This window comes from Novosphingobium sp., assembly GCF_027531025.1.
Taxonomy (GTDB): domain Bacteria; phylum Pseudomonadota; class Alphaproteobacteria; order Sphingomonadales; family Sphingomonadaceae; genus Novosphingobium.
Genome location: NZ_JAPZQX010000007.1, coordinates 1 through 57,671, shown reverse-complemented (window position 1 = coordinate 57,671; position 57,671 = coordinate 1). Strand labels below are relative to the sequence as shown.

Sequence of the window (57,671 nt, the reverse complement as noted above, 5' to 3'; positions counted from 1 at the left end):
TCAGGGCGTGGCCTGCGTGGGCCTTGAATACTTCTGCTTCGAGGGTGACGGCCTGTGGTCGATGGCCGATGCCGAACTGGTCGAACTCGCCACCCGCGAAATGGCCCAGCTGGGCCTGGTCTCGGCCAAGCAGGTGATTGGCGGCGTCGTGGTCCGCCAGGAAAAGGCCTATCCGGTCTATGACGAGGACTATGCCGCCCATGTCGAGGCCATGCGCCGAGAGCTGGAGGCCGCCTGGCCCACGCTGCACCTCGTCGGCCGCAACGGCATGCACCGCTACAACAACCAGGACCACGCGATGATGACCGCCATGCTGACGGTGGAGAACATCGTCGCCGGGCAGCGCCTTTACGACACCTGGTGTGTCAACGAGGACGCCGAATATCACGAAGCCGGTGATGAAGGTGCCGAAAAGGTGCTGGCCCCGGCTCGCGCGGAACTGACCGAAGACCAGGCTGCCGCGCTGGGTTCGGTTCGCGAAGTGCCGCAGCGCGTTGCGCCCAAGCGCCGCGCGGCGTGATCGGGAACCCCGCCATGCTCCAGCCTCGCGTCCTGGCTGCGCGCTTGCTGAACCGGCACCGGCAATTCCTGGGCTATTTCGTGGCCAGCGTCGGTGCGCTGGCGGTCGACATGGGCAGCTTCCTGCTGCTGCTGGAAACGGCCCTGCCCGCCGGCCTTTGCGCGGCGATCGCCTATACCCTGGGGATCGTGGCGCACTGGATCCTCCTGAGTCGCTCGGTCTTCGAAGCCGGGACCCATGCGCCCGGCAAGGCGCGCACCGTGCAGAAGGCGGTCTTCCTGTTCACGACCTGGGGCGGCCTGGCGCTGACCACCGCAATTGTCAGCGCCGCCGATGCGCTGGGCGCGGACGTGCGCCTGTCAAAGGGCGTGGCGGTGGTGTTCAGCTTCGTTCTCAACTACTTCATTCGCAAGCACTACGTCTTCACCGCTGCCCGGCAGGCAGCGTGAACCGACGGGCAGGGACAGGATCATGGCCGAATACCTTGTAACCGGCGGCTCGGGCTTCTTGGGCACGCTGCTGGTCACGAAGCTGCTCGATGACGGGCACCGGGTCACTTCGATCGACCTCCTCGAAACGACCCTCAGCCATCCGCGGCTCGATGCCGTGGTGGGCGATATCCGCGACCGGGCGACGCTGGACGCGATCTATGCCCGGGTGCGGCCCGATGCGGTGTTCCACTGCGCTGCGCTGCTTGCCCACGGTTCGATCACCGAGGCCGAGCTGATGAGCCACAATGCCCATGGCACCCGCGTGCTAGCCGAGGCTACCGCCGATGCCGGGGTGCGCAAGCTGGTCTACCTGTCGAGCAATTGCCTGTGGGGCCATGGTTTCGACCGGCCCGTGACCGAAGCCGAAGAACCCGCCCCCTGCGAGCCCTATGGGGTCAGCAAACTGGAGGGCGAGCGGATCCTCGCCGGGTTCGGCAACCGGTTCGAGACAGTCACGATCCGCTGCCCGACGATCATCGACGAGGGACGGCTGGGGCTGCTGGCGATCCTGTTCGAATTCATCGCCGACGGGAACCGGGTGGTCACGGTCGGCAAGGGCGATAACCGGTACCAGTTCATCTATGCTGCCGACCTGATCGACGCGATGCTGCGCGCCGCGCACTGCGAGGGCAGCCACACCTTCGGGATCGGTTCGGACAATGTGCCGACCATGGCCGGGTGCTTCCAGCAGGTGATCGACGGGGCGAACAGCCGCTCGCGCTTGCTGGCCCTGCCCAAGGCGCCGATGATCCTGGCGATGCAGATCGCTCACCATTTGCGGATTTCGCCGCTTGGCCCCTATCACTACCGGATGATCGCCAGTTCGTTCGTGTTCGATACCACCGCGATCAAGCGGGTGCTCGGCTGGCAGCCGACGCTGACCAACGGCGAGATGATGCTGAAGGCCTATCGCTATTACCACGCCAACCGGCTGGAGATCGCGGCGCGCAAGGATGTTTCGGCGCACCGCCAGGCCACCCGGATGGGCGTGATCCGCGTCCTCAAATGGCTGACCTGATCGCTTCGACCAACCCGGCCGGAAGCCGCGACTTTCCGCTGCTGCGCCATTTCGGCCTGTGGCGCGTCTGGCTGATCGCCTGCGCGGTGCTGCTGCTGGCCAACGCGCCCCAGATCCTCGCGTTCCAGGCTCGGGATCCGGACGACTATACCCGGCTGCTGCAAGTGCGCGACTGGCTGGCCGGACAGGACTGGTTCGATACGCGGCAATATCGCTGGAACCCGCCGTTCGGGGGGGACATCCATTGGGTGCGGCTGGGCGACCTGCCGCTCGCCGCCGTGCTTTACCCGTTGCAGCAGATCGTCGAGCGGACCACCGCCGAGATCGCCGCGATGACCATCGTCCCGCTGCTGCAGCTGCTGGTGGCCATGGCCGTGATGAACCGGCTGACCGCTGCGCTGGATCTGCCCCGTTCCACGCGCACCATTGCCCTGATCATGCTGCCGACCTTTCCGGTGCTGCTGGGCACCTTCGCGCCACTGCGGGTCGATTATCACGGCTGGCTCGCGGTCTGCGCGCTGGCGATCACCTGGCTGACGGTCGCGGGCGGCTGGACGAGGTTGCTGGCTGCGGGGATCGTGGCGAGTATCGCGCTGGTGCTCTCGCTGGAAACCATGCCCTTCGTGATCGGTACCGGAGGCTGGCTGGCAGCGCGTTACTGGTGGCAGGGCCGCCGCGAGCATGAGCCCTATTTCCTGGGCCTGGCGCTCGGTTCGGCTGCCTTGGTCCCGGTCTTCCGGCCGCCAACGGACCTCCTCACTCCCTATTGTGACGTACTCTCGGCGCCGCACCTGATGGCCTTCGCGGCCACTGCCGCGCTGATCCTCGCCACGCGCCGGGTGCCGACCAGTGCCAGCCGGGCCGTGCGGTTGCTGGTCCTGCTGCCGGTGCCGGTCCTGGCCGCCGCACTGATCGTGCTGCCGCTGGGCATCTGCGCGGTCAGCCCGCTGGCCAATGTCGATGCCCTGGCCCGGTCGCTGTTTTTCGACCGCTTCATCGAAGCTCTGCCGATCACCGCGCAACAGTTCTCGGCGCAGGTCATGTTGCTGTCGACCGCGCTCCTCGCCGGCCTGGGCGGCTGGTCGATCGTGCGAGGCACCGCCGACCCGCACCGCCGCGACCGCTGGCTGACCGCCTGGGTCCTGGCCATGCTGGCCGCCGCGGTTTCGCTGGTGCTGCTGCGCGCTTCCGTCGCCGCGCAGCTGCTGGCCGTGCCGATCTGTGCGGTACTGGTCGCCACCTGGCTGCCGCGGGCCCAGGCCGTGCCGCAGCTGACCCGCCGCCTCGCGGCCACGCTGGCCTGCCTGGGGCTGTTGACCCCGGTGCTGCCGACCGCGCTTGCCACCCACTTCGACCAGCCGCTGCCCTTCGACCGCGCAGCCCAGCCTTATGTCGGCAGCATCTATCGCTGCGACTATCGCCAGCTTGGCCAGCTGCCGCCCAGCCGCCTGTTCACCCCGATCGCGAAATCATCCGAACTGATGGCCAAGAGCGCGCACAGCACCATTGCTGGCACCTATCACCGCTCCGACCGCGAGATCCACGCTGTGATCCAGGCCTTTGCCGGGCCGCTTGACGGGGCCGAAGCCATCGTCCGGTCATACCGGTCCGATTACCTGGTCTATTGCGCCAGCGATATCGAACCGGCCTTCCTTGCCGCGCAGCGCGCCGACAGTCTGGCCCGGATGCTGACGAGCGGCCAGCTGCCGGATTGGCTGATGCCCGTACCCGCCTTCGCCACGGGGCCGCTCAAAGTCTATCGGGTGCGTCAGGCCGGGCGGAACAGCAGCGCGTCACCGTTTATGCAGTAACGCTTGCCCGTCGGGCGCGGGCCATCGTCGAACACGTGGCCCAGATGCCCGCCGCAGCGCGCGCAATGCACCTCGGTGCGCGGATAGCCGACGTCATAGTCGATCGAGAACCCGGTTGCCCCGCGCCGCACCTCCCAGAAGCTGGGCCAGCCGGTCCGGCTGTCATACTTGGTGGCCGAATCGAACAGCGGATTGCCATCTGCGGCGCAGACGAACACGCCCTTGCGCTTTTCATGGAGCAAGGGCGACGTGCCCGGCACCTCGGTGCCCTTCTGGCGCAGGATGTAGTACTGCTCGCGCGTCAGCCGCTTTTTCCACTCGGCATCACTGTAGCGGACCGGCCAGGTCCGCGCCTCGGCCTGGCCGCAGGCGGCCAGCGCGCCGGAGGCCGCCCCGGCACCCAGCCAGCCCAGCAACTGCCGACGGTGCAGCATCAGAACTTGGCCATCAGAACTTGGACAGCGTCACGCCCAGTTCGCGGAAGCCGTGGACGAAGTTGGCGCGGACCCGGCGGACATTGCCGGTGACATTCACCCGCATCCGCCGCGCGTGCATTTCTTCCATCAGGATCTTCAGCTGCAGCTCGGCCAGGCGCGCACCCACGCAGCGGTGGATGCCATAGCCGAACGACAGATGGCGCCGGGCATTCTCACGCGTGACGATCAGCTTGTCCGGGTTATCGAACACGGCCTCGTCGCGGTTGGCCGAGATGTACCACAGGATCAGCTTGTCGCCCTTCTTGATCTGCTGGCCGAACAGGTCAGCATCCTCGGTCGCGGTGCGGCGCATGTGGGCCAGCGGGGTGACATAGCGGATGCATTCCTGCACCGCGTTGGGGATCACCGAGGGATCGGCTTCAAAGATCGCGCGCTGGTCAGGGAACTGGTCAAGCGCCTGGACGATGCCCGACATGGTGTTGCGGGTGGTATCGTTGCCCCCCACGATCAGCAGCACCAGATTACCCATGAACTCCTGCGGGCTCATGTGGTTCATGGCGTCCGAATTGATCATCATCGAGATCAGGTCGCGGCTGGGCGGCGCGCCGGTGCGCTCCATCCACAGGCGGCCGAAGTACTGGGCCATTTCCTGCAGGATCTCGAAGCGGGTGTCGTTGAGCTCGCGCGCCAGACCCAGTTCGACATCGCCCGCCCAGTCCGACCAGAAGGTGAGCAGGCGGCGGTCTTCCCACGGGAAGCCGAACAGGATCGCCAGCATGCCAGTGGTCAGTTCGATCGAGACCTTGTCGACCCAGTCGAACTCCTCGCCCCAGGGCAGGCTGTCGAGCACGGCGGCGGTGCGCATCCGCACCTCGGCCGCCATCTTGTCGATCTCGCCGGGGGTGAAGGCCGGGGCCACGGTACGGCGCTGGCCGGTATGCTCGGGCCGGTCCATCGCGATGAACATCGGCAGGCGGCGTTCCTCGAGATGTTCGGGGGTCACATCCTCCGGCGGATCGCCGATCGTGATGCCGCCATACTGCCACGAGGAGGAATAGAGTTCGGGCAGCGATTCGACGTGCTGGATCGTCTTTACGGTCGTGACGTTCCAGTAATTGCCATAAGGCGTCCCCTCGACCCAGTTAACCGGAGCCTTGGCCCGCATCTCGGCAAAGATCGGCTGCCAGCGGTCCTCGACAAAGATGTCGGACCGGGAAACGTCCCACGGATGGGTATGCTTGGGCAGTTCCTGCCCGTGTTCCTTCAGCCAGGCTTCGAAAGCCTCGATCGCCGTGGGCGAGGTGCGGTACTTGAACGGGGCATCGGCAATCTGCGTGGCCATGACATATCCTCTTCCGCTTGCGGCTGTGCGCAATCAGTTTCCCATCGAGACTTATCTGGACTAACTTACCAGAGAGTCAATAGGCCCTAGGGCGGACAACCTAATCAGCGCACGGCTGGGCGCGAACGCAGCCGCGCCAGCAGTCCCTTGCGCTCGCTACCGCCCCGCGCCGGGCCGCTTTTCATCACCCAGCGGCGGAACACGTTGGCCCCGACCCGGACGAAGATCGCCACGCAGACCACCTGCCAAGCCAGCGCCAAGGCATGGGGCAGCAGGGCATCGTCCTGCGCCGCGCGGGCCAGCATGGTGAAGGGGCTGCTGAACGGCACGGCTATCGCCGCCAGTTCGGCCAGGCTGCCAGGGCGCGCCATCGCCCACGAGGCGAAGAAGAAGTTCAGCAGCTGCAGCATCGTGACCGGCATCGACAGGGTCTGCACCTCGCGCACGGTTGCCGCCATCGAACCGATCGCCAGAAACAGCGAACCCAGCAGCAGATAGCCCATCGCGAAATAGGCCGTGCCCAGCACGAAGAACAGCGGCCAGCCGACGGCCGGGGCCGGGAACTGGCCCAGGCTGTTGCCGGCGGCAAACCAGATCGCCCCGCCCGCCCCGGCCCAGACCGTGATCCCGACCAGCGACACCGCCAGCATGGCAAACAGTTTACCCAGGAACACGGCATCCATCGGGATCGCGGCGGCCAGCACCTCGATGATCTTGTTGCCCTTTTCCTCGACCAGGTTGGACAGGACCATGCCCGCCAGCAGCATGGTCAGCAGGAACAGCACGGTCTGGCCCAGCTGCGCGGTCAGCATCCGGCTGCGCGCCTCGTCGGCGGTGGTGGCCAGGGCCAGGGGCTTCAGGCCGACTTCGGGATAGCTGGTGGCCGCGCCGCGCTGCGCCTCGGCGGCGAGCAGGGCCACGGGGCCGCGCCATTGCTCGATCCGTTCGGCCGGACCGGTCAGCACCGGCTGGCCGGGCGTTCCGGTCAGCACGGCGGCCAGGTTCAGCCGCTTGTCCTGCACGGCGGCGGCGGGATCGAACTGCTGGCCGGGCTGCAGGTCACCCACAGTAACCAGCACCGGCAACGCCCGGCCCAGTTCCGGCTGCAACTGGCGATAGGCCGCGAGCATGGCCCTGGTATCGGCCGGCGCCATGGCCACGCCCAGTTCAGGCCGAGCGGCGCTGCTCTGCACATCCTTGCCGATCCCCCCGGCCAGCCCGCCAACGAGGATCGGGAACAGCGGGCCCAGCAGGAAGAAAAAGAATGAGCGCGAGAACAGGATCGCGGTGAAATCGCGCCGGGCGATCACCATCGCCGCAGCCAGGGTCGAAAGGCGTCCGCTCATCGTGATTCGTCCTTGTCCTCGGCCAGCGCCCGCGCGGCCGCCTCACCAGCGATGGCCACAAAGGCATCGTGCAGCCCGGCCCGCTCGATCGACAGCGAAAGAATCCCCGCCTCGCCCTCGATCAGGGCGCGCAGCAGCGGCTCGATCCCGCTTTCGGGGAGCGAGAAGTACCAGTAATGGCCTTCATGCCGGGCATCGGCGGGCAGGGCCTGGCGCCAGGGGCCATCCCCGGCGCGGGTTTCCAGCCGCACCTGGGCCGGGATCCGGTCCCGCGCGACATCGACCGGACCGGCGAAGGGCACCTTGCCCCCGGCAATGATCGCCACCTCGTCGCACAGCCGTTCGGCATGGGCGATCACGTGGGTGGAAAAGATCACGGTCGTGCCCTTCTCGGCCAGGCCGCGCATCATCCGTTCCAGCTTGCCCTGGTTCAGCGCGTCGAGGCCGGAGAACGGCTCGTCAAACACCACCAGCTTGGGTTCGTGGACCAGCGTGCCCAGCAATTGCACCTGCTGGGCCATGCCCTTGGACAGCTGGCGGATCTGCCGGTCGATCGCATAGCCCAGGCCATGCTCCTCCAGCAGGATCTTGCCGCGCCGCCGCCCTTCCTCCAGCGGCAGGCCGCGCAGGGCGCCCAGGAAGCCGATCGCCTCGTAAGCCTTCATCGCGGGGTAGAGCCCGCGTTCCTCGGGCAGGTAGCCGATCAGGTGGCTGATCTCGTGCGGGCGTTCGTGGCCGAGCACGCGGCGCACGCCCTCGTCCGGATCGATGATTCCCAGCAGCATCCGCAGCGTGGTGGTCTTGCCCGCGCCGTTTGGACCCAGAATGCCATAGATCGCGCCTTGTGGGACGGTGATGTCGACGCCATCGACGGCGGTGAAGCCATCGAACCGCTTGACCAGCCCGCGGGCCTCGATTGCCAACGGTCGCGCCGTTTCCCCGTCCGCGCCGTTGCCCGCCATCTGCCATTCCCCTAGCTTCATGATTTGACGCCACTATGGAGGGGTCATGAACAGGAGCAACAGGAAGTTTGGTTAACGCCGCCGATACCACGGCGCTTAAGGCCGATCTGATCGCCGAGGCGCGGCGGCTGGGCTTTGCCGCCTGCGGGATTGCCCCGGCGGCGGAAGACCCCCTGCGCGCTGCGCGGCTGGAACAATGGCTGGGCGAAGGGCTGCACGGCGCGATGGAATGGATGGAAAGCCGCGCCCACCATCGCCGCAGCCCGCAAGGGCTTTGGCCCGAGGCGCGGCGCGTGATTGCGCTGGGCATGAGCTACGCTCCGGCCAGCCCGGCCCAGGTGATGCACGGCGATCCATCGCGCGGGCAGATCTCGGTCTATGCCCAAGGGGCGGACTATCACGATACGGTCAAGAAGGCGCTCAAGCACCTCGCCCGCTGGCTGGTGGCCGAAGCGTCGCGGCGCGGGCTGGGCGAGGCTGGCGTAAAGGTTTTCGTCGATACTGCCCCGGTGATGGAAAAGCCGCTGGGCGAGGCGGCGGGGCTGGGCTGGCAGGGCAAGCATACCAACCTGGTCAGCCGCGAACATGGCTCATGGCTGTTCCTGGGGGCGATCTATACCACGCTGGACCTGCCGCTGGACCAATCCGGCACGGACCGCTGCGGATCGTGCAATGCCTGCCAGGTCGCCTGCCCGACCGCGGCCTTCCCCGCGCCCTACCGGCTCGATGCGCGGCGCTGCATTTCCTACCTGACGATCGAGCACAAGGGGCCGGTGGCCGAGGAATTCCGCCGGGCGCTGGGCAACCGGATCTATGGCTGCGATGATTGCCTGGCAGCCTGCCCGTGGAACAAGTTTGCCGACGCCGCCCACGCCACGCGCGCCTTCCTGCCCCGCGCCGAGCTGGCCGCGCCGCGTCTGGCCGAACTGCTGGCGCTCGACGATGCGGGCTTTCGCAAGCTGTTCAGCGGCTCACCGATCAAGCGGATCGGGCGGGACCGGTTCGTGCGCAACTGCCTCTATGCCGCGGGCAACAGCGGCGATGCCGCGCTGCTGCCGCAGGTGCGCGCGCTGACAGCCGATCCCGATCCGGCTGTGGCCGATGCCGCCCGATGGGCGCTGGCGGAATTGCCTGTTGAACCGGGGGCCGCCTAGCGCCCCAGCAGGTTCCGCGCCTGGTTGCCCAGCTGCGCCAGCATCGTGGGGGACAGCACCGGCGACCCCTGCGCGCGGGTAACGACGGCGCGGAACTGGCCGATCGCCGCTGCCTGCCCGGCCAGCCAGTGCTGCACCACCGCCAGCGGATCACCCTGGTCGGTTGCATGGCGGCGCAGGAAATCGAGCCGCATGTGCTGCATGTCGCGCGCCAGGCTGTTGACCAGCAGGCGCTCCCACGGATCGCTCGGCGCCAGCCGCTCGGCCGCCTGCTGCGCCCAATCCAGCCCCAGATCCTGGCCCAGCGCGATGAAGGCGCGGGTCAGCACTTCGGGCTTGGTCCCGGTCTGCCGGGCCAGCATGGCAAGGCCGACCGAGCCATCAAGTTCGAACAGGTGAGCCACTTCGGCGGCCAGGTCAGCCGGTGCCCCGGCCTCGGCAAAGCGGGCCTGCAGCGTGGCCGACTGGGCCTTGCTTTCGGACGACAACAGGTGGCCGGTCGCCTCGGACAACAGCTTCACCCCGCCAGTCAGCCGCTCGACCAGTTCCCCGGCGGACAGCGTCCCGCCCGATATCCGCAGCAGGTCGGCCATGTGGTTGACCATGGCGGCGGCAGCACGGTCGAACAGCATGATCCGCGCGGTCTCGGGCATCGGGCGGGTCTCGATCCCCTGCCAGATCGCGGCCATGCCCAGCAGGCACTCGGCAGCGACGAAGGCGGTGGTGACCTGGGCCAGCGTCGCGCCTTCTTCCTCGACCAGTTCGAAGGGATGGATCAGCCCCAGCCGGTTGACCATGCGGTTGGCGAGCTTGGTGGCAATGATCTCGCGCCGCAGGCGGTGGCCCAGGATATCCTCGCGGAAGGCCTCGCGCATCGGCACCGGGAAAGCGGCGAGGAGTTCATCCTCCAGCAGCGGATCGTCGGGCAGGGTCGAGGCTTCAAGCGCGTCCTGCAGCACCAGTTTGGTGCTGGACAGCACCACCGCCAGTTCCGGCCGGGTCAGCCCCTGGCCTTCGCTGGCGCGGCGGGCCAGGACGTCGCTTTCGGCCAGCCCCTCGGTCTTGCGGTCGAGCTGCCCAGCGGCTTCCAGCGTCTCGATCAGCCGCAGGTGCGAAGCGGTGGTCGCCGCCCCGCCCGCACTGGCGATCGACAGGGCGAGCGCCTGGAGCCGATTGTCCTCCAGCACGATTGCCGCAACCTCATCCGTCATCCCGGCCAGCAGCTTGACGCGGGCATCCTCGTCCAGCCGCCCGGCGCGCTTGGCCCCGGCCAGCGCGATCTTGATGTTCACCTCGTTGTCCGAGCAATCGACCCCGGCCGAATTGTCGATGAAGTCGGTGTTGATCGAGCCGCCCTTCAGCGCGAACTCGATCCGGCCCGCCTGGGTGCAACCCATGTTGGCGCCCTCGCCGATCACCTTCGCCCGCAGCTCCGCGCCGTTGACGCGCAGCGCATCATTGGCCGGATCGCCCACCTGGACGTTGTTTTCGGTGCTGGCCTTCACATAGGTGCCGATCCCGCCGAACCACAACAGGTCGACCGCGGCCTTGAGGATCGCGGTGATCAGCCCGTCGGGATCGACGCTCGGCTGGTCGAGCCCCAGCATGGCCTGGACTTCAGGCGAGAGCGGCACTTCCTTGAGGCTGCGGGCAAAGACCCCGCCGCCCTTCGAGATCAGCGCCTTGTCGTAATCGTCCCAGCTCGAGCGCGGCAGGGCGAACATCCGCGCGCGCTCGGCCCAGCTCTTCGCCGGATCGGGATCGGGATCGAGGAAGATGTGGCGGTGATCGAAGGCGGCGACCACCTTCAGCGCCTTCGACAGCAGCATGCCGTTGCCGAACACGTCGCCCGACATGTCGCCGCAGCCCGCGACGCGGACCGGTTGGGTCTGCACGTCGACGCCCTGTTCGAAGAAATGGCGCTGGACCGAGAGCCAGGCGCCCTTCGCCGTTATGCCCATCGCCTTGTGGTCATAGCCCTTGGAGCCGCCGCTGGCGAAGGCATCGTCGAGCCAGAAATCGTGCTCTTCGGCAATGGCATTGGCCGTGTCGGAATAGGTCGCTGTGCCTTTGTCGGCCGCGACCACGAAATAGGGATCCTCGCCGTCGCGGATCACGACGTGCCGGGGATGGACCACCTTGGCACCAACGATGTTGTCGGTGATCGACAGCAGGGTGCGGATGAACACCTGGTAGCTGGCCTTGCCCTCGGCCAGCCAGCCATCGCGGTCCCGCGCCGGATCGGGCAATTGCTTGGGATAGAACCCGCCCTTGGCCCCGGCCGGCACGATCACCGCGTTCTTGACCCGCTGGGCCTTCATCAGCCCCAGCACTTCGGTGCGGAAGTCATCGCGCCGGTCGGACCAGCGCAGGCCGCCGCGCGCGACCGGGCCCGAGCGCAGGTGGATGCCCTCCACCCGACGCGAATAGACGAAGATCTCGCGCCAGGGCAGCGGTTTGGGCAGGCCGGGGACGAGCGCGGAATCGAGCTTGAAGGCCAGCGCCTGCTGACCCGCCGGGGCAAAGGCATTGGTCCGCAGCATGGCTTCCACCACGGCGCGGTACTGGCGCAGCAGGCGATCGTCGTTGATCGCCGAAACCTGGGCCAGGCCATCGCGGATCGCCGCCTGGGCCGCCGCCTCGGCCTCGGCTCGGTCACCCTTGAAGGCCGGATCGTGGCGGGCGACGAACAGCGCGACCAACCCGCGCGTTACCGCCGGGGCATTGTTCAGCGCATCGACCGCGGTCGGCACGCCATAGTTGAGGCCGGCCTGCCGCAGATAGCGATACCACGCGCGCAGCCAGTTGGTTTCGGCCGCCGACAGCCCGACCGTGGTGATCAGCCGGTTGAACGGATCGTCTTCCGCCGCGCCGTTCAGCACGTCGGCAAAGGCGGCCTCGATCATCGCGGCGCGGGCCATCACCGCAGCCGGGTCCAGCCCGCCGGGCAGGGCCAGCTGGAAATCGTGAATCGTCCCCATCCGCCCCTGGTCAAGGTCGGTCGGCACATCCTCGACCACGCGGAAGCCGAAGTTCTCCAGCGCCGGGACCGCATCGGACAGCGCGATCGATCCGGCCCGCTGGTAAAGCTTCAGCCGCAGGGTACCGGGTTCGTCCCCGGCCATGGTGTGGAGGCGGGCATCGCGGCGCGGGCCGGCCTCTCCTTCTCCGGCCAGCTTGCGCAGCCGGGCAATGTCCTGCGCGGCTTCGGCGGGGCCATAGGCGCCGCGATAGGCCAGCGGGAAAGCCTCGGCGTAGCGCGCGGCAATGGCGGCGGCGCGCGAGGGGTCCTCGCTGGCGGCAATCTCACCCTCGACCGCCTCGTTCCAGCCGCGCAGCATCCCTTGCAGGCGGGCATCGAGCGCGGCCTCGTCCGGCAGGCTCGCCACTTCGGGCAGGTCGAGCACATAGCGCAGCATGGCGAGGCTGCCCTCGACCTCAAGGCTCCAGTCGAGCACCGGTGCCCCGGCGGCTTCGACCAGCATGGCTTCCACCTGCAGGCGGGTGCCGGTCGACATGATGTCGCGCGGCAGCCAGACGAAGGCGAAGAGGTGGCGCATCAGCGCGGCCGGAACCAGCGCAAGCTTGGGACGCGGCCGGTCAACCAGGCTCATCATCGTGGTGGCGACGCGCTGCAGGTCATCCTCGGCAAAGCCGATCAGCAGGTCGTGCGGCAGTGCATGCAGTGCATGGACCAGCGCCTTGCCGGCATGGCCCTGGGGCGCGAAGCCGAAGCGGGCCATCAGGTCCGACAGCTGCGCGCGCATCCGCGGCACCTGGGTCGGCGCGGCGGCCAGCCCCGCGCTGGTCCAGATCCCGGCATGGACCGACAGGCGATCGAGCTTGCCCTGTTCGAACACCGGAACGATGAACAGGTCGAGCGGAGTGCGGCGGTGGACATTGCTGACCGTGTTGGACTTGACCACCAGCAGCGCCCGATTGCCCGCGCCCTTCCCTTCGAACCAGGCGAAAGCGCGGTCATAGGAAATCGGCCCGAGCAGTGCCTTGGCCCCACGCTTGCAGATGCCCAGCGCGCCCGTCTGGGTGCCATCGCGGTGGCGCACGACATGGCCCAGCTGGGTCAGCATCCCGTCCTTGAACCAGCGCAGCAGCGCCGCGCCCTCGCCATCGGCCAGGCCATCGGCATCGGCAGCCATGGCTTCCTGCAAACGCGGCCAATCGGCCACGGCGGCGCGGACATCACCCAGCGTGGCGCGCAGCGCCGATTCCAGCTCGCGGCGGGCGCGGGCATCGGCGCGGCGGGTTTCGAGGTAGACCATCGATTCGCGCTTTTCGCCCGCGGCATCGCCAGTCACGATTTCGGTCAGCGCACCTTCCGCATCGCGGCGCACCGGCAGCACCGGGTGGACCAGCCGGTCAATCGCTAAGCCTTGCGCCGCCACGGTGGTGGCAATCGAATCGACCAGGAACGGCATGTCATCGTTGATCACGCCGATCCGCATGAAGCGTTCGGCCGCGCTGCCCGAAACGGTCTCGATCGTGATCGCCACTTCGCCGGCCTCGCGCCGGGCCGCCGCGCCGCACATGAAGGCTGCCGCCGCCGCCAGTCCTTCGGCCGAAAAGGCCGCATCGCCGGGCAACAGCGCGGCGCTGAGCCGCTGGGCCAGGGCCTGTTCAAGAGCTGCGGAATCGCTCTGCGCGGACTTGGCACTTATCGGGGCACTCATCGGGTCAGCACTCCTCCGGGCCGACCGACAGGTCGTTACCCCTGCAAACAAGATTATTGCCGTCTAGCGCAGCATTCGTATTCATCTTAGGCCCAACTGGTCTCCACTGCAACCAGTTTGCCGCTAGGGAAACCTGCCTAACCGCCCGATGCAAAACGGGCTTATCCGGCGAGCGCTTCCATCGTCAGCGCCAGCGAGTGTTCGCGCGCGGCGGGATCGAAGGTGGCACCCGCCACGATGATTTCATCGGCCTGGGTCCGCTCGACAAAGCGGCCGATGGCGGCGCGCACGGTCGCCGGGCTGCCTACGGCGCGGGCCTGGCCGAGATGATCGAGCATGGCCTGGGTGCTGGGCGGCAGGCTGTCGCGATAGCCCGGCACCGGCGGCTTGAGCCGCCCGGGCGTACCGCTGCGCAGGGCGACAAAGCTCTGTTCGAGCGAGGAGGCGAGCAGCCGCCCTTCCGCGTCGGATTCGGAGCAGAGCACGGTCATCGCCGCCATGGCATGGGGTCGGTCAAGCGCGGCCGAGGGCGTGAAGCGTTCGCGATAGAGCCTGAGCGCGGCATCGAGGTGATCGGGCGCGAAGTGCGAGGCGAAGGCATAGGGCATGCCCAGCGCGGCGGCGAGCTGCGCGCCGAACAGGCTGGAGCCGAGGATCCAGAATTCCAGCGCCGCGCCGAACCCCGGCGTGGCCCGCAGGCCCAGTTCCGGCTCGCCCGTCACCAGCGCGCGCAGTTCGACCACGTCCTGCGGAAAGTATTCGGCCGCGCGCATCAGGTCCTTGCGCAGCGCCTGGCCGATCCGGCTGTCCGCCCCCGGCGCGCGGCCGAGCCCCAGGTCGATCCGGCCCGGAAACAGCGCATCGAGCGTGCCGAACTGTTCGGCGATCACGAAGGGGTTGTGGTTGGGCAGCATGATCCCGCCCGCACCGATCCGGATCGTGCTGGTGGCATGGCCGATATGGGCGAGCGCCACCGCCGTGGCCCCACCCGCAATCCCGTCCATCGCGTGATGTTCCGCCACCCAGAACCGCTTGTAACCCGCGCCTTCCGCCGCGCGGGCCAGGTTGGCGGCATCGGTCAGGGCTGCGGAAACGGTGCCGCCTTCGCGGACAGGAATCAGGTCAAGAACGGATAGCGGGATCACCGGCCCGATGGTGCCGGGTCAGGCCCCAGCCGGTCAAGCCACGATTGCGCGGTCCTGGCCGCTTCGCTGCCCGGCGCGGTCTGCAGCACCGACTGCCAGGATCGCCGCGCCGCAGCATCGCGGCCTTGCAGCGCGGCAATCAACCCCGCTTCCAGCCCCACCTCGGCATCGCGCGGGGCGAGCCGGGCGGCGGTTTCGATCTGGGCCTGGGCCTCGCCCAGCCGCTCAAGCCGGCGCGACAGGCGGGCCGAGATCAGCCAGGCCAGCGCATCTTCCGGCAGGGCGGCGCGGGCTTCGGCCAGGGTCGACACTGCCTCGTCCATCCGGCCCAGCTGGACCAGTGCATTGGCCCGGTCGCGGGTAATCCGGGCGGCCAGCCCAGTTGCCCCGGCATCGCGGGCGTCATTCAGCGCCACGGCAAAATGCTCGAGCGCGCGGGCATATTCGCCCTGGCTTTCCGCCGCCAGCGCCGCGCCGGCCGCCAGCTCGCTGCGGTTCGCCAAGGCTGAGGGGGCGGCCAGCGCCCGGGCCGACAGGAAGGTGGCCTCGGCCTCGCTCCAGCGCTCCAGCCCGGCCAAGGCCAGTGCCTTGCACCCGGCCGCCTCGCCCATCGCGCTGCCCCGCGCCTCGCCCAGCCAGCCTTCGGCCTCGACCAGGGCGGCGGCAGGAGCATTGCGGGCCAGGTCCAGGCACTGGCTGCGGCGCAGCGGGGTTGTGCTTGGCTTGGTGGGACTGCCACGCGGGATGACGATCGGCGCCTGCGGCAGGGCCCCGCCCGCGCCCGGCGCGACCGAGGGGCCGACCTGGGCCAGGAGCGGCAGGAACAGCGAAAGGATCATGGCAACTCCGCAATAGTCCGCAGCAGCAGCGCGATATCGGCATCGCGGCTGAGGCGGTGGTCGCCGTCCTTGATCAGGGTCACCTGAACATCGTCCGAATGGAGCTGTTCGGCCAATTGCAGCGCCAGTTCCCACGGCACGTCGGGATCGCGTTGGCCATGCAGCAGGCGGACCGGACAGGTCAGCGGGATCGGCGCCTCCAATAGTCGCTGGGCCTGGCCATCGGCCCAGAAGGCGGCATGGGTCGGCGTCGGTTCGGGGCCATAGGGGTTGTCCTCCAGCACCGTCTCGCCCGCTGCCAGCCGCGCTTGCTGGTTCGCGTCATAACCCCAGTCGGTAAAGTCCGGCGCAGCGGCGATCCCGACCATGGCATGGACCCGCTCCGGGATGGCCAGCGCCACCAGCAGCATAAGCCAGCCGCCCATCGATGAGCCCACCAGCACCACCGGGCCTTCGCATTGCGCCGCGATCAGCCCCAGCACCTCGTCCCGCCAGCGGCGGAGCGTGCCATCGGCGAACCGCCCCTCGCTCTCCCCGCAGCCCGAGTAATCGAGCAGCAGGCAGGCCCGGCCATTGGCCTGGGCCCAGTCGAAAACCGCGGTCGCCTTGCCGCCCGCCATGTCGGACATGTAGCCCGGCAGGAAGACGATGGTCGGTGTGGCGCCCTTGGTATGCTTGAAGGCGATCTTGGTGCCATCGGTGTGCGTGTGGTGGTACAGCTGTGTCATCCCTTGGTCATGCCTGTGTGCCAGCTGCTTGTCAGCCCACCACGCCGCGTTACTGTGGCGAAAAACGAGGGAGAGAACCATGCTGCCAGCCCCGCCCGATGCCCCGCTGCTCGCCGCCAACCGGCGCCAGGCGCTGCGGCTTGGCCTGCTGGGACTGGCGGGAATCGGCGCTCCGGCACTGGCTGCAGGCGGCAAGGGCTTCACCCATTGCGTCGCCAGCGGCGAACCGGGGCCAACGCAAGTCCTGCTCTGGACCCGCTATGCCAGCGACAATGAGGTCAAACTGGCCTGGGAACTGGCCGAAAGCGCCGATTTCAGCCAGATTGTCGCGCAAGGCGAAACCACCGCCTCCCCCGCCAACGACTGCTGCGCCAGGGCCTGGGCCAAGGGGCTGCAACCGGGCCGCTGGTACTTCTACCGCTTCATCGCCCCCGATGGGGAGAAGTCCCCGGTGGGGCGCACGAAGACGCTCCCGGTCGGCAAGGTCGACAGGTTCCGGATCGCGGTATTCTCTTGCTCGAACTACGGTTTCGGCTGGTTCAACGCCTATGGCCACGCCGCCGAAGCGGGCGATTTCGACCTGGTGCTGCACCTGGGCGACTATTTCTACGAATACGAGCGCGGCAACTACCCTTCGGCCAGGGAGGGCCTGCCCGAACGCCTGCTGCCCGATCATGAAACCGTGACCATGGCGCAGTATCGCGAACGCTTTTCGACCTACCGCAACGACCCCGATCTCCAGCGGCTGCACCAGCTCTATCCGGTGATCGCGATGTGGGACGATCACGAAGTGGCCAATGACACCTGGAAGGACGGAGCCGAAAACCACCAGCCGGACAAGGAAGGCCCCTATGCCGTGCGCGAGGCGGTGGCGGAGAAGGTCTATCGCGAATGGCTGCCGGTATCGGACGCCTATTGGGCGCAGTACGAGATCGGCAAGCTGGCCACGCTGTTCCGGCTGGAAACCCGCCATATCGCGCGCGACAAGCCATTTGACCTGGGCGACCTGATGAAGGGCAAGCGCGGGCCGGAGCTGGAAGCCGCGCTCACCGCCTTCCGCGATGATGCGTGGCAGGCGCCCGAACGGACCCTGCTGGGGGCCGAACAGGAAGCCTGGTTGGCCAGCGGCCTCAAGGCTTCGACCCGGTCTGGCAAGCCCTGGCAGGTGCTGGCCCAGCAGATCATCATGGGCCAGTTCGGCTTTGCCCGAACCGTGGTGGAAGGCATGACCCAGGATGTCGACAAGGGCATGCGGGCGCGAATTCTCGCCGCCGACCGGGTCCAGCAGAGCGGCATTCCCTATGCGATGGACATGTGGTCGGGCTATCCGGCGGCCCGCCAGCGGCTCTATCGCGCCGCGCTGGAGGCCAATGCCAACCTGCTGGTGCTGGCGGGCGACAGCCACAATGCCTGGGCCTTTGATCACAGCCATGCCGGGCAGCGGGTGGGCGTGGAAATGGCTGGGCAAAGCGTGACCTCGCCAGGCTTCGAACATTACCTGCGCTGGGTAAAGCCCGCGGACCTGGCTGCCGGCGTCATGGCCGCCAGCCCCGCGCTCAAATGGTGCGACACCAGCCAGCGCGGCTATCTGGCGGTTGAACTGACACCCAAGGCGGCCACCGGCGAATGGCGCTTCCTGCAAACCGTCCGGCAAAAGGGTACCGCCTTGGCGGGCACCAGGCGGATGACCGTGCTGGCGGGGCAGAAGCGCTTTTCGGCTTAGTTGCCCGTTAAGTCCGGCGCTGCTAAGGCGCGAGCCATGACGTCGCTGCGCGCCCTGTCGACTACTACCACCACCCCGGGCTTCCCGGGGCGGGCTGCCTTCGCCTGAAGCGAAGCGCAGGGCCGCCGTCCGGGTTCGGGCGGCTGGCGTTTCCTCCCGAACCTGCCGAAACCAGACGCCGCCCCTTCCGGTGCGCACCGGCTTGTGCCAAAGCGCGCCCAAACCGGTGAGAGTTACGCAAATGTCCGAGTTGTTGAAGATCAGCCTGCCCGACGGTTCCGTGCGCGAGATGCCACTGGGATCGACTCCGGCCGATGTCGCCGCGGCGATCGGTCCGGGCCTCGCCAAGGCGGCGCTGGCCGCTAAGATCGATGGCGAGCTGGTTGACCTGACCCGGCCGTTCACCAGCGATGCCAGCCTGGCGCTGGTTACTTCGCGTGATGAAGCAGAGGCGCTGGACCTGGCTCGGCATGACTATGCCCACGTCCTCGCCGAAGCGGTGCAGGCACTGTTTCCGGGTACGCAGATCACCTTTGGCCCGAGCACCGACGACGGCTTCTATTACGACTTCGCGCCTGCGACACGGCCCTTTACCGACGAGGACCTGCCCGCGATCGAGGCCGAGATGCGCAAGATCATCCAGGCCGACAAGCCGCTGCGCCGCGAGGTTTGGAGCCGCGAGCAGCTGATCAGCCGCTGGAAGCAGCAGGGCGAGAGCTTCAAGGCCGAATGGGCCGCCGAACTGCCGGAGCACGAGGAGCTGACGGTCTACTGGTCGGGCGACGACTGGCTCGACATGTGCCGCGGCCCGCACCTGCCCAGCACGGGCAAGCTCGATCCCCAGGCCTTCAAGCTGACCCGTGTTTCGGGTGCCTATTGGCGCGGCGACCAGAAGAACGCGATGCTGAGCCGCATATACGGCACCGGCTGGCTCAACAAGAAGCAGCTCGACGCCCACCTGACCCGGCTCGAAGAAGCCGCCAAGCGCGACCACCGCAAGCTGGGGCAGGAAATGGACCTGTTCCACCTGCAGCAGGAAGCCCATGGCTCGGTCTTCTGGCATCCCAAGGGCTACCTGATCTGGCGTGAGCTGGAGGCCTATATGCGCCGCGCGATTGACGGGGCGGGTTACCGCGAGGTCAAGACCCCGCAGGTGATGGACGCGCGCCAGTGGGAGCAGTCCGGCCACTGGGGCAAGTACCGCGAGAACATGTTCGTAATCCCTGACGAAGTGCCAAACGTCGACGACGAGGGCCCGGTGATCAGCGGCGAGGCCGACTGGATGGCCCTGAAGCCGATGAACTGCCCGGCTCACGTCCTGATCTTCCGCCAGGGGATCAAGTCGTATCGTGACCTGCCCTTGCGCATCTACGAGAACGGCTGCTGCCACCGCAACGAACCGCACGGCGCGCTGCACGGGCTGATGCGGGTGCGCCAGTTTACCCAGGACGATGCCCACATCTTCTGCCGCGAGGACCAGATCGTGGCCGAGGTGAAGGCCTTCTGCGAACTGGCCGACCGGGTCTACAAGGACTTCGGCTTCACCTATTCGATCAAGCTGGCGCTGCGCCCCGAGCAGCGCTTCGGCAGCGATGCCGATTGGGACAAGGCCGAGGACGAGCTGCGCAATGCGGTGATCGAGGCCGGCCTCGCCACCGAGGAATACGGCTGGGAGGAACTGCCGGGCGAAGGCGCGTTCTATGCGCCCAAGCTCGAATGGCACCTGACTGATGCGATCGGGCGGACCTGGCAGGTCGGCACGATCCAGTCGGACCGCGTCCTGCCCGAGCGGCTCGACGCAACTTACGTGGGCGAAGATGGCGAGAAGCACCGCCCGGTCATGCTGCACCGCGCGATCTTCGGTTCGTACGAGCGCTTCATCGGCATCCTGATCGAGCATTTTGCCGGCAAGCTGCCGGTCTGGCTCGCACCGGTCCAGGCCGTGGTCGCAACCATTGTTTCGGACGCCGATCCCTATGCCGCCGAAGTGGCCGAACAGCTCAAGGCGGCGGGCATCCGGGTCGATACCGACTGCCGGAACGAGAAGATCAACTACAAGGTGCGCGAACACTCGCTGCAGAAGGTCCCGCACCTGCTGGTGGTCGGCAAGCGCGAGGCCGAGGAAGGCACCGTGGCGCTGCGCACTCTGGGGGCCGAGCACCAGAAGGTCATGCCGCTGGCCGAGGCCATCGCCCTGCTGAAGTCCGAAACGACCCCGCCGGACCGGCGCTGACTTGCTGGGCCTTTCGCCCGAGCAGCTCGCGGTGGCGCTGGTCGCCGCGCTGGCCGCCGCCTTCGTGCGCGGGCTGGCCGGCTTCGGCATGGCGATCCTGCTGGTCCCGGTGCTGGGCCTCGCTATCCCGCCCACTGAAGCGGTGGTGACGGCCAACTGGCTGGGCATCTTCATCGGCCTGGTTGGGCTGCGCGCCATGCTGGGCGCGAGCGAGCGGTCGGCCTTCACGATCGCCGGCCTCGCCATGGTGGCGACGCCGCTGGGAGTCTGGCTGCTCTCGGTTACCGATCCGGCGCTGGCGCGGCTGCTGATCGCGCTGGTCGCGCTGGTGGCCTTCGCCCTGGTGCTGCTGCCCAAGCGGCCCGACGGACACCGCCCCTCAGGGATCGAGACCGGCGGCACCGGGATCGCCTGCGGCGTGCTGACCGGCTTTGCCGGGATGCCGGGCGTGCCGGTGGTTCCCTTCTACCTGCGGCGCCAGATCGCCCCGCAGCTGGCGCGGGCCTCGATGATGACGATCTTCCTTGCCACGTCGGTTGCCGGGGTCGGCTCGGCCATGGCGCTGCAAGTGGCAACCTGGCGTGAGCTGCTGCTGGCCAGCCTGCTGTTCCCGGCGGTGCTGGCGGGCAACTGGCTGGGCAACAAGGCCTTCGGCAAGGTCAGCGATGCGGCCTGGCGGACCTTTGTCGGGCTGGTCCTGGGCCTGTCGGCACTGGCCGCGCTGTGGCGGCTGGTGCAGGCCTAGCGGGCCAGGATCAAGGCCAACGCGCAACCGCAAACGATCAGCGTGCGGAGCGCTTCGTCGGAGCGGGCAACAGCAAGGGCGACAGCTTTGGCCATGCCCGCCTTATCGGCGTGGCAGGTTGCCGAAAGGTTAAGCCGCCGCGCTCGCGCTCATCACCTGGCGGCCATCGGCCGCGAATGCCCCCAGCTCGATCCCATCGCCAGCCCCGCGCATCACCAGGTGCAGCGGTTCGTCCGCCACGGCCGGGCTGAGGCCGCGGAAGGCAAAGCTGCGCAGCGCATTGTCCCCCAGCGCCCGCTGCGCAAGGTCAAGCAGCAGCGTGGCCGTCAGTGGCCCGTGCACCACCAGCCCGCGATAGCCTTCCTCACCCACGGCATAGGGCGCGTCATAATGGATGCGGTGCGAGTTGAAGGTCAGCGCCGAGAAGCGGAACAGCAGCGGCGCGCCGGGCTCCAGCACGCGGTGCTGATCCCACCCGGCGGGATCGAAGCGACCTTCGCCCAGCGGCGGCGGAGCGGGCGGCGTGCCCGGCGCGGCCGGTTCGCGATAGACCAGCGACTGAACCTCGCGCACGGCGAGGCCCTGCTCGCCCGACGTCTCATGCGCGACTTCGACGAAGACCAGCCGCCCGCTGCCGCCGCTCTTCTCGGTGATCGAGGCGACGCGCGAGGTCCGTGTCACCGCCTCGCCGACGGTCAGCGGCGCGAGGAATTCGACTTTGCTGGAGGCCCACATCCGGCGCGGCAGCGGCACCGGAGGCAGGAAGCTGTCCGGACGGTCATCGCGGCGCGGGTGGCCATCGGGGCCGAGCGCGGCGGTCGGCGCGTCGGGCGTGCACAAGCACCAGTGGAAGCCCTGCGGCACCGTGCCGCCAGCGGGCGCAGCGCGGTCCAGCGTGGCGCACCAGCGCGCGAAGAGGCCGGGGTCGGCGCGGTCGGCGCGGTGTTCCTCGCGCCCGATCCAGGCGGCAAAGTCGCTCATCAGTTCCGCCCTTCCAGCAGGCCGCGCGCGATCACCTGGGCCTGGATCTCGGCCGCGCCTTCAAAGATATTGAGGATGCGCGCATCGCACAGCACGCGGCTGATCTCGTATTCCAGCGCATAACCGTTGCCGCCGTGGATCTGCAGGCTCGCATCGGCATTGGCCCAGGCGGCGCGCGCTGCCAGCAGCTTGGCCATCCCCGCCTCGATATCGCAGCGCTTGCCGGTGTCCTTGGCCCGCGCGGCAGCATAGGTCAGCTCACGCGAGAGCACGAAATCGGCCAGGCTCATCGCCAGCTTGTCGGCCACGCGCGGGAAGTGGACCAGCGCCTGGCCGAACTGCTTGCGGCTGAGCGCATAGTCCAGCCCCAGCTCCAGCGCGCGCTTGGCCACGCCCACGGCGCGGGCGGCGGTCTGGATCCGGGCGGCTTCGAAGGTTCGCATCAGCTGCTTGAAGCCCTGCCCCTGTTCGCCGCCCAGCAGGGCGTGGCCCGGCGCGCGCAGGCCATCGAACTGCAGCGCATATTCGCGCATCCCGCGATAGCCCAGCACCTCGATCTCGCTCCCGCTCATCCCCTCGGCCGGGAAGGGGTCGGCATCGGTCCCGCGCGGCTTGGGCACCAGCAGCATCGACAGGCCCGAGTACCCCTTGGCGTCGGGCAGCGTCCGGCACAGCAGGGTCATCAGGTCAGACCGGCTGGCATGGGTGATCCAGGTCTTGGCCCCGTCGATCACCCATTCATCCCCATCGAACCGCGCCCGGGTCTGCAGCGAACCAAGGTCCGATCCGGTATCGGGTTCGGTGAAAACCGCAGTCGGCAGCACTTCGCCGCTGGCGATCCGGGGCAGCCAGTATTGCTTCTGCTCGGCCGTTCCGCCCATCGCGATCAGTTCGCCCGCGATCTCGCTGCGGGTGCCGAGCGAGCCCGCGCCGATCCACCCGCGCGACAGCTCCTCGGTGATCAGGCACATCACCAGCTTGGACAGGCCAAGTCCCCCGAACTCCTCGGGGATGGTCGCGCCGAAGGTGCCGAGGTCCGCCATCGCCTGCACCGTCGCATCGGGGATCAGGGCATTGGCCAGGTGCCACTTGTGGGCATGGGGCAGCACTTCCGCCTCGGTAAAGCGGCGGAACTGGTCCCGGATCGTGTCGAGTTCGGGATCGTGCAGCCCTTCGCTGAGCCATTGCCCTGCCGCCAGCGCGGCGGCGACAGCGGCGCGGGTAGCGGCATGATCGCCCTCGACCAGGTCAGCACAGGCATGAGCCAGGTCGCGCGCCGCCGGGCCCAGCCCCAGGTCGCCCGGGCGCAGCAGCTCGTTCTGCCCCATCGGCAGGCCGCCGGTCAGCTGGGCGACCGTCTCGGCAAAACCCAGCAGCGCGACCTGGCGGTCCAGCCCGGTCCCGCCGCCATTGGCTGCGAGCCAGTCCGCCACGGCCTCCAGCGCGGCAACGCTGGTGGCGATCCAGGCAAAGCCGTGATGGGCGCGCTGGTTGGTGGCGGGGATCTCCGCCACCGCCGCGCGGGCGAGGTCGCGATAGCCCTGCGCCGCGCCCAGCACCTTGCCGAGGTCGATGCTGTCCAAGGCTCAGGCCTTCTCGAACACCGCCGCGATGCCCTGGCCGCCGCCGATGCACATGGTTTCGAGGCCATACTTCACGTCGCGGCGCTGCATTTCGCGGGTCAGGTTGGCGAGGATGCGGCCCCCGGTGGCGCCAATCGGGTGGCCCAGCGAGATGCCCGAGCCGTTGACGTTGAGCAGGTCATGCCGACTGTCATCGTCAGCCCAGCCCCAGCCCTTGAGGCAGGCCAGCACCTGCGGCGCGAAAGCCTCGTTCAGCTCGATCAGGCCGATATCGTTCCACGACAGACCGTTCTTCGCGAACAGCCGCTCGGTCGCCGGAACCGGGCCAAAGCCCATCCGGCTGGGATCGCAGCCCGCCGCCGCCCAGGAATGGAACCAGGCAATCGGCTCCAGCCCCAGCTCGTCCAGCTTGTCTTCGGCCACGACCAGGCAGGCGGCCGCGGCATCGTTCTGCTGGCTGGCATTGCCCGCCGTCACCACGCCGCCTTCGAGCGCCTTCAGCTTGCCCAGCGTTTCCATGGAGGCGTCGGCACGGTAACCCTCGTCATGGGCGAAGATCACCGGATCGCCCTTCTTCTGGGGAATTTCCACCGGCACCAGTTCATCGGCGAACAGCCCATTGGCCCAGGCGGCGGCGGCGCGCTGGTGGCTGCGCGCGGCATAGGCATCGCAGGCCTCGCGGCTGATGTTCCAGTCCTTGGCCAGGTTCTCGGCCGTCTCGATCATGCCGCTGATCAAGCCATAGCGTTCGATCGGCTGGCTCATCACGCGGCCGCGGGTCAGCCGGTCATGCAGCGTGAGGTTCCCGGCGCGCACGCCTTTGCGCAGTTCGGTGGTGTAATGCTCGACATTCGACATGGACTCGCAGCCACCGGCCACGACCACGTCGGACACCCCGGTCTGGACCATCATCGCCGCATTGACGATCGCCTGGAGGCCCGAGCCGCAGCGCCGGTCAAGCTGATAGCCGGGCACTTCCTCGGGCAGGCCGGCCAGCAGCCAGGACCAGTGCGAGATGCACGGCGCCTCGCCATTGCCATAGCCTTGCGCGAAGATCACGTCATCAACGCGGGTCGGATCGATCTTCGTGCGCTCCATCAGCGCCTTCAGGATCGTCGCGCCGAGCTGACCGGCGGTCAGCGGGGCGAGCGACCCGCCGAACTTGCCGACGGCGGTACGGATCGGGGCGACGATGGCTGCACGGCGTAAGCTGGGTTGGGGCATCGGTTCGTCTCTCGTTAGGGGCGCCTGGACCGCCTGGACCACAGTTCAGGCGCGAAAAAACCGGCCGGGTGCAAAGGCCCGGTCACGGCGGATTTGGTCGAGGCAAGGCAGCGGGCAGGCATGGCCCGATCATGCCACGGCCGGGCCATGTAGGACAGGACCGTGCAGGACAGGATCGGGGCCATGGCCTCAGCCACGGTCGCGGTCGCTGGTGGCCACCACGCCGCGATCGATCAGCGCGGCGATCTGGCCCGAGGACAGCCCCAGCCGCTCGGCCAGCACTTCCTCGCTGTGTTCGCCAAGGTAGGGCGCGGCCTTGGGATCGCCGGCCGGGCGGTCCGGGATATTGGCGAAGCTGCGGGTGGCGGGATATTCGAAGCCGCTGGGATTGGCGGGGGAAGGCCCGAACAGCGGGTTGCCCGTGACCAGTTCCGGATCGCGGGCCATCTCGTACATGGTGCGATAGCGCTCGAACGTGGCCCCGGCCTTGGTCAGCCGCGCGGCCAGGTCGGCATAGTCAAAGCCGTCGGCGGCCTGCTGGAACAGGTCGAACAGGCGGTGGCGGTGGACGAAGCGTTCGTGATCGCTGGCCAGGAAACTGACGCCCAGTTCCGCTTCCAGCGCGGCGACCGCATCGGCGAGGCCAAAGGCTTCGACCGTGGCCTTCCACTGCTTGGGGGTGAGCGCCGCGACCATGAAGCGGTGGCCATCGCGGCTGCGGAAATCGCGGCCAAAAGCGCCCCAGATGGCATTGCCGATGCGTTCGCGGTCAGCCCCGCGATAAAGCATTTCCGCCGCCGCCCCGGCGTTGAAGGCGGTGCCGATCGCCACGTCGCCCAGCGGCACGCGCAGTTCGCTGCCCTCGCCGGTGGCATCGCGGTGGCGCAGCCCGGCCAGCAGGGCAAAGGCGCAATAGGCCCCGGTGATGAAATCCCAGGCTGGCAGGATCTGGTTGACCGGGGGGGCCGTTGCGGGATCCCATTCCTCCGGCCCGTTCATCAGCGGATAGCCCGAGGCGGCATTGACCGTGAAGTCCATTGCCTGGCGCCCGTCGTGCCAGCCCATGATCCGCACCGAAACGAGATCGGGGCGGCCTGCCGCGATCCTGTCATGGGCCATGAAGCTGTCGAGCGGCAGGTTGGTGATCAGCTGCCCGGTCTTTTGCGCCAGCTGTACCGCCAGTTCGCGGCCCTCGGCCGTCTGGAGATCAAGCGCGACGCTTTTCTTGGCGCGGTTGAGGTTCTCCCACGAGAGCGAGCGGCCTTCGCGGGTCATCATGTAGCGCTTGTAATCGAGCCCGCCGCGCCGATCATCGATGCGGATCACCTCGGCCCCCATCTGGGCGCAGTAGAGCCCCGCCGTGGGCGAGGCGACGAAGGACGAAACCTCGACGATCGAGAGCCCGGTGAGCAGCTGGTACATGGCTTACCAGACCGACCCTTCGCTGGCGAATTCGCGCAGCAGGTGCTTGGCGATCTGCAGCTGCATGATTTGGCTGGTGCCTTCGTAGATGCGCAGGATGCGGGCATCGCGGAAGAAGCGTTCGGCGGGATATTCCGCCAGGTAGCCGGCCCCGCCATAGACCTGGACGCAGCGATCGGCGACGCGGCCGCAGGTTTCCGAAGCGAACAGCTTGGCGGCGGCGGCCTTGCGCTGGATATTCTCGCCCCGGTCAGCCCGGGCGCAGGCATCCGCGATCATGCATTCGGCGGCGTAAAGCTCGGCCTCGCTGTCGGCCAGCATGGCCTGAATCAGCTGGAAATTGGCGATCGGCTCGCCAAAGGCCTTGCGTTCGGTGGCATAGCGGATCGCGGTATCGAGCGCGCGGCGACCCATGCCGACGCTCATCCCGGCGACCGAAAGCCGCCCGTTGTCGAGGCTCTGCATCGCGATCTGGAAGCCGCGCCCTTCCTCGCCCCCGACCAGCGCCGAGCCGGGGATATGGACGTCTTCCATGATCACATCGGCGATATGCGCACCGGACTGGCCCATCTTCTTGTCGGGCTTGCCGATGGTGATGCCGGGCGTGGTCATGTCGACGATGAAGCAGGAAACGTGCGCGTTCTTGGGCAGCGCTTCCTTGCTGGTGCGGGCCATGATCAGGCCGATCTTGGCCGAGGGGCTGTTGGTGATGTAGCGCTTGGTGCCGTTCAATTTGTAGCCGTTGCCATCGCGCACCGCAGAGGTCTGCATCGCCGCGCTGTCCGACCCCGAACCCGGCTCGGTCAGGCCGAAGCAGGCGATCTCGCCGCTGGCGATGCGGGGCAGCCATTCGGCCTTCTGTTCGGGCGTGCCGAAATTTTTGATCGCAGAGCCCGTCATCCCGATGTTGATCGAGATGGTCGAGCGATAGGCAGGCGAGGCATAGCTCAGCTGCTTCACCGTCTCGATATACTGGCTGATGTTCATGCCGGCGCCGCCGAACTCTTCGGGGATGGTGATCCCGAACAGGCCCATGTCGCGCATTTCGGCCAGGATATCGTCGGGGATGCGATCCTGCGCGATCACCTCGTCCTCAGCCGGGATCAGCCGTTCGCGAACATAGCGGCGCAGCTGTTCGATGAACTGGTCGAAGATTTCGGGGTCCATGCCGGGGTTCATAGTCTGGTGCTCCTCAGATGGGCCAAATCAGATCGGATCGTAGGGGAAGACGTGGGCCGAAACCTCGTCTGCCCGGGCGAAGCTGGGCTTGAAGGCGGGGATCAACTCGTCAGCGATCGACTCCGGCGTCCAGCCTTCCAGCTTGGTCATCGAGCGGATCGGGCGCGGCTTGTTGTAGAGCACGATCTCGTTCTTGCGGACCGAGAAGATCTGGTTGGTAACCTCGCGGCTGGCGTCCGAGGCGAGGTAGACCACCAGCGGGGCGATCTTGTCCGCGCTCATCGTCTTGAGCCGTTCGACCCGCTGCTTCTGCTCCGGCGTTTCGGCCGGGATCGAGGCGGTCATCCGGCTCCAGGCGAAGGGCGCGATGCAGTTGGAGCGCACGCCCGCGCGGGCCATGTCGAGCGCGATCGACTGCGACAGGCCGACGATCCCCAGCTTGGCCGCCGAGTAATTGGCCTGGCCGATGTTGCCGATCAGGCCGCTGGTGCTGGTGAAGTGGATGAAGCTGCCCGATTGCTGCTCGCGGAAATAGGGCGTTGCCGCCTTGGAGACATTGAAGGTGCCGTTGAGGTGCACGTCGATCACCGCGCGCCAGTCTTCATGGCTCATCTTGTGCCAGATCGTGTCGCGCAGGATCCCGGCGTTGTTGACCACGGCATCGATCCGCCCGAACCGCTGGACCGCATCCTCGATGATCGAGGTCGCCCCGGCCGGGTCGTTCACGAAGGCGAGGTTGGCCCAGGCCTTGCCGCCCGCAGCCACGATGTCGTTGACGGTTTCCTGGGCCGGGCCTTCATCCCCGCCCTCACCGCCGCCGCCGACGCCGGGATCGTTGACCACCACCGCCGCGCCATGCTTGGCGCAGAGCAGCGCGATCTCGCGCCCGACGCCGCGCCCCGCGCCGGTCACCGCGACAACCTTGCCCTCAAGCATGCCCATCCATCCGACTCCGTCTTAATCGTTCGATTAAGTCCCTAAGCGGATGGCCGCGAAAATCAACCGGCGGGGACCAGTTCCTTCAGCGGTATTGCCGGGTCGGCCAGCGCCGCCGGATCGGCGTTCACCCGCTGTTCGACCAGCTTGCGCCCTTGCGCGTAATCCTTCGCGCAATTGACGCAGTCGAGCGCGATGGCCTGGCCCTGCTTCAGGTAGACCACGGTAAAGCTGCGGGTCGCCGGATCGCCGCGCAGCACGGTGGCATCGTGCCCGGTCGACAGGCCGACGGTCTGCAGCTTGAGGTCATACTGGTTCGACCAGAACCACGGCGTCGCGCCATAGCTGGCCTCCTGCCCGGTGATGACCTTGGCCACGACAGTCGCCTGGTCATTGGCGTTCTGGACCGATTCGAGCCGGATCACCGCTCCCTCGGCAAAGCCATTGGCATGGGCCGCACAGTCGCCGATCGCGAAGACGTGGGGCAGGCTGGTGCGGCACTGGCCATCGACCAGCACGCCGTTGCCGCCCTCGGCCCCGGCGGCCAGCAGCGGCTCGACGCAGGGGATGATACCGATGCCGACGATCACCACGTCACCCGGCAGTTCGGTGCCATCGGCCAGCCGGACCCCCGCCACGCGCCCCTCGCCCAGCAGCGCCTCGACCCCGCAGCCGGTGCGCAGGTCCACCCCGTGGGCGCGGTGCTCGGCCTCATAGAAGTGCGAGAGGTCTTCACCCGCCACCCGCGCCAGCACGTGCGGCAGGGCCTCGATCAGGGTCACCGCCTTGCCCAGCTTGGTCAGCACAGCCGCCGCCTCAAGCCCGATATAGCCCCCGCCGATCACCACCGCGCGGGTAACCCCCGGCAGCTCGGCCATCAGCGCATCGACATCGGCGCGGGTGCGGACATAGTGCACGCCCGCCAATTCCGCCCCCGGGCAGGTCAGCCGGCGCGGATCGCCACCGGTCGCCCAGACCAGCTCGCCATAGGCCAGCACAGCCCCATCGGCGCAGGTCACCTGGCGGGCAGCGGGATCGACCGCGGTCACCTCCCGCCCCAGCAGCAGGTCCACCGCCTTGTCGGCCCAGTATTCGCGCGGGCGCAGATAGAGCCGCTCGAACGGCTTTTCCCGGGCCAGGTACTCCTTGGACAGGGGCGGCCGCTCATAGGGCGGCTCATCCTCGCGCCCCAGGATCGCGATCGACCCGGCAAAGCCCTGGGTGCGCAGCGCGATCGCCGCCTGGGCCCCGCCATGCCCGCCACCCACAATCAGGACATCGTAATGCTGCATCGCTGCCAGCCCTTCCCTGCACAATCCTTGCCAGTGCCTATTGCCAAGTGCCTATTGCCAACTGGGCGGCACTGGTCAAACAATCCCTCAATTCCTGTCCGATTGCGCCAGCGCAATAAACCTGGCGCCCGAATCGGGTAAGGCAGGGGCGGGAGACCGCGCGGGGAATGCCTTCTCGCCCGGCACGACTGGCAGGCACGAACGACAGGCAGGGGCTGTGGCACAATGTTCAGGATCCGCTCGGTCGCAATCGATACCTACCCGGAAAACACCGCGTTCCTGCCGCGCAACGACAGTGGCTATGGTGCCGAACAGTTCCAGGCGCTGCGCAAGATCGAGATCTGCCGGGGGGACAGCAGCATCCTCGCTACCCTGGCGATCATGGACGATGAACACCTGCTCCAGCGCGGCGAGATCGGCCTGGGCGAGCAGGCCTTCCGCCGCCTCGGCCTGCCCGAAGGGACCGAGGTGTCGATCGCCCAGGCCAAGCCCCCGGCCAGCCTCGATGCGGTGCGCCGCAAGATCGGCGGCAACAGCCTGACCGACGCGGAGATCGGTGCGATCATCCGCGACGTGGCCCGGCACCATTACTCGCCAATGGAAATCGCGGCTTTCCTGGTGGCCTGCGCCGCCTTCATGACCACCGACGAGACCCTGGCCCTGACCCGCGCCATGGCCGATGTCGGCACCAAGCTCACCTGGGATTTCCCGCTGGTGGTGGACAAGCACTGCATCGGCGGGATTCCCGGCAACCGCACTTCGATGATCGTGGTGCCGATCGTGGCCGCGCACGGGCTGATCATTCCCAAGACCTCGTCGCGCGCGATCACCTCGCCCTCGGGCACGGCCGATACAATGGAAGTGCTGGCCAATGTCGATTTCTCGGCCGAGCGGCTGCAGCAGATCGTGGCGCAGGAAAACGCCGTGCTGGCCTGGGGCGGGCGGGTCAACCTGTCCCCGGCGGACGATATCCTGATCTCGGTCGAGCGGCCGCTGCGGATCGATACCTTCGAACAGATGGTCGCCTCGATCATGTCGAAAAAGCTGGCCGCCGGATCAACCCACCTGGTGATCGACATCCCGGTCGGCCCCTCTGCCAAGGTCCGCAGCCAGGGCGAGGCGGTGCGGCTGCGCAAGCTGTTCGAACATGTCGCGGCCCAGCTGGGGATCGTGGTCGACGTAGTGCTGACTGATGGCTCGCAGCCGATCGGGCGGGGCATCGGCCCGGTGCTGGAGGCGCGCGACGTGATGGCCGTGCTGCGCGGCGATCCCGCCGCCCCCGCCGACCTGCGCGACCGGGCGCTGATGCTGGCCGGGCGGGTGCTTGATTTCGACCCGGCACTGCCGGGCGGCGAGGGACGCCAGCGGGCGGAGGAACTGCTCGATTCCGGCGCGGCTCTCGCGGCCATGGAGCGATTGATCGCGGCCCAGGGCGCCAAGACCGAGCGGCCCGCCATTGGCCCGCTGAGCCACGAAGTGCTGGCCCTGCGCGATGGCCGGATCACCGCGATCGATTGCCACCTGATCGCCCGCATCGCCCGGCTGGCCGGGGCGCCGATGGAAAAGGGGGCGGGGATCGATCTGCTGCGCAAGGTGGGCGATCCCGTGCAGCGGGGCGAGCCGCTCTACCGGATCCACGCCACGTCGCAGACGGGCCTGGGCTTCGCTTGCGAACTGGCCAGCGAAGCCTCGGGCTATAGCCTGGCATCATGACGGGGTTGGTCCATCACTTTCCGGATCATGCCGCCGTGGCGGAGCGGCTGGCAGCGGCTCTTGGCATCGCCGCGCGACCGATTGCGCTCCGCACCTTTCCCGATGGCGAAAGCCTGGTGCGGGTGAACCCTGCGCCCGGCACGGCGCTGGTCTATTGCCCGCTCGATCAGCCCGATACCCGGCTGGTCCGGCTGCTGCTGGCGATCTCGGCGCTGCGCGATGGCGGGGCGGAGCGGGTCGTGCTGGTCGCGCCTTACCTTGGCTACATGCGCCAGGACGTGGCCTTCAACCCCGGCGAGGCGGTGTCGCAGCGGGTGATCGGGCAGTTGCTGGCGACGGCCTGTGACGGACTGGTCACCGTCGATCCGCACCTGCACCGCACGCCCAGCCTGGCCGATGTGGTGCCGGGGATCGTCGCCGTGAATGTCGCCGCGGCCCCGGTGATCGCGGAAGCCATCGCGGCGCGGGTCACGCCGGAGACGATCCTGGTTGGCCCCGATGGCGAATCCCGCCCCTGGGTGGAAGCCGTGGCCCGCCCACTGGGACTGGACATGCTGGTGGGCGAGAAAGTACGGCGGGGCGACCGGCAGGTGGAGATCGTCCAGCCCGATGCGGCCCGCGCCGCCGGGCGACCGGTCCTGCTGGTCGATGACCTCATTTCCAGCGGCGGCACCCTGCGCGAATGCGCGCGGCTGCTGGCGGCGGCGGGAGCAAGGATCATCGGCGCGACGGCGACCCATTGCCTTGCCAGTACGGACGACCTCGCCGCCCTCGCTGCTGCCGGGATCGGCCCGGTCATGGCGACCGACAGCGTGGCCGGCCCCGCCGCGACGATCCCGCTGGCGGCAGCACTCGCCGCTGCGATCCGCCGGGCGGGGCTGCTATGATGGCACCGCAACCACCCCCGGCCTTTCCGGAGACGCCACCGATGGAGCCCGAACGCCCCCTGCCGCACCTGCCCGCCATGCTGATCCTGTCGGGCCTGATGCTGATCCTGATCGTGGTGCTGGCGCTGATCGCTCAGCCCTTTGTCCCGGCGCTGGTCTGGTCGCTGACCCTCACGGTGATGTTCGCCCCGGTCGAGCGCCGCCTGCGGGCGCGCACAGGATCCCCTGCGCTGGCCGCCAGCGTTACCTTGCTGCTGGCAGCCGTGCTGGTGGTGATCCCGGTGATACTGGTGGTATCCGCCCTGCTCGATGAAATCATTGCCGGCGCGCAGACCTATGGCGCACTCTTGTCGCCAGACGCGCTGCGCCAGGGCTGGCCCGAGGCGGCGGCATTCCTCGCCCGGTTCGACCCATGGTTCGATCTGGCGCAGCTGCGCCAGTTCATCTCGGCACAGATCGGCTTGCTCAGCGGGCGGGTGGTGCAGGAATCGGCCACCGGCCTCGTCACCCTGCTGCTGACCTTCTACTTCCTGTTCTACCTGCTGCGCGACAAGGCCAAGGCGCTCGCGGCCTTGCAGCGCCTGGTCCCGCTTGATGCCGGGGAGTTTCACGAACTGGTGGCGAAGACCAGCCAGACGGTCTTCGCCTCGGTCTATGCCACGGCGGCGGTGGCGGCGCTGCAGGGCCTGCTGGGCGGATTGATGTTCTGGATGCTCGACCTGCCCGCGCCGATCTTCTGGGGCGTGGTGATGGGCCTCTTGGCAATCGTGCCGTTCCTGGGGGCCTTCGTGGTCTGGGTGCCTGCCGCGATCGGGCTGGCGCTGGCGGGGGACTGGGGTTCGGCCCTGGTCCTGACCGTCTGGGGCACGCTGGTGGTCGGCCTGATCGACAATATCGTCTACCCGATCCTGGTCGGCAAACGGCTGTCGCTGCATCCGATGGTCTCGTTCATCGCGATCATCGGCGGGCTGGTGCTGTTCGGCGCGCACGGCATCGTGCTGGGTCCGCTGGTCGTGGCCCTGGCCCAGGCTTTACTGCACATCTGGCGCGTGCGGATCGCGCCAGCCCCGGCGTGACAGCGCGAACCGTCCTGACCACCGGCCTGACCCAGGCGGAGGCCGCGGCCCGGCTGGCCGCCGATGGCCCCAACGAACTGCACCGCGAAAGGCAACGCGGCCTGGCCGGGATCGCGCTGGACGTGCTGCGCGAGCCGATGCTGGCCCTGCTGCTGGGGGCCGGGCTGATCTACCTCGTGCTGGGCGACCTGGGCGAGGCGCTGGTGCTGGTGTCCTTTGCCGCGCTCTCGATCGTGATCACCGTGGTCCAGGAAAGCCGGACCGAGCGCGCGCTGGAGGCGCTGCGCGACCTCACCAGCCCGCGCGCGCTGGTAATCCGCGATGGCCAGCGCCTGCGCATTGCCGGGCGCGAGGTGGTGGTGGGTGACCTCATCGTGCTGAGCGAAGGAGACCGGGTTCCCGCCGATGCCTGGATTGCGGAGAACGATGGGCTGCATCTCGATGAATCGCTGCTCACGGGTGAATCCGTGGCGGTGCGCAAGGCAGCGGGCGGGGCCAGCCAGCCCGCCACCGTGCCCCGCCCCGGCGGCGATGACCTGCCCTTCGTCTATGCCGGATCGCTGGTGGTGCGCGGGGCCGGGCTCTGCCTGGTCATGGCCACCGGCGGCGCGAGCGAGATCGGCCGAATCGGCCAGGCACTCGCCACGCTCGAACCCGAAGCACCGCGCCTGCGCCAGCAGACCCGGCGGCTGGTGCTGTGGTTCGCCGCCCTGGGTGCTGCCGCCAGCCTGCTCGCGGCGCTGCTTTATGGCCTGCTGCGGGGTGACTGGCTGGAAGCGACGCTGGCCGGGATCGCGCTGGGCATGTCGATGCTGCCCGAGGAGTTCCCGGTGGTGCTGACCGTGTTCATGGCCATGGGGGCAATGCGGATGTCGCGCCAGCGGGTGCTGACCCGCCGCGCCAGCGCGATCGAGACGCTGGGTTCGGCCACAGTGCTCTGCACCGACAAGACCGGCACGCTGACCCAGAACCGGATGCAGATCGCCGAGCTGCGCCTGCCCGATGGTTCGATTCTGGCCCATGACGAAAGCGGAGCGCTAGCCCTGACCGACGATTTCCACCTGCTGGCCGAGCTGGGCATCCTAGCCAGCGCGCAGCATCCGGTCGATCCGATGGAAGTGGCCTTGCACGAGCTGGGCATCGATCATGGCGGCGAGGCAATCCGCGCCCGCCAGCAGGGCGGCTGGACGCTGCATCACCATTATCCGCTGGCTCCCGAACTGCTGGCCATGTCGCATGTCTGGCGCAGCGACGAACCGGAAGCCGACCATGTGATCGCCACCAAGGGCGCGCCCGAGGCGATTGCCGAGCTCTGCGGCCTGCCCGTGGCCGAGCGCGACGCCATGGCCCGCGCGGTCGACGAGATGGCCACCAAGGGCCTGCGTGTGCTGGGCGTGGCCGAGGCGCGCTGGCCGGAGGGTGATCTGCCCGCCACGCAGCGCGGCTTTGCCTTCACCTTCCGCGGGCTGGTGGGACTGGCCGATCCGCTGCGGCCCTCGGTCCCCGAGGCCGTGCGCCAGTGCCGCGCGGCAGGGATCCGGATCGTGATGATCACCGGCGACTATCCGCAGACGGCTCTCGCCATCGCCCAGGCGGCGGGGATCGAGGGGGACCGGGTGCTGACCGGGGCGGACATGGCCGGCATGGACGATACCGCGCTGCGCGAGGCGGTGGCCACGGCCGGCGTCTTTGCCCGGATCATGCCCGAACAGAAGCTGCGGCTCGTCGAGGCGCTGAAGGCGCGCGGCGAGGTGGTGGCGATGACCGGCGACGGGGTCAACGATGCCCCCTCGCTCAAGGCCGCGCATATCGGCGTGGCGATGGGCGGACGCGGCACCGACGTGGCGCGCGAGGCCTCGGCGCTGGTTCTGCTCGACGATGATTTCGGCTCGATCGTCGCGGCCATGCGGATGGGGCGGCGGATCTATGACAACCTGCGCAAGGCGATGGGCTTCATCGTTGCGGTCCATATCCCGATCGCCGGCCTGGCGTTGTTGCCGCTGCTGACCGGCATGCCGCTGCTGCTGGGGCCGATCCACATCGCCTTCATGGAAATGATCATCGACCCGGTCTGCGCCCTGGCCTTCGAGACCGAGCGCGAGGAGCGCGACATCATGAAACGCCCGCCACGCCGCCCCGATGCGCAGCTGCTCTCGCGCGGGCTGGTCGGCTGGGCGGTGGTGCAAGGCGGGCTGATCTTCGCCGTGGCCGCCGGGCTGGTGCTGTGGTTCTGGCAGGCCGGCGCCGCTGAAGAGCAGCTCCGCTCGATCGGCTTCATCGCGCTGGTGCTGGGCATCGCCAGTCTGATCCTGGTCAACCGCCGGTTCGGCGCCTCGCTGGCCGGGGCGATTGTCCGGCCCAATCGGGTGCTCGCCGCGATCCTGGGCGTGGTCGGCGCGATCCTGCTGGCGACGCAGTTCGTGCCGCCAATCGCCGGACTATTCGCCTTCGCGCCGGTCTCGGGGCCGCAGTTCCTGGTTCTGGCCGGGCTGAGCCTCGCCGCGCTGGTCCTGCTCGAACGGCTCAAGCCGCTGTGGGGCAGGCGCCTCGCCGGATAAGCGCTGGAAAACCGCGCGACGGCACGATAGCATCGCCACGCGCTGAAGTTTCCCCCTCACCAAAGGATCGTGCCGCGATGAGTCTGTTCGCGAGTGGTTATCGCGCGGAGTTTTCCAGCCACTGGCGCGCCCTGGTGGGCACTACGCTGGGCATCGGCGCGGGGGTGGCGCTGAGCATCTATCTCAACAGCCTGTTCCTGCCCCACCTCTCGCGCGAGTTCGGCTGGACTGACGAACAGTTCGCGCTGACCGGGGTGGCCGCACTGGGGGCGACGCTGGGCGTACTGATTTCGGGCCGGATGGCCGACCGCTTTGGCGTGCGGCGCGTGGCGCTGGTCGGGGTTGTCGGCCTGCCGCTGGTGTGGATCGCCTTCACCCAGCTGACCGGCGACATCCGGCACTATTACGCCCTGTTCACGCTGAAGATGCTGATCGGCACCACGACCACCTCGGTGATCTATGCCCGGGTCACGGCGGAACGGTTCATGGCGGCGCGCGGCCTCGCGCTGGCGCTGGCGATCGGCGGCGCACCGGTGATCGGCGGGCTGGCCGCGCCGGTCGTCAGCCTGGTGATCGACGCGGGCGGCTGGCGCACCGGCTACCTGTTCCTCGCCGGGCTGAGCGCCGTGCTGGGCGCGGCGGGCTGGTTCATGCTGCCGCGCGATCGCGGCCCCGGCTTTGGCGGGGTGACCCCGGCCTTCGCCACGACCGGCCGGGTCTATGCCGTGCTGGCCCGCGCACCGGTGCTGTGGCTGCTGGTGGCTGCCATGCTGCTTTGCAACCTGCCCGCGCTGATGATCAGCCTTCAGACCAAGCCGATGTTGCTCAGCCTGGGCGTGCCGGGAGAAGCGGCGGCCTGGCTGGTCTCGGTCTATGCCGCCGGGGTCCTTGCCGGACGACTGGCCTGCGGGCTGGCGCTCGATCATTTCCCCGCCCACCGGGTCGCGGCCGTGGCAATGGGCCTGCCAGCCTTCGGTCTGCTGCTGCTGGCCAGCCAGCCGGATGCGCTGTGGCTGGTGGCCCTGGCCATGGCCTTGCTGGGGCTGAGCCAGGGCGCCGAAGGCGACATCGTGGCCTATCTCGTCGCCCGGCAGTTCACCTTCGAGCTGTTCGGCACGGTCGCCGGGATCATCACCGCCGCAATCGGCATTGCCGCGGCCTTTGGCGGGGTGCTGCTGTCAGGCATGCTGGGCGAGGGCGGCGGCTATGTCGGGTTCCTGACCCTCTGCGCGGTGACCGTCGCGATCGGCGCGGGCCTGTTCCTGCTGGCCGGACGGCCCCGCTTTGCCGCGCGGGTGGGCGAAGCCTAGGCCAGCCGTGCCCGCACGCGGTCGAGCGCCTCTGCATCATCCACGTCGATCAGCCAGGCCGGATCGCCCGCCAGCCGCTCCGCCCCGGCGAGCAGGTGCCGCGCCCCAGCATCGCCGCTGGCCCGCGCCAGTTCGGCGAAGTGGGCGGAACCGAACAGGGCGGGCGGCATCGCCACATCGCCCGCGGCAGACGCGATCATGGCATCCGCGCCCAGCCCGGCCGCGCGCGCCACCAGCGCCTGAGAATAGCTGAGCGGCACCAGCGGCATGTCGGCCAGCGCGATCAACAGGGCCGCCGCGCCCGCCTCCCGCGCCAGCCGCGCGGCCAGGGCGACCGAGCTGCCCATCCCGCTCTCCGCCGCCGGGTTGACCGCAATTTCGAACCCCGCCGCCCGCCAGCCGGGGGCGCAGGGATGATCCGGCCGGGCGGCAATCACCCAGCGCTGCGCCGAGGCCAGCCCGGCCAGCGTGCGGCAGGCATGTTCGCCCAGCAGGCCGTCCCCCAGCGGAGCCGCCAGCTTGTCCGCACTGCCGAACCGGCGCGACTGGCCCGCCGCCAGCACGGCGACGGCAAGACGCGGGGCTTCAGGCATGCGCCGCCCCGAAGTCGGCAGCCTGATAGGCCCGAACGATCTCGGCCAGGGTCGACAGCGCCAGCGTGTCGGGATCGCGCGAGGAGTGAAACAGGCCGATTGGCGCGCGGATCGCGGCAATCGCCGCCGCGCTCACCCCCAGCGCGCTGAGCGCGGCGCAGCGCGCGGCATGGGCCCGCCGCCCGCCCATCGCGCCGACATAGAACTGCGGCAGGGCCAGCGCGCGTTGCAGCAGCGCGCTTTCCCAGTCGTGATCGTGGAACAGGAAAGCGATGGCCGTCCACGGATCGCTGGTCAGCAGGTGCGTGTCAGTCGTCCGCTCCAGCTGGCGCGGCGTAAGGCCAAGATCGCGCAGCGCGGCCAGTGCGCGCTCGTCGGGTGACAGCGCGTCGAGCTCCAGCCCCAGGGTCAGCGCCAACCGGGCCAGCGCGGCAATGCCTTCGCCATGGCCCACCAGCATCAGCCGCGCCGCCGGCCAGTTGCCATAAGCGCCGGTGCCCGTGGCGGGATCGAACGGGGCGGGATGCCAGCCGCTGCGGCAGGTCGTCCCCGCCGGGCTGATGACCACGGTATAGGGCTGGCGCGCGGCAATCGCGGCAAGGCAGGCCTGCGGCAGGTCGGCGCTTGCCAGCGGCTGGAAATGGATATCCAGCCCGCCGCCGCAGGGCAGACGAATGTCGAGATAAGGCGATCCCGCCCCGAACCGCACGATCCGCGCCGCGCCCGCCCGCAGCGCCGCGCAGGCTTCGGCCACCACGGCATTTTCGATGCAACCGCCCGACAGCGAGCCGACGAAGCTGCCATCGGCGCAGACTGCCATGTGCGTGCCGGGGTTGCGCATCGCGCTGCCCTGAACCGCCAGCACGGTGACCAGCGCGCAGGACTGCCCGGCGGCGATCCGATCGGCCAGGAACTGGAAGATCCGGCGCTGGTCCACGAAAGGTCAGGCGATCAGGGCGTCAGGCTGGCCAGATAGGCGACAATGGCCTTGCGCCGCTCGGCATCGCTCACTGCCCCTGCGGCCATGCTGGTACCCGGCACCTTGCCCGATGGGTTGGCGATGAAGGCGTCAAGCTCGGTCTCGGTCCAGGTCAGGCCCGACTGTTTGAGCGCAGCCGAATAGCCGAAATCGGCGAGCGCCCCGGCCTTGCGCCCGACCACGCCATTCAGGTTCGGCCCGATCCCCGAAGCCTTGCCCGCTTCGACCGCATGGCAGGTGGCGCAGACCGCGAAAGCCGCCTTGCCTGCCGCCACCAGGTCGGTTGCGGCGGCAGGGGCCGCGCCAGCAGGCTGGCCGGGTTCACGCAACACGATCTGTTCGACCGGCGGTTCCACCTTCGATCCGCAGGCGGCGAGGGCCAGGGCGCCGATGGCGACAAGTGCGAAGCGGTGCATCATGGTCAGTTCCCTCTGGCCCGGTCAGGCAAAGTGCTTGGCGATCGGCAGTTCGCGGATGCGCTTGCCGCTGGCGGCGAAGATCGCGTTGGCCAGCGCCGGGGCGATCGGCGGCAGGCCGGGTTCGCCCGCCCCGCCCAGGTGGACCGGATCGGCGTTGATGATCTCCACCGCGATCGGCGGACATTCGTCGATCCGCAGCATCGGGTAATCGTTGAAATTGCCCTGCTCGACCGCGCCGTCCTTCAGCGTGATCTCGCCATGGAGCGCGGCGGTCAGGCCGAAGACGATCCCGCCTTCCATCTGGTTGCGGAAGCCATCGGGGTTCATCGCGAAGCCCGGATCGGCCGCGCACCACACCTGGGTCAGGCGCGGCTTGCCCTGGCTCATGTCGACTTCGACCACTTCGGCCACGATCGTGCCGAACGACTGGACCAGCGCGACGCCCCGGCCGCGCCCCGCGGCGGGCTTGGTGCCCCAGCCAGACATGGCCGCGACCTTTTCCAGCACCGCCTTGTGGCGCGGGGAATTGCCCAGCATGGCCAGGCGGAATTCCACCGGATCGCGGCCCGCGGCATGGGCCGCCTCGTCGATGAAGCATTCGACGAAGAAGGCCTGCTGGCTGTGATCGACCGAGCGGAAGGCAGCGAAAGGCAGATGCAGTTCCGCCTCGGCCACGCGGATCGACTTGTGCGGCACGTCATAGAACGGCGCATCGCAGGCTTCGGCCGGGTCGTTGTGCTGGGTGAACACGTTGTTCCAGGCTACCAGCCGCCCCTTGGCATCGATCCCGCCGGTGAACCGGCTGAGATCGGCGCAGCGGAACAGGCCCTTCTGGGTATCTTCCTCGCGCGACCAGATCATCTTGACCGGATAGCCGGTGGCAAGGCCGATCCGCGCGGCCATGACCACGTAATCGCTTTCCAGCCGCCGCCCGAACCCGCCGCCCAGCGTGGGTTGGTGCATGGTCACATCGTCAGCCGAGAGGCCGATTGCCTTGGCCGCCGCGCTGCGCGCCATCAGCGGCACCTGGGTGCTGGTCCAGATCTCGCACTTGCCATCGCGCACCCAGACGGTGGCGTTCATCGGCTCGAGCGGGGCATGGGCCAGGTAGGGCGCGCGATATTCGGCGGTGAACGTCTTGGCCGAAACGCTGAGCGCCCCGGCGACATCACCCTTGCCCACCAGTTCCTTGCCGCCCTGGTCCCCGGCCTGATCCAGCGCCGCGGCAAAGGCGGCGAACTGGTCGGCGGTGGAGCGGATCGCGCTTTCGCTCCTGGTGTATTCGGCCTCGACGGTGTTCAGCGCCTGCTGGGCCTGCCAGTAGCTGTCGGCCACCACGGCGAGGAAATCCCCCATGTTGAGGATCTGCAGCACCCCTGGCATGGTCTTGGCCACATCGGCCTTCATGCTGGCGATCCGGGTGCCCGGCACCGGCACCTTGCGGACGGCGGCATAGGTCAGCTTCTGGCCCGGCACCGTGGCATCGATCCCGAACTGCGCCGCGCCGGTCACCTTTTCCGGGATATCGGTGCGCGGGGCATCGGTGCCCATCAGGCGATAGTCCTTGGGCGCCTTGAGCGCCGGGGTCTGCGGCATGTCCTCTTCCGCCGCCGCGGCCGCGAACTGCGCATAGGGGGCCGACTTGCCCGAAGCCTGGTGGCTAAGCGTGCTGTTCGCGGTGACGATCTCCGCCGCTGCCACGCCCCATTCGCGCGCCGCCGCCGCGATCAGCATCTGCCGCGCTGCCGCACCCGCGATCCGCATGGTGCGCTGGCCGGTGGTGCGGATCGAGGATGAGCCGCCGGTGATCATCACATCGCCCAGCTGGCTGATCTTGGTGAACAGGCCGTTCCAGGTCGGCTCCAGCCAGTCCGGCGCGTCGAGCGTGCCGGGGGCGACGAAACCGCGTGCCGTATCGGTGACGACGTAATTGCCATCGGCCGGAGCCTGCATCACGCGGACCAGCGACCAGTCGGCGTCCAGCTCATCGGCCAGCATCTGCGCCAGCACCGAATGGGCGCCCTGGCCCATCTCGCAATGCGGCACGATCGCGGTGACCACGTTGTCGGCCCCGATCTTGACCCAGCTGTTGACCAGTTGCTCGCCCTCGCCGCCCGCAACGATCGGGCCCAGCTTGCCGACCGGGTTGCCCGGCCGCACCGCCACGCCGACGATCAGCGCGCCGCCTGCCAGCGCCCCGGCGCCGATGAAGCCGCGGCGGGTCCACTTGGCCGCGCGGCTGCGCGGCGGCTTTGCCATGTCGTTCATGCCTTGGCTCCCCCGCTGAGCGGCGCAGCCCCTGGTGCCGCCCGCGCCGGCTCGATCCCGGCCGCCACCTTGATCGCATGGCGAATGCGGACATAGGTGCCGCAGCGGCAGATGTTGCCGGCCATGGCGGCATCGATATCGGCATCGCTGGGGCGCGGATTGTCGCGCAGCAGGGCCGTGGCAGCCATGATCTGGCCTGACTGGCAATAGCCGCATTGCGGCACCTGTTCGCTGATCCAGGCCTGTTGGACCTTGGTCAGTTCACCTTCCGGTCCGGCGATCCCCTCGATCGTGGTGATCGCCCGCCCTTCGGCCTCGCCGATCGGGGTGGAACAGCTGCGCACCGGCTGGCCATCGAGGTGGACCGTGCAGGCCCCGCACAGCGCTGCGCCGCAGCCGAACTTGGTGCCGTTCAGCCCCAGCTGTTCGCGCACCGCCCACAGGATCGGCATGGCGGGATCGGCCTCGACCGACTTTGCCTCGCCGTTGATCGTGAACTTCACCATGTCGCTTTGTCCCTGATTGCCCGGAACGATTGCCACGGATGGCTTGCCATTGCCACCGCCGAATGAAAAGGTCCGTCACCCCCCTTGGGAGCGCCTGATGGCCCGGATTGCGACCCTTACCCTCAACCCCACGATCGACGGTTCGAGCGATGCCGCCACCGTCCAGCCGACCCACAAGGTGCGCACCGTCAACGAGCGGTTCGATCCCGGCGGCGGCGGGATCAACGTGGCGCGGGTGCTGGCGCGGCTGGGCGCCGATGTCGAGGCTGTCTATCTGGCCGGCGGGGTGACCGGGCCGGTGCTGGGCGGGCTGCTGGACCGCGCTGGCCTGCCGCACCGCGTGGTGCCGATTGCCGGGGACACGCGGATCAGCCTCGCCGTCCACGAATTGCAGAGCGGCAAGGAATACCGCTTCGTCCCCCAGGGCCCGCTGGTGAGCGAGGCTGAAGCAGCTGCATGCCTCGCGCTGGTCGAGCAGCTGGACTGCCAGTGGCTGGTGCTAAGCGGATCGCTGCCGCGCGGGCTGCCCGATGATTTCTATGCCCGGATCGTCGCCACGGCCCGCGCGCGCGGCATGGCGGTGGTGCTCGACACTTCCGGCGCAGCGCTGAAGGCCACGCTGGCCGCTGGCGGGCTGCGGCTGGTCAAGCCGAGCCTGGGCGAGTTGGAAGCCTTCGCCGGGCGCAAGCTGGACAGCGAGACCGAGATCGTCGCCGCCGCCGGAGAGATCGTGACCAGCGGCGGGGCGGAGAGCGTGGCGGTCAGCATGGGCCATCGCGGCGCGATCCTGGTCGAGGCCGCCGGGAGCCTGGCCCTCCCCGCCATTCCCGCCGAAGCGCGCAGCGCGGTGGGCGCGGGCGACAGCTTCGTGGCAGGCATGACCCATGCCCTCGCCGCCGGGTGGGACAGCCACCGTGCCTTCCGGCTGGGGATCGCGGCGGGCACGGCCGCGGTGCTGACGCCGGGTACCGACCTGTGCCACCGCGCCGACATCGGCCGCATGGCCGCCATGCTGGGGATCGACGCGCTGCCTTAAGCGAGCTTCGCTGCCACCATGTCGCGCAACGGCAAGCGCGCCTCCATCCGCACCGCCAGCAGCGCCGTGCCGCTGACCTTGCGCTGGACGAACAGCGTATCGGCCGGGGGAATGTGCCAGGCGGCGCGGTCGGCGGCGATGGTTTCGGCATGGCGGCGAACTTCGGCCACGAACGAGCGGTCGGCAAAATCGAACAACCCCGGCCGCCCCAGGTGCCCGATCAGCACGTCGATCATCGCATCGAGCGAACCGCTGTGCCGTTCCAGCGTGACCGGCGAGACAAAGCCGATCGCCAGCAGGGCATCGCGCAGCGCGGCGCGATCTTCGGCAAGGCCCGCGTGCATCAGGCGGCGATAGGCCGCCACCGTCGCATCCGGCACGGCCCGCGCCGCTCCGAAATCGAGCAGGACGATCCGGCCGGTGTCCGCCTGCCAGCGGAAGTTCGCGAAGTTGGGATCGGTCTGCATATAGCCGAACTCGAACAGTTCGCGCAGGACCAGCTCGAGCAGCGCGGCCATGGCCTGATCGCGCACCTCCTGGCTGGCCTGGAGCAGCGTTTCGATCGGCTGGCCGGGCAGGAAATCCATCGCCAGCACCCGCTCACCCGACAGTTCCGCGACCGGGGCGGGCAGGACGAAGGCCGGATGATCGGCCAGCAGTGCGCCATAGCGGCGCATCTGATCGGCCTCGCGCAAGTAGTCAGCCTCTTCCCGCAGCTGGCGCTTGGCCTCGGCCAGCAAGGGCGCGACATCCAGCGTTTCGGGCAGCAGGCCCGACAGGCGCAGCAGGGTGGCGACATTGTCGACATCGGCATCGATGCTGGCGGCAACGCCCGGATACTGCACCTTGATCGCCAGCACCCGCCCATCGGGCAGGGTGGCGCGGTGGACCTGGCCGATCGAGGCTGCGGCCACCGGGGTCGCCTCGAACCGGGCAAAGCGCCGCCGCCAGTCCTTGCCCCATTCGGTTTGCAGAACCTGGTTGAGCTGGGCCGGCGGCATGAAGTGTGCGGCATCGCGCAGCCGGGCGAGGATCGCGGTCAGTTCGGCCGGCAGCAGGTCGCCCGCGTCCAGCGAGATCATCTGCCCCAGCTTCATCGCCGCGCCGCGCAGGCGGGACAGCTGATCGGTCAGCCGCATGGCATTGCCGGGGGTCAGCAGCAGGTCGGACATTTGCGGCCGTTCGCCCCGGGCCAGCCGCCGCACCCCTTCGGCCATCATCCCCCCGGCGATCCCGCCTGCCAGCTGGCCGAACGAGGCCAGCCGCGACAGCCGCACCGAAGGCACCTTGCGATAGCGATCCTGGCTCATCGCAGCAGCCCTTGCAGGCGGGGCCGGACTTTCAGGAACCGCAGGTAGGCCCATTCCAGCGCCCGCTCGACCAGCGGCAGTCGCGCCGCCTGGCCCAGCGGCCAGAGCAGGGGAATTGCCCGCCACATCGCGGCAAAGGCCGCCGCGCCGCTCAGCATCCGGCCGTTTTCCTGCGCGTGGAACCGCGCCAGCAGGGCGGCCCGGTCCAGCGGACAAGAGCCTTCCGGATCGGCGGCATCGATGAAGGTGATCCGCCCGGCGCGGTCCAGCCGCCGCAGCAGCGCGATTTCGCGCCGACACAGCAGGCAGGCGCTGTCGTACCAGACGATCAGGTTGCGGGAGGGTTGCATGCTTGATGCGGCATGGCACCGCCGCCGGGCAATTGCTACCTGTCCCGATTAGGGTCTTGACCGGTTGGACTTTGACCGGGTGCGGTTTGACCGGGCAGGTTTGGAACCCACCCGGTCAGGACCAGTCCCGGTCAGAGCTGCTTGCGGACCATCAGCCGGATGGTCTGGCCGCCCAGCGTCCGGAAGCTCATCCCCGAGGTGCCGTATTCGAGGCTGATCGACAGGCCGTTGGTCAGCGCCTCCACCCCGGCGGTCAGCGCCACGTTGTCAGCCGTGGTGGCGGGCCGGGTCAGGGTGTAGAGCGTGCCGGGCGTATCGCTGTAGGCGAGCAGCTGGCTGTAGGAGCCATTCCACCGGTGGCGGTATTCAACCCGCGCCTTGGGCCGCAGGATACCCCAGCCCTGTTCGAAGTCACGCTGGGCCCGCAGCCCCAGCACCGCCACTTCGCGCTTCTGCTTGGAAGCGAGGAAGGTCAGCGCGAAGGGATCGGAGCTGGCTTCGGTGAACTCGTCGAGGTTGATGCGGTAGTAGTCGTACCGGGCATAGCCGGCCAAATCGACCTGGCCGAGGCGAACCTCGCCAGTCAGCGCCACCGCAAAGAAGCCGACATCGCCCTTGCGGGTACCCGCCAGGTTCTTGCCATTGGCGGTGACATAGCGATGGCTGTCGATGCTGACCCAGGTGTAGCCGCCCAGGGCATCGAAGTAGATCGACTTGACCGGGTTGATGCTGAGGTAACCGAAGGCCGAGGTGGCATCGCCGCTGATCCCGGTGCCGTTGAGGCCAACCCGTTCATCGCCGAAGCCAAGCCCGAAGGCCGCGCCCACGATCACCCGGTCGGTCAGCTTGGCATCGAGCCCGATGGTCACCGCTTCGCTGTCGAACCGGTTGGAGCCGTCGCGGTCGAAGTCGATCGAACCGGCCGACCAGATCCGCACGCTGCGGTTGCACTCAGCCTTGCCAGCGACCTGGTCATTGGCAGACTGACCGGCCTGGCTGGTGCCGGTGCCACGGCCGCTATCGGCCTGGCCGGGCAGGCGGTGGGCATTGGGATCCTGCGTTACCCGCAGCTGGTTGTCGGTGGCGCAATCGAAGCCCCCATGCAGCCCTTCCATGTGACGCATGGCGTTGTTCACCTGGCCTTCGGCAAAGCGGCCGGCCTGGGTGAACTGGGCATCGACCAGGGCAATCACTTCCGGATCCTTCGACGGATCGGGGCGGACCGCGATGGTCAGGTTGTAGATCCGGCTGCCATAGTTGCCGAGCGAGTCAGTCGCCCCGATGGTCAGCACGAAGACCCCGGACACCTGCGGCGTGCCGGTGATCGCACCGGTCGCCGGGTTGAGCGTCAGGCCGGCCGGCAGCGCCCCGACCAGCACCGCGTAGCTGTAGGGCGCGACCCCGCCGCTCGCCACCACGGTGGCGCTATAGGGGACGTTCTGCATGCCCGCGGGCAGCGTCGCCGGGTTGATCGTCAGGGCAGCGCGCGGGGCGATCTGGATCGTGTAGACCCGCGAACCCCAGTTGCCGGCCGAATCGGTCGCCCGGATGGTCAGGGTGAAGCTGCCGGTCACCGTCGGCGAACCGGAGATCACCCCACCGGTGGTCATGGTGAGACCCGCCGGCAGGCTCCCCGCGGTGATCACGAAGCTATAGCCGGTGCCGGTGCCGCCCACCGCGGTGACGGTCGCCGAATAGGGCGCGTTCCAGTACCCGCCAGGCAGGGTGACTGGCAGCACGGTCAGCACGTCGCCTGCCGCGATCGTCACCGAATAGGTGCGGGCGACGGTATCGCCATCGACATCGGTGGCTGTGACGGTGAAGCCGAAGGTTCCGGCCGAAGTCGGCGTGCCCGACAGGACCCCGCCAGTGGTCAGGGTCAGTCCCGGCGGAATGATCCCGGCAGTGACGACATAGCTGTAAGGCGCGACCCCACCCGATGCGGTGAGTGTCTGCGAGGCATAAGGCGTACCGTTCGTACCCCCCGGAAGGGTCGCCGGGGCGAGCGTCAGGGTATGGCCCAGGATGGTGATGCTATAGGCCTGGGACGCCGTATGGCTGCCGGAATCGGTCACTTCGACCGTGAAGGTGAAAGTGCCGCGCGCCGTCGGCGTTCCCGACAGCACCCCGGTCCCGGCATCGAGCGCCAGCCCGGTCGGCAGCGTCCCGGCGATCACCGCGAAGCTGTAGCCCGTGCCGGTGCCGCCGGTCGCGGAAATGGTCTGCGAATAGGGCGCCAGGATCGTCCCGTTGGGCAGGGCCGGGGGGCTGATCACGATCGCGCCGATCGGCTGGACGATCAGGGTGTAGACCCGCGTCCCCGTATTGCCGGCGGAATCGGTGGCGGTGACGGTGAAGGTATAGGTACCCGGCGTCGGCGGCGTGCCGGTCAGGGCACCTGAGGATGCGAGGGTCAGGCCCGGCGGCAGGCTGCCCGCCGTCACGGCAAAGCTGTAGCCTGTCCCCGTGCCACCGCTGGCGGTGATTGTCTGGGAATAGGCCGAATCCTCGATCGCATTGGGCAGGGTAGGCGGCGCAACGGTCAGCACGGCGCCGGGCTGGACGACCAGGCTGTAGGCCCTGAACCCCGTATTGCCGCCAGAATCCGTGGCGGTGACGGTGAAGTTGTAGGTCCCGGCGGCGGTGGGGGTGCCGCTCAGTGTACCCGCGCTGGTCAGCGTCAGGCCGGGGGGCGGTGCGCCGGCTGTCACCGCGAAGGTATAGCCAGTGCCAGTGCCACCGGTGGCGGTCACGGTCGCGGTGAATGGCGTTCCGTTGATCGCTGGCCCCAGGGTGGGCGGATTGACCACGACCGGCGGGACGCCAATCGTCAGCGTATAGGTCCGCACCCCGTTGTTGCCGGCGGAATCGACCGCCAGGACGGTGAAAGTATAGGTTCCGGCAAGCGTCGGGGTGCCGCTCAGCACGCCATTGGTGCCAAGGGTCAGGCCTCCGGGCAGGGTGCCGCTGGCCAGCGAATAGGAATAGCCGGTGCCCGAGCCGCCGATCGCGACAATCGTGCCGCTATAGGGAATTCCGACCGTGCCGGTGGTGGGGATATTGCCCAGCGTCAGCGAACATTGCCCGCTGCCGCCGCCCACTGCCGTCATGTTCACGCGGAAGCGGGCCTGGCCGGTGAAATCGGCCGAGGCCCCCCCAGCGGCGGTAATCCGCAGGTCGAACTCGTGCGCGCCATTGGTATGCTCGCAGCTGATCCCGGTGATCAGCCCGGTTGGCGATATGGTCAGCCCCAGCGGCAGGGCCCCGCCGATCAGCTGGAAGGTATAGGGTCCGGCTGCGGTCCCGGTTCCGGTTGGCTGGATCTGGTAGCTGTATTGCGAGCCGTTCTGCCCATTGGGCAGGTTGGTATCCACGGTGATGCCGTTGATCGTGTGTGTGGAGGCGGCAAGCGCCTGGGTCTGGAAGGCCAATAGCGACAGGATCAGGATAAGCACCTGGGCCAGGGCGTTCATGGTCTTGCGGATCATCGCTGCCTCACACGTAGGTCCGGGGCCTGGCCGACGGGCACGACTCTTCCGCCCACGCCGGAACAGTTCCGGCATGGCGACGCGCGCCAAATCCAGCAGCAGGCATCCCGGACGGGGGATACCGACACGCTATGTGCTGGGTTAATGGCGGGGCAACAATTTCGTAATTCTACTAGCGCCGCGTCCAGCCAGATCGGCGCAAGACGAAGCGCTCAGCCGCCGGTGCCGATCGCCGGGTCCTTGCCGCTCAGCTCGCACATCATGTGGATCAACGCGCGGACAATCGGGTCTTCCAGCTTGTAGAAGCGGGTCTGCGCTTCGCCGCGGCTGCTGACGATGCGTTCGTCGCGCAGCATGGCCAGATGCTGGGATACCGCCGATTGCGACAGGCCGGACAGGGCGACGAGCTCGCTCACGCTGACTTCGCCCTCGTCCATCCGGCACAGCATCACCAGCCGTTCGGGATGGCTCATCAGCTTGAGCCGGGCCGCCATGGCGGCGGCATTGGTCTTGAGATCGGTCAGATCAGTAGGCTTCATTCGCGGGTTCCGGCTGGCTGGCGATCTTCGCTCACCAGCCAGTTAGCACGAAGCTGGCCTGACCGGCAGGGTTTTGGCAAGGCCCGGCATTACTGCGGTCACTCTCACTCCTGGGCCAGCACGGCGACACCGCCCGGCTCCAGCCGAGGCCCACCCAGCAGCGCGGTGCCCACGACGCTGGCGGGCAGATCGACCGCCTGGGCCGCATAGTTGAAGGCGAAGAGGCGCGATCCGGCCCGGCGCAGGCGCAGGCCTTCGGGCAGGCGGTGGGTGGCAAGGCCCGCATCGGCTGCGGCCCGGCCCAGCAGCGCCAGCGCCAGCGCGCGATCGGGCCAGGCCCCCAGATAGCGGCGGTTGCCATACTGCCAGCTGGCGACAGTGCCATCGCCTGCCACCAGTTCCGGTGCGGCCGCCGTTTCGAGATGTTCGAGCCAGCGCGCGATGGCCCAGCCGTCGCCGCGATGCTCAAGTCCGGGGCGCAGGCTTTCGACTCGGGCAACCTTGGCCGGGAACAGGTCACCCGGCGCAAGGCCCGCCGGAATGGCAAAGTCGACCGTCCGGCTGCCCGTTCGCGGGCCGATGACGATCTGGCCGGGGAAGCGCTTGAGGTCTTCGACAAGATGCTCCGGCACGATCGGCAGGCAGGGGATCACAACCAGCGCAAAGCCATCGAGCGCGGTGCCCGGCGGCACGATATCGATGTCCAGTCCCAGTTCGCGCAAGGCAGAATAGCAATCGAACGCTGCCCACAGCGCCGAGAGGCCCGCCCCCTGCGGCTGGATGCCGGTGACCCAGTCCGCGTCATAGGCAAAGATCAGCGCGACGCTTTTCGGCGGGGCGCCGACCGGGCCAAGCGCGGCAATGTCGTCGGCAGCCTGGCGCGCTTCGGCGAGGCCGGGGGCCGGCTCGCTATCGGGCCGCAGCAGGCCCGCGTGGTGCTGTTCCTGGGCCTGGGGAAATTGGCGCCAGCGGAAATAGCTGACCAGTTCCGCACCGTGGGCCATCGCCTCCAGCGTCCAGAGCCGGACCATGCCGGGCAGCGGCGCCGGATTGTGCCGCGCCCAGTTGACCGGCCCCGGCTGCTGTTCCAGCACCGACCAGCGCCCGCCGGGCGTGCAGCCGCGATAAAGGTCGTGGTGGAAGGCGGCGATATCGGGATGACCCTGGCGGGCATAGGCCAGCTTGTCGGCCTCGCTGAACCGGAAGGTATCGAGGAAGCCGAGCGGATAGGAATCCCAGCCGACCACGTCGAGATCGGCCGCCACCGCGTGGTGATCGAACTCGGTGAAGAAGCCCATGTAGTTGTGGACCACGTCGCGCCCTGGCGAAAGCTTGCGCAGCACCTCCACCTGGGCCCGGTTGAAGGCAACCACCTGGTCCGAGGAATAGCGGCGGAAAGCCAGCCAGTGCGCCGGGTTGGCCTCGGTCACGGTCAGGTTGGGCAGGTCCACCTCGTCGAACGAGCGATAGTCCATCGACCAGAAGACATTGCCCCAGGCCGCATTGAGCGCCGCGACCGTGCCATAGCGCTGCGCCAGCCAGCGCCGGAATCCGGCCCGCGCGGCCGCGGAGAAGCTCAGCACCGTATCGTGGCAGCCATATTCGTTGTCGGTCTGCCAGGCGACCACGGCCGGGTGATGCCCGTAACGCTCGGCCACGGCGCGGGTGATCCGCACCGCCTCGGCGCGATAGCCCTGGTGGCTGAAGCAGTAATGCCGCCGCGATCCGAACCCGCGCGGGCGGCCCTGGGCATCAATCGCGACCATATCCGGCATCTTGTCGACCAGCCACTTGGGCGGGGTTGCGGTTGGCGTGCCGAGGATCACCTCCAGCCCGGCCAAATGCAGCGTGTCGATCGCCCGGTCGAGCCAGCCCCAGTCGAACCGCCCCGGCTCCGGCTCGATCCGGCTCCAGGCAAACTCCCCGATCCGCACCTGGGCCAGGCCAGTCTCGGCCATCCGCCGGGCATCATCAGCCCACCACGCCTCGGGCCAGTGTTCCGGATAATAGCAAGTGCCCAGCTTCATGGTTGTTCCTGCTCAAGATTCAGGTTGATCAGCTGGGCCCCGCCCGATGGCCGGGCGCTGATCGTGCGCTGCGGCGGCGTACCCTGCCGCTGCCAGAAGGCCGCCAGCGCATCATCGATCGCGCCGCGCCGGTCTGGCGCGAAGACTGCCACGACACAGCCGCCGAACCCGCCACCGGTCATCCGCGCTCCGCCAGCGGGACCGATCGCCTGATTGAGGCATTCGACGAGGGCATCGACCGGCGCGACGCTGACCTCGAAATCGTCGCGCAGCGAGGCGTGCGAGGCGCGCATGGCCGTGCCCAGCTCAACCAGATTGCCGCCAGCCATCGCAGCCGCTGCGGCCAGGGTGCGCGCGTTCTCAGACACGACGTGGCGCGCCCGGCGATAGGTCGTTTCGTCAAGCCCGGCCCGGTCAGCCACGAGGCGCGCAGGATCGAGATCGCGCAGGGCCGTGACCCGGTAATGAGCCGCCGCGCTGGCGCATTGGGCCCGGCGCTCGTTATAGGCGCTGTCGACCAGCCCGCGCTGAACGCCGGAATCGACGATCAGGATCGTCGCTTGCGGCGGGAACGGGATCGGCCGGGTTTCAAGCGTGCTGCAATCGAGCAGCAAGGCATGATCCTGCTCGCCGCAGGCGGAAGCAAGCTGGTCCATCAGGCCGCAAGCACAGCCGACATAGTGATGCTCCGACCACTGGGCGACCCGCGCCAGGGTGCGATGGTCAGGCCTGGCCTCCCCCGCCAGCCGGGCAAGGCCAAGACCGAGCGCGACGCCGAGCGAGGCCGAGGACGAAAGGCCCGCGCCCTGGGGAATGTCACCCGACACGACCAGGTTGGCGCCGGTCACCGGCAGGCCGAAGCACGGCAGCCCGGCGACCACGCCGCGCAGGTGGTTCTGCCAGTGGCCGGTCGGTAGCACGGCGATGGTGCCGTCGATCGCGAATTCGCCCGGCGCAGCGCCAAGATCGATCGCATGGGCCACGATCCGCCGGTCCGCCCGCGGCCCCAGGGCCACGACTGTCCCGCAGTCGAGCGCGCAGGGCAGGGCGAACCCGTCGTTGTAATCGGTATGTTCGCCGATCAGGTTCACCCGGCCCGGCGCGAAGGCCACCACCGACGGTTCCTCGCCAAAGGCGTGGCGAAAGGCGGCGATGGTTCGTTCCACCAGCGGGTCTGGCCGGGTCATGCGGGATCTTCCAGGCTGTAATGCACCGCTGGCACCGCGCGCAGGCGTTCGGCCGCCTGTTCCGGGGTCAGGTCGCGCTGGGCTTCGGCGAGCATTTCATAGCCGACCATGAACTTGCGGACCGTGGCGGAGCGCAGCAGCGGCGGGTAGAAATGGGCATGGAGGGTCCAGTGCTGCTGCGCGCCAGGCTGATAGGGGGCGCCGTGCCAGCCCATCGAATAGGGGAACGAGCAGCCGAACAGGTTGTCGTAGCGGGCGGTCAGTTCGCGCAGGACCGCGCCGAGTTCGTCGCGCTGGTCCGGGGTCAGCTGCTCGATCCGCTGCACCGGGAAACGCGGCAAGAGCAGCGTTTCGAACGGCCAGACCGCCCACCAGGGCACGATCGCCAGCCAGCCTGGCGTTTCCACCACCACGCGCGGCCCGCCCGCTTCCCGTTCAGCAACGGCCAGCAGCAGGGGAGTGCCGTTCTCCCGCAGGTAGGCCGCTTGCCGCGCATCCTCGATCGCCGCTTCATCCGGGAGATGGTTGCTGGCCCAGATCTGGCCATGGGGATGCGGGTTGGAACAGCCCATCGCCGCGCCCTTGTTCTCGAACAGCTGAACCCAGGCATAGCGCTGGCCAAGCTCGGCCGACTGGTCGGCCCAACAATCGATCACGGCGCGCAGCCCCGCCAGCGGCAGCAGGGGCAGCGTCAGGGCATGATTGGGCGAGAAGCACAGGACCCGGCACTCTCCGGCCACGGCCTCGGCCCGGAACAGGTCATCTTGTGCGATGTCCGCATCGAGGCCTTGCGCTTCAGACCAGGGCAGCAGCGCGGGAAAATCGTTCTCGAACACCCAGGGGCCGGAATAGCCGGGATTGACCGCGCCATTGGCCCGCCGGTTGCCGGGGCACAGGTAACACTCCGGATCATGCTCCGGCACCCGGGCCTCGGCCGAAGGTTCAAGCTGGCCCAGCCAGGGTCGCCGGGTCCGGTGGGGTGAGACCAGCACCCAGCGCCCGGTCAGCGGATTGTAGCGCCGGTGCACCTGATCGGATCCCGCCATGGCCATTGGTCCGGTAATGCCTGCCCGGCCTGACGGTTCAGGCGGCAAGAGCCGCCTGCCCGCGCCGCACCAGCCGGCCCGGCAGCGCCCCGGTATGGACGCCGTTGCGATAGGTCACCTGTCCAGACACCACGGTGGCGACAATCCCGTCGGCCTGCTGGTGCATCCGCTTGCCACCGGCGGGCAGGTCATACTCGATCGTCGGTACGCGCAGCCGCAGGGCGGCCAGGTCGATCACGTTGAGGTCCGCCTTCAGCCCCGGGGCGATCCGGCCGCGATCGGTCAGCCCGACCAGTGCCGCCGGGCGGCTGGTCAGTTCGGCAATCGCCTCGGGCAGGTCGATCCGCTCGTCCGGGGCCGCATCGCGCACCCAGCGTTGCAGGTAGAAGGTGGGGAAGCTGGCATCGCAGATCAGCCCGTAATGCGCCCCGCCATCGGCCAGGGCCATGACCGTGTGGGGGCTGCCCAGCATTTCGCGCACCGGTCGCAGGGTGCCGTCGGTATAGTTCGCCGCAGGCAGATAGAAGACCGCGCGGCCATCGTTGCCGAGCAGCGCCTCATAGGCATATTCGTCCAGCGAAAGCCCGGCTGCGGCCGCACGCGCATCGACCCGGTCATCACGCTGCGGTTCGTAATTCGGGGTGTCATCCCACTGGTAGGTGCCCCGGAAGGTCGCGATCAGCATCAGCGTGGTCGGGTTGGTATCTTCGGGCGCTTCGGCCAGCAGCCGGGCCTTGAAGGCCGGATCGCGCATGATCGCCACGCGCTCCGCCAAGGGCAGGTGGGCAATCGCCTTGTAGCTGGGATGGCTGCTGAAGTGGTGCAGCGAGAGGTCGAGGCCGAAGAACATCCCCACGGGACGGGGGGCGACCTGGCCGCGCATCTGCAGCCCGTCGGCCGCCGCCTGTTCCAGCCCGGCGAGGTGATGGCGCCAGCCTTCGCCCGGCTGGCCCGGCACGTCGAGCAGGGTGAACGAGATCGGCCGCCCCGACTGTTCGGCCACCTGGCGCAGGATCGGGAATTCGACTTCGGCCGGCTCGGCCGGGGCGGGGATGATCTGGAACACCCCGGCATCGGCATCGTTGAGCCCGGCGGCCAGCGCGCAGAGCTCGTCGACATCGGAATAGAGACTGGGCGCCAGCTCCCCCGCGCGGGTGCGGTGCATCACATTGCGCGAGGTGGTGACGCCAAACCCGCCCGCGGCGATCCCTTCGGCGACCAGTCGGCGCATGGCGGCCAGGTCCTCGCCGGTCGGCGGTTCGCGCCGCGCGGCCCTTTCGCCCATCACATAGACGCGCAGCGCCGAATGCGGGATCTGGGCGGCAACGTCGATGTCGAGCCGGCGCTGCTCCAGCGCGTCGAGATATTCGGGAAAGGTCTCCCAGTTCCATGGCAGGCCATCGACCATCACCACTTCGGGAATGTCCTCGATCCCTTCCATCAGCTTGACGAGCGTGTCGCGCTGGTCGGGACGGCAGGGGGCAAAGCCAACCCCGCAATTGCCCATGACCGCAGTAGTCACCCCGTGGCCCGATGAGGGCGACAGCCGGTTCTCCCAGGTCACCTGGCCATCGAAATGGGTATGAACATCGACGAAGCCGGGCGTGACGAGCTTGCCCGCCGCATCGATCACTTCGGCGGCATCGCCTTCGACCTGGCCCACGGCAACGATGCGGCCGTCCCTGATACCGACATCGCCGATCCGGGGCGGCGCCCCGGTTCCGTCATGAATGGTTCCACCCCGGATAATCAGATCGAATTGCGCCACGCCCAGTCCCTCTCCAGCATCCTGTGCCGCATCGGCTTCCCGGCAGAAGTGTTCCAGATGCGGCCTGCCACGGCAAACCGTTTCTGGCTGCCCGGTACAGACAGCCCTCAGCCGTCCGCACCCCCATCGAGCGCGGCCCGGCGGCCAAGGTGCCAGCTTGTGCTGCCCAGGCTGTGCTCGATCACCGTCATGCGCTTGAAGTAATGGCCGATCGCCAGTTCGTCGGTCATGCCCATCCCGCCATGAATCTGCACCGCATTCTGGCCGATGAAGCGGCCGGCCTCGGCGATGGTGATCTTCGCGGCCGAAGCGGCGCGGGTCCGCGTGGCCGCATCGCCGTCGAGCGTCTGGCAAGCGAGCAAAGCGGCCGAGCGCACCAGTTCAAGCTGCAGGTACATGTCGACCATGCGGTGCTGCAGGGCCTGGAAGGATCCGATCTTCTGCCCGAACTGCTCGCGCTGCTTGGCATAGGCTACCGTATCATCGAGCAGCCGTTCGAGCAGGCCGGAAGCCTCTGCGGCAGCGGCGGCAATCGCCCGGTCGCGCCATTCCTCGAGCAAGGGCAGCGCGCCGTCTTCCGGTCCGACCAGCGCGCTGGCGGGAACAGCCACTGCCGCAAAGGCGACATCGGCCGCCCGGCGCTCGTCGAGCATCCGGTAAGCTTGCAGCGTCACGCCCGGGGCATCGACCGGCACCACGAACAGCGAAAGACCCGCTGCTTCGCCGCCCTGCCCGGCGGTGCGCGCGGCCACCAGCAGGTGGGTGGCCCAGGGCGCGGCAATCACCACCTGCTTCTCGCCCGTCAGCACCCAGCCATCGCCGGACCGGTGCGCGGGCATGGCGATAGTCGCCAGGTCATCACGGAGCCCCGCTTCGCCCAGCGCCATGGCCAGCCGCACGTCGCCGGCCATGACGCCGCCGATCAGGTCCGACGCACCCGCCGCATGGCGGGCCAGCAGCGGCGCACACTGGAACAGCGTTTCGGCCAACGGTTCGGGCACCAGCGCGCGGCCCACCGCCTCCATCACCACCAGTTGGTCCAGCCCATTGCCATAGCCGCCCACCGCCTCGGGCAGGCCGACGCCCAGCACCCCAAGGTCCTGCGCCAGGCGGCGCCACAGTTCAGGCCGCCAGCCCGGCTCGCCGCGCAGGGCCGCGATCCGAGCGGCATGGTCGTTGACCTGGGCAAACAGGCGATCCAGTCCGCTGCGCAATTGCTGCTGTTCTTCGCCCGGTTCGAACTGCATAACCTGCCCCATTGGTATTCTGCTCTTGATGCCTCATGCTATCGGACGGGACCGGATGCAATCGAAAGGAACGCCGGATGGAACTGGCCCTGAATGACGAGGACCGCGCCTTTGCGCAGGAAGTCCGCGCCTTTCTGGATCGCGAACTGAGTGATGAGTTGCGCGCCGCCGGCCGGTGGATGACCAGCGTCTATGGCGATCACGATGCATCGATGGAATGGCAGCGCCGGCTGCACGCGCGCGGCTGGGCCGCGCCAAACTGGCCCAAGCAGCATGGCGGGGCAGAATTCAGCGTCACCCAGCGTTTCATCTTTGCCCGGGAATGCGCGCTGGCCGGGGCACCGCCGCTGTCCCCCATGGGCATCGCGATGTGCGGACCCGCGCTGATCGGGCATGGCAGCCCGGGACAGCAGGCGCATTATCTGCCCCGCATCCTGACCGGCGAGCATTTCTGGTGCCAGGGCTATTCCGAACCGCAGGCCGGATCGGACCTGGCCCCGCTGCAGATGCGGGCCGTGCGCGACGGGGATCACCTGGTCTGCAGCGGGACCAAGATCTGGACCACCCACGCCAATGTCGCCAACTGGATCTTCTGCCTCGTTCGCACCGGCAACTATGACCGGCCGCAGCTGGGCATCACTTTCCTGCTGATCCCGATGGACAGCCCCGGCGTGGAAGTGCGCCCGATCGTGATGACCTCGGGCGAGCATATCCAGAACCAGATCTTCTTCGATAGCGTCCGCGTGCCCGTGGCCAACGTGGTGGGTGAAATCGACCAGGGCTGGACCGTGGCCAAGTACCTGCTGGAATTCGAGCGGGGCGGCAGTGCCTATGCACCAGGCCTTCAGGTCAAGCTTGAGCGGATCCGGGAGATCGCGCGCGAGAACGGCCTGCTCGGCGATCGCCTGTTCGCCTGGCGCCTCGCCGCCGCGCAGGTCCGGATCGAAGTACTCGAGGTCTATGAACTGCGCGCGCTGAGCGCGGCGGCGCGCGGTGGCCGGCCAGGCCTGAGCGGCTCGATCATGAAGATCCTGGGCACCGAGCTGAGCCAGCACCTGACCGAACTGGCAGTTGAAGCGGTCGGCCCCTATGGCCTGACCTTCCAGCCGGACGCCGGCGCGGCCGGGGGGCCGAACCTGATCCCGCACTCGCCCGGCCTGCGCGGTCCGCAGGAAGCGGCAGTCGCTCCGCTCAGGTACCTGAACGACCGGGCCTGCTCGATCTACGCCGGTTCGAACGAGATTCAGCGCAACATCATCGCCAAGGCGCAGCTCGGGCTGTGACGAAACGGGCGGCCTGACCGCCTGCCTGCCCGGCAAATCGCGGCAGCAGATCGCCCGGTTTCGGGGGATCGGCAACGCGTTCCACGCCAAAAGAACAGGATTTTCATGCGCTTGCCATGCCGGACAAGCGACAATGCCTATGTTATACTGAAACCTGTGGAATCTGACTCACGGAGGGTTTTGCTCTGGCGTTGGGCGTGATTCACCATGGCAAACTGTTGGAGGTTTGCGATGGCGGCGCCGATCAGGGTGCGCAGTGATTTGAGTTCGGATCAGGTTCGA

The 57,671-nt window shown here is 68.5% G+C and carries 44 protein-coding genes (1 of these 44 running past the window's edge); 15 read left to right on the top strand and 29 right to left on the bottom strand.

All coding sequences use genetic code 11. From position 1 onward, the window contains the following. The 4 genes in view from O9281_RS11080 to O9281_RS11065 are tightly spaced (at most 22 nt apart) and all read left to right on the top strand, a layout consistent with a single transcriptional unit that may run on beyond the window. Positions 1 to 520, top strand: partial view of an NAD(P)/FAD-dependent oxidoreductase gene (locus O9281_RS11080; protein WP_298185690.1) — the final stretch only. 1,094 nt of this gene lie to the left of the window's left edge; only the last 520 of its 1,614 coding nucleotides appear in the window; its start codon lies beyond the left edge, outside the window; it ends in the stop codon at positions 518 to 520. Positions 521 to 534: 14 nt separating this feature from the next. Beyond that, positions 535 to 969 (top strand): GtrA family protein, encoded by a 435-nt coding sequence (locus O9281_RS11075; protein WP_298185688.1) that lies wholly within the window; start codon positions 535 to 537, stop codon positions 967 to 969. Between the two features lie 22 nt (positions 970 to 991). Further along, positions 992 to 2,029 (top strand): NAD(P)-dependent oxidoreductase, encoded by a 1,038-nt coding sequence (locus tag O9281_RS11070; protein ID WP_298185686.1) that lies wholly within the window; start codon positions 992 to 994, stop codon positions 2,027 to 2,029. Next, positions 2,017 to 3,840, top strand: a complete 1,824-nt coding sequence (locus O9281_RS11065; RefSeq protein ID WP_298185684.1) for a hypothetical protein — start codon at positions 2,017 to 2,019, stop codon at positions 3,838 to 3,840. Before O9281_RS11070 ends, O9281_RS11065 begins: the two co-directional genes overlap by 13 nt. Here the strand turns inward: O9281_RS11065 and msrB are convergent. From msrB to O9281_RS11045, 4 genes are all read right to left on the bottom strand, one after another. Beyond that, positions 3,798 to 4,274 carry a peptide-methionine (R)-S-oxide reductase MsrB gene (gene msrB / locus O9281_RS11060; RefSeq protein WP_298185681.1) on the bottom strand — a complete coding sequence of 159 codons (477 nt, stop codon included), beginning with the start codon at positions 4,272 to 4,274 and terminating at the stop codon, positions 3,798 to 3,800. The two genes, O9281_RS11065 and msrB, sit on opposite strands and share 43 nt — an antisense overlap. Positions 4,275 to 4,287: 13 nt before the next feature. After that, positions 4,288 to 5,619, bottom strand: coding sequence for a cytochrome P450 (locus O9281_RS11055; RefSeq protein ID WP_298185678.1), 1,332 nt, complete (start codon positions 5,617 to 5,619; stop codon positions 4,288 to 4,290). Between the two features lie 104 nt (positions 5,620 to 5,723). After that, positions 5,724 to 6,965, bottom strand: coding sequence for an ABC transporter permease (locus O9281_RS11050; protein WP_298185676.1), 1,242 nt, complete (start codon positions 6,963 to 6,965; stop codon positions 5,724 to 5,726). Next, on the bottom strand, positions 6,962 to 7,948 hold the full coding sequence (locus O9281_RS11045) for an ABC transporter ATP-binding protein (RefSeq protein WP_298185674.1): 987 nt from the start codon (positions 7,946 to 7,948) through the stop codon (positions 6,962 to 6,964). Before O9281_RS11045 ends, O9281_RS11050 begins: the two co-directional genes overlap by 4 nt. Before the next feature lie 47 nt (positions 7,949 to 7,995). Between O9281_RS11045 and queG the strand changes: the two genes are divergently transcribed. After that, positions 7,996 to 9,081 (top strand): tRNA epoxyqueuosine(34) reductase QueG, encoded by a 1,086-nt coding sequence (gene queG / locus O9281_RS11040; protein ID WP_298185671.1) that lies wholly within the window; start codon positions 7,996 to 7,998, stop codon positions 9,079 to 9,081. Here the strand turns inward: queG and O9281_RS11035 are convergent. The 4 genes from O9281_RS11035 to O9281_RS11020 all read right to left on the bottom strand — a co-directional run bounded on the left by O9281_RS11035 (position 9,078) and on the right by O9281_RS11020 (position 16,481). Beyond that, positions 9,078 to 13,769: an NAD-glutamate dehydrogenase domain-containing protein gene (locus tag O9281_RS11035; RefSeq protein WP_298185669.1), complete on the bottom strand. Its 4,692-nt coding sequence runs from the start codon at positions 13,767 to 13,769 to the stop codon at positions 9,078 to 9,080. The two genes, queG and O9281_RS11035, sit on opposite strands and share 4 nt — an antisense overlap. Positions 13,770 to 13,930: 161 nt before the next feature. Beyond that, the gene (locus O9281_RS11030; protein ID WP_298185667.1) at positions 13,931 to 14,914 is read right to left on the bottom strand and encodes an LLM class flavin-dependent oxidoreductase; all 984 of its coding nucleotides are present in this window, start codon (positions 14,912 to 14,914) and stop codon (positions 13,931 to 13,933) included. Next, the gene (locus O9281_RS11025; protein WP_298185665.1) at positions 14,911 to 15,753 is read right to left on the bottom strand and encodes a tetratricopeptide repeat protein; all 843 of its coding nucleotides are present in this window, start codon (positions 15,751 to 15,753) and stop codon (positions 14,911 to 14,913) included. The genes O9281_RS11030 and O9281_RS11025 overlap by 4 nt, the downstream gene beginning before the upstream one ends. Beyond that, positions 15,750 to 16,481 carry an alpha/beta hydrolase gene (locus O9281_RS11020; RefSeq protein ID WP_298185663.1) on the bottom strand — a complete coding sequence of 244 codons (732 nt, stop codon included), beginning with the start codon at positions 16,479 to 16,481 and terminating at the stop codon, positions 15,750 to 15,752. The genes O9281_RS11025 and O9281_RS11020 overlap by 4 nt, the downstream gene beginning before the upstream one ends. Before the next feature lie 79 nt (positions 16,482 to 16,560). Here O9281_RS11020 and O9281_RS11015 point away from each other — a divergent pair, with 79 nt between their 5' ends. From O9281_RS11015 to O9281_RS11005, 3 genes are all read left to right on the top strand, one after another. Next, on the top strand, positions 16,561 to 18,204 hold the full coding sequence (locus O9281_RS11015) for an alkaline phosphatase D family protein (protein WP_298185660.1): 1,644 nt from the start codon (positions 16,561 to 16,563) through the stop codon (positions 18,202 to 18,204). A gap of 241 nt (positions 18,205 to 18,445) precedes the next feature. After that, positions 18,446 to 20,437, top strand: a complete 1,992-nt coding sequence (gene thrS, locus O9281_RS11010; RefSeq protein ID WP_298185657.1) for a threonine--tRNA ligase — start codon at positions 18,446 to 18,448, stop codon at positions 20,435 to 20,437. 1 nt (position 20,438) lies between these two features. Further along, positions 20,439 to 21,182: a sulfite exporter TauE/SafE family protein gene (locus O9281_RS11005; RefSeq protein ID WP_298185655.1), complete on the top strand. Its 744-nt coding sequence runs from the start codon at positions 20,439 to 20,441 to the stop codon at positions 21,180 to 21,182. 129 nt (positions 21,183 to 21,311) lie between these two features. On the opposite strand, the gene O9281_RS11000 is transcribed toward O9281_RS11005, so the two are convergent. The 7 genes from O9281_RS11000 to O9281_RS10970 all read right to left on the bottom strand — a co-directional run bounded on the left by O9281_RS11000 (position 21,312) and on the right by O9281_RS10970 (position 29,799). Further along, a complete protein-coding gene (locus O9281_RS11000) occupies positions 21,312 to 22,163 on the bottom strand; it encodes a MaoC family dehydratase N-terminal domain-containing protein (RefSeq protein ID WP_298185653.1) in 852 nt (283 codons plus the stop codon). After that, on the bottom strand, positions 22,163 to 23,737 hold the full coding sequence (locus O9281_RS10995) for an acyl-CoA dehydrogenase family protein (protein ID WP_298186109.1): 1,575 nt from the start codon (positions 23,735 to 23,737) through the stop codon (positions 22,163 to 22,165). The genes O9281_RS11000 and O9281_RS10995 overlap by 1 nt, the downstream gene beginning before the upstream one ends. A 12-nt stretch (positions 23,738 to 23,749) precedes the next feature. After that, positions 23,750 to 24,970: an acetyl-CoA C-acetyltransferase gene (locus O9281_RS10990; protein ID WP_298185651.1), complete on the bottom strand. Its 1,221-nt coding sequence runs from the start codon at positions 24,968 to 24,970 to the stop codon at positions 23,750 to 23,752. Between the two features lie 189 nt (positions 24,971 to 25,159). Next, positions 25,160 to 26,392: a CoA transferase gene (locus O9281_RS10985; RefSeq protein WP_298185648.1), complete on the bottom strand. Its 1,233-nt coding sequence runs from the start codon at positions 26,390 to 26,392 to the stop codon at positions 25,160 to 25,162. 3 nt (positions 26,393 to 26,395) lie between these two features. Next, positions 26,396 to 27,559, bottom strand: a complete 1,164-nt coding sequence (locus O9281_RS10980; RefSeq protein ID WP_298185646.1) for an acyl-CoA dehydrogenase family protein — start codon at positions 27,557 to 27,559, stop codon at positions 26,396 to 26,398. 39 nt (positions 27,560 to 27,598) lie between these two features. Beyond that, positions 27,599 to 28,507 carry an SDR family NAD(P)-dependent oxidoreductase gene (locus O9281_RS10975; protein ID WP_298186106.1) on the bottom strand — a complete coding sequence of 303 codons (909 nt, stop codon included), beginning with the start codon at positions 28,505 to 28,507 and terminating at the stop codon, positions 27,599 to 27,601. Positions 28,508 to 28,569: 62 nt separating this feature from the next. Further along, complete coding sequence (locus tag O9281_RS10970) at positions 28,570 to 29,799, bottom strand: FAD-dependent oxidoreductase (protein ID WP_298185643.1); 1,230 nt, start codon at positions 29,797 to 29,799, stop codon at positions 28,570 to 28,572. Positions 29,800 to 30,024: 225 nt separating this feature from the next. Between O9281_RS10970 and O9281_RS10965 the strand changes: the two genes are divergently transcribed. From O9281_RS10965 to O9281_RS10945, 5 genes are all read left to right on the top strand, one after another. Continuing rightward, on the top strand, positions 30,025 to 31,512 hold the full coding sequence (locus O9281_RS10965; protein ID WP_298185640.1) for a thymidine phosphorylase family protein: 1,488 nt from the start codon (positions 30,025 to 30,027) through the stop codon (positions 31,510 to 31,512). Continuing rightward, positions 31,509 to 32,399 (top strand): ribose-phosphate diphosphokinase, encoded by an 891-nt coding sequence (locus tag O9281_RS10960; protein ID WP_298185638.1) that lies wholly within the window; start codon positions 31,509 to 31,511, stop codon positions 32,397 to 32,399. Before O9281_RS10965 ends, O9281_RS10960 begins: the two co-directional genes overlap by 4 nt. A 41-nt stretch (positions 32,400 to 32,440) precedes the next feature. Continuing rightward, entirely contained in the window at positions 32,441 to 33,475 is a 1,035-nt protein-coding gene (locus O9281_RS10955; protein WP_298185636.1) for an AI-2E family transporter, read from the top strand. After that, on the top strand, positions 33,472 to 36,033 hold the full coding sequence (locus O9281_RS10950) for a cation-translocating P-type ATPase (protein ID WP_298185633.1): 2,562 nt from the start codon (positions 33,472 to 33,474) through the stop codon (positions 36,031 to 36,033). Before O9281_RS10955 ends, O9281_RS10950 begins: the two co-directional genes overlap by 4 nt. Before the next feature lie 77 nt (positions 36,034 to 36,110). Continuing rightward, complete coding sequence (locus tag O9281_RS10945; protein WP_298185631.1) at positions 36,111 to 37,343, top strand: MFS transporter; 1,233 nt, start codon at positions 36,111 to 36,113, stop codon at positions 37,341 to 37,343. Here O9281_RS10945 and O9281_RS10940 read toward each other — a convergent pair. Genes O9281_RS10940 through O9281_RS10920 form a run of 5 tightly spaced genes read right to left on the bottom strand, consistent with a single transcriptional unit; the run spans position 37,340 to position 42,108 of the window. After that, the gene (locus O9281_RS10940; RefSeq protein ID WP_298185628.1) at positions 37,340 to 37,936 is read right to left on the bottom strand and encodes an NTP transferase domain-containing protein; all 597 of its coding nucleotides are present in this window, start codon (positions 37,934 to 37,936) and stop codon (positions 37,340 to 37,342) included. The genes O9281_RS10945 and O9281_RS10940 overlap by 4 nt on opposite strands. Beyond that, positions 37,929 to 38,873 carry an XdhC family protein gene (locus tag O9281_RS10935; RefSeq protein WP_298185625.1) on the bottom strand — a complete coding sequence of 315 codons (945 nt, stop codon included), beginning with the start codon at positions 38,871 to 38,873 and terminating at the stop codon, positions 37,929 to 37,931. Before O9281_RS10935 ends, O9281_RS10940 begins: the two co-directional genes overlap by 8 nt. Positions 38,874 to 38,887: 14 nt before the next feature. After that, the gene (locus tag O9281_RS10930) at positions 38,888 to 39,334 is read right to left on the bottom strand and encodes a c-type cytochrome (protein ID WP_298185623.1); all 447 of its coding nucleotides are present in this window, start codon (positions 39,332 to 39,334) and stop codon (positions 38,888 to 38,890) included. A gap of 21 nt (positions 39,335 to 39,355) precedes the next feature. Further along, positions 39,356 to 41,602 carry a molybdopterin cofactor-binding domain-containing protein gene (locus tag O9281_RS10925; RefSeq protein WP_298185621.1) on the bottom strand — a complete coding sequence of 749 codons (2,247 nt, stop codon included), beginning with the start codon at positions 41,600 to 41,602 and terminating at the stop codon, positions 39,356 to 39,358. Further along, entirely contained in the window at positions 41,599 to 42,108 is a 510-nt protein-coding gene (locus O9281_RS10920; RefSeq protein ID WP_298185619.1) for a (2Fe-2S)-binding protein, read from the bottom strand. Before O9281_RS10920 ends, O9281_RS10925 begins: the two co-directional genes overlap by 4 nt. 97 nt (positions 42,109 to 42,205) lie before the next feature. On the opposite strand from O9281_RS10920, the gene O9281_RS10915 reads away from it, so the two are divergent. After that, a complete protein-coding gene (locus O9281_RS10915) occupies positions 42,206 to 43,144 on the top strand; it encodes a 1-phosphofructokinase family hexose kinase (RefSeq protein WP_298185618.1) in 939 nt (312 codons plus the stop codon). Here O9281_RS10915 and O9281_RS10910 read toward each other — a convergent pair. The 9 genes from O9281_RS10910 to O9281_RS10870 form a co-directional block, all read right to left on the bottom strand. Then, on the bottom strand, positions 43,141 to 44,454 hold the full coding sequence (locus tag O9281_RS10910; RefSeq protein ID WP_298185616.1) for an AarF/ABC1/UbiB kinase family protein: 1,314 nt from the start codon (positions 44,452 to 44,454) through the stop codon (positions 43,141 to 43,143). The genes O9281_RS10915 and O9281_RS10910 overlap by 4 nt on opposite strands. Next, entirely contained in the window at positions 44,451 to 44,804 is a 354-nt protein-coding gene (locus tag O9281_RS10905; protein WP_298185614.1) for a thiol-disulfide oxidoreductase DCC family protein, read from the bottom strand. Before O9281_RS10905 ends, O9281_RS10910 begins: the two co-directional genes overlap by 4 nt. 131 nt (positions 44,805 to 44,935) lie before the next feature. Further along, a complete protein-coding gene (locus tag O9281_RS10900) occupies positions 44,936 to 48,292 on the bottom strand; it encodes a putative Ig domain-containing protein (protein WP_298185612.1) in 3,357 nt (1,118 codons plus the stop codon). A 212-nt stretch (positions 48,293 to 48,504) separates the two neighbouring features. Continuing rightward, positions 48,505 to 48,831, bottom strand: coding sequence for a helix-turn-helix transcriptional regulator (locus O9281_RS10895; protein ID WP_298185610.1), 327 nt, complete (start codon positions 48,829 to 48,831; stop codon positions 48,505 to 48,507). 104 nt (positions 48,832 to 48,935) lie between these two features. Further along, positions 48,936 to 50,858, bottom strand: a complete 1,923-nt coding sequence (locus tag O9281_RS10890) for a beta-galactosidase (RefSeq protein ID WP_298185608.1) — start codon at positions 50,856 to 50,858, stop codon at positions 48,936 to 48,938. Continuing rightward, positions 50,855 to 52,045 (bottom strand): galactokinase, encoded by a 1,191-nt coding sequence (galK, locus tag O9281_RS10885; protein ID WP_298185605.1) that lies wholly within the window; start codon positions 52,043 to 52,045, stop codon positions 50,855 to 50,857. The genes O9281_RS10890 and galK overlap by 4 nt, the downstream gene beginning before the upstream one ends. Continuing rightward, positions 52,042 to 53,091 (bottom strand): UDP-glucose--hexose-1-phosphate uridylyltransferase, encoded by a 1,050-nt coding sequence (locus O9281_RS10880; protein ID WP_298185603.1) that lies wholly within the window; start codon positions 53,089 to 53,091, stop codon positions 52,042 to 52,044. Before O9281_RS10880 ends, galK begins: the two co-directional genes overlap by 4 nt. A 37-nt stretch (positions 53,092 to 53,128) precedes the next feature. Continuing rightward, entirely contained in the window at positions 53,129 to 54,859 is a 1,731-nt protein-coding gene (locus O9281_RS10875) for an amidohydrolase family protein (protein ID WP_298185601.1), read from the bottom strand. Between the two features lie 107 nt (positions 54,860 to 54,966). Further along, positions 54,967 to 56,106 (bottom strand): acyl-CoA dehydrogenase family protein, encoded by a 1,140-nt coding sequence (locus tag O9281_RS10870; RefSeq protein WP_298185599.1) that lies wholly within the window; start codon positions 56,104 to 56,106, stop codon positions 54,967 to 54,969. Positions 56,107 to 56,183: 77 nt separating this feature from the next. Between O9281_RS10870 and O9281_RS10865 the strand changes: the two genes are divergently transcribed. Then, positions 56,184 to 57,389: an acyl-CoA dehydrogenase family protein gene (locus tag O9281_RS10865; protein ID WP_298185597.1), complete on the top strand. Its 1,206-nt coding sequence runs from the start codon at positions 56,184 to 56,186 to the stop codon at positions 57,387 to 57,389. Positions 57,390 to 57,671 lie beyond the last annotated feature (282 nt).

Excerpts from the sequence above, each read along its gene's own strand:
- O9281_RS11075 (WP_298185688.1), top strand. The coding sequence starts at position 535 with ATGCTCCAGCCTCGCGTCCTGGCTGCGCGCTTGCTGAACCGGCACCGG.
- O9281_RS11070 (WP_298185686.1), top strand. The coding sequence starts at position 992 with ATGGCCGAATACCTTGTAACCGGCGGCTCGGGCTTCTTGGGCACGCTG.
- O9281_RS11065 (WP_298185684.1), top strand. The coding sequence starts at position 2,017 with ATGGCTGACCTGATCGCTTCGACCAACCCGGCCGGAAGCCGCGACTTT.
- msrB (WP_298185681.1), bottom strand. The coding sequence starts at position 4,274 with ATGCTGCACCGTCGGCAGTTGCTGGGCTGGCTGGGTGCCGGGGCGGCC.
- O9281_RS11055 (WP_298185678.1), bottom strand. The coding sequence starts at position 5,619 with ATGGCCACGCAGATTGCCGATGCCCCGTTCAAGTACCGCACCTCGCCC.
- O9281_RS11050 (WP_298185676.1), bottom strand. The coding sequence starts at position 6,965 with ATGAGCGGACGCCTTTCGACCCTGGCTGCGGCGATGGTGATCGCCCGG.
- O9281_RS11045 (WP_298185674.1), bottom strand. The coding sequence starts at position 7,948 with ATGAAGCTAGGGGAATGGCAGATGGCGGGCAACGGCGCGGACGGGGAA.
- O9281_RS11035 (WP_298185669.1), bottom strand. The coding sequence starts at position 13,769 with ATGAGTGCCCCGATAAGTGCCAAGTCCGCGCAGAGCGATTCCGCAGCT.
- O9281_RS11025 (WP_298185665.1), bottom strand. The coding sequence starts at position 15,753 with ATGATCCTTTCGCTGTTCCTGCCGCTCCTGGCCCAGGTCGGCCCCTCG.
- O9281_RS11020 (WP_298185663.1), bottom strand. The coding sequence starts at position 16,481 with ATGACACAGCTGTACCACCACACGCACACCGATGGCACCAAGATCGCC.
- O9281_RS11015 (WP_298185660.1), top strand. The coding sequence starts at position 16,561 with ATGCTGCCAGCCCCGCCCGATGCCCCGCTGCTCGCCGCCAACCGGCGC.
- thrS (WP_298185657.1), top strand. The coding sequence starts at position 18,446 with ATGTCCGAGTTGTTGAAGATCAGCCTGCCCGACGGTTCCGTGCGCGAG.
- O9281_RS11000 (WP_298185653.1), bottom strand. The coding sequence starts at position 22,163 with ATGAGCGACTTTGCCGCCTGGATCGGGCGCGAGGAACACCGCGCCGAC.
- O9281_RS10990 (WP_298185651.1), bottom strand. The coding sequence starts at position 24,970 with ATGCCCCAACCCAGCTTACGCCGTGCAGCCATCGTCGCCCCGATCCGT.
- O9281_RS10985 (WP_298185648.1), bottom strand. The coding sequence starts at position 26,392 with ATGTACCAGCTGCTCACCGGGCTCTCGATCGTCGAGGTTTCGTCCTTC.
- O9281_RS10980 (WP_298185646.1), bottom strand. The coding sequence starts at position 27,559 with ATGGACCCCGAAATCTTCGACCAGTTCATCGAACAGCTGCGCCGCTAT.
- O9281_RS10975 (WP_298186106.1), bottom strand. The coding sequence starts at position 28,507 with ATGCTTGAGGGCAAGGTTGTCGCGGTGACCGGCGCGGGGCGCGGCGTC.
- O9281_RS10970 (WP_298185643.1), bottom strand. The coding sequence starts at position 29,799 with ATGCAGCATTACGATGTCCTGATTGTGGGTGGCGGGCATGGCGGGGCC.
- O9281_RS10965 (WP_298185640.1), top strand. The coding sequence starts at position 30,025 with ATGTTCAGGATCCGCTCGGTCGCAATCGATACCTACCCGGAAAACACC.
- O9281_RS10960 (WP_298185638.1), top strand. The coding sequence starts at position 31,509 with ATGACGGGGTTGGTCCATCACTTTCCGGATCATGCCGCCGTGGCGGAG.
- O9281_RS10955 (WP_298185636.1), top strand. The coding sequence starts at position 32,441 with ATGGAGCCCGAACGCCCCCTGCCGCACCTGCCCGCCATGCTGATCCTG.
- O9281_RS10945 (WP_298185631.1), top strand. The coding sequence starts at position 36,111 with ATGAGTCTGTTCGCGAGTGGTTATCGCGCGGAGTTTTCCAGCCACTGG.
- O9281_RS10940 (WP_298185628.1), bottom strand. The coding sequence starts at position 37,936 with ATGCCTGAAGCCCCGCGTCTTGCCGTCGCCGTGCTGGCGGCGGGCCAG.
- O9281_RS10930 (WP_298185623.1), bottom strand. The coding sequence starts at position 39,334 with ATGATGCACCGCTTCGCACTTGTCGCCATCGGCGCCCTGGCCCTCGCC.
- O9281_RS10925 (WP_298185621.1), bottom strand. The coding sequence starts at position 41,602 with ATGAACGACATGGCAAAGCCGCCGCGCAGCCGCGCGGCCAAGTGGACC.
- O9281_RS10920 (WP_298185619.1), bottom strand. The coding sequence starts at position 42,108 with ATGGTGAAGTTCACGATCAACGGCGAGGCAAAGTCGGTCGAGGCCGAT.
- O9281_RS10915 (WP_298185618.1), top strand. The coding sequence starts at position 42,206 with ATGGCCCGGATTGCGACCCTTACCCTCAACCCCACGATCGACGGTTCG.
- O9281_RS10910 (WP_298185616.1), bottom strand. The coding sequence starts at position 44,454 with ATGAGCCAGGATCGCTATCGCAAGGTGCCTTCGGTGCGGCTGTCGCGG.
- O9281_RS10905 (WP_298185614.1), bottom strand. The coding sequence starts at position 44,804 with ATGCAACCCTCCCGCAACCTGATCGTCTGGTACGACAGCGCCTGCCTG.
- O9281_RS10900 (WP_298185612.1), bottom strand. The coding sequence starts at position 48,292 with ATGATCCGCAAGACCATGAACGCCCTGGCCCAGGTGCTTATCCTGATC.
- O9281_RS10895 (WP_298185610.1), bottom strand. The coding sequence starts at position 48,831 with ATGAAGCCTACTGATCTGACCGATCTCAAGACCAATGCCGCCGCCATG.
- O9281_RS10890 (WP_298185608.1), bottom strand. The coding sequence starts at position 50,858 with ATGAAGCTGGGCACTTGCTATTATCCGGAACACTGGCCCGAGGCGTGG.
- galK (WP_298185605.1), bottom strand. The coding sequence starts at position 52,045 with ATGACCCGGCCAGACCCGCTGGTGGAACGAACCATCGCCGCCTTTCGC.
- O9281_RS10880 (WP_298185603.1), bottom strand. The coding sequence starts at position 53,091 with ATGGCGGGATCCGATCAGGTGCACCGGCGCTACAATCCGCTGACCGGG.
- O9281_RS10870 (WP_298185599.1), bottom strand. The coding sequence starts at position 56,106 with ATGCAGTTCGAACCGGGCGAAGAACAGCAGCAATTGCGCAGCGGACTG.
- O9281_RS10865 (WP_298185597.1), top strand. The coding sequence starts at position 56,184 with ATGGAACTGGCCCTGAATGACGAGGACCGCGCCTTTGCGCAGGAAGTC.